This window comes from Bradyrhizobium sp. USDA 4501 (assembly GCF_054062115.1).
Genome location: NZ_JBSSEX010000001.1, coordinates 3,176,169 through 3,233,839 on the forward strand (window position 1 = coordinate 3,176,169; position 57,671 = coordinate 3,233,839).

47 protein-coding genes, 5 pseudogenes and 1 riboswitch (2 of these 53 cut by a window edge) are annotated in these 57,671 nt (G+C 58.6%); of the genes and pseudogenes, 25 read left to right on the forward strand and 27 right to left on the reverse strand.

Annotation, left to right across the window (positions count from 1 at the left end):
- A protein-coding gene (locus ACVWZM_RS14625) for a hypothetical protein (protein ID WP_456853697.1) crosses the window boundary here: on the forward strand, positions 1–113 show its final stretch. The gene continues 1,003 nt to the left of window position 1, outside the view; the window shows 113 of its 1,116 coding nt (coding positions 1,004–1,116); its start codon lies off the left edge, out of view; the stop codon is at positions 111–113.
- Positions 114–1,225: 1,112 nt separating this feature from the next.
- Here the strand turns inward: ACVWZM_RS14625 and ACVWZM_RS14630 are convergent.
- Positions 1,226–1,402: pseudogene (locus ACVWZM_RS14630) on the reverse strand (IS5/IS1182 family transposase); the annotation flags it as partial.
- Positions 1,403–1,815: 413 nt separating this feature from the next.
- A pseudogene (locus tag ACVWZM_RS14635) lies at positions 1,816–4,546 on the reverse strand (TrlF family AAA-like ATPase).
- A gap of 338 nt (positions 4,547–4,884) precedes the next feature.
- Between ACVWZM_RS14635 and ACVWZM_RS14640 the strand changes: the two are divergent.
- The gene (locus ACVWZM_RS14640) at positions 4,885–5,046 is read left to right on the forward strand and encodes a CopG family ribbon-helix-helix protein (RefSeq protein WP_456853699.1); all 162 of its coding nucleotides are present in this window, start codon (positions 4,885–4,887) and stop codon (positions 5,044–5,046) included.
- A gap of 877 nt (positions 5,047–5,923) precedes the next feature.
- On the opposite strand, the gene ACVWZM_RS14645 is transcribed toward ACVWZM_RS14640, so the two are convergent.
- Complete coding sequence (locus tag ACVWZM_RS14645) at positions 5,924–6,226, reverse strand: H-type lectin domain-containing protein (protein WP_167358264.1); 303 nt, start codon at positions 6,224–6,226, stop codon at positions 5,924–5,926.
- A 97-nt stretch (positions 6,227–6,323) separates the two neighbouring features.
- A pseudogene (locus ACVWZM_RS14650) lies at positions 6,324–6,716 on the reverse strand (hypothetical protein); the annotation flags it as partial.
- Positions 6,717–6,735: 19 nt separating this feature from the next.
- On the opposite strand from ACVWZM_RS14650, the pseudogene ACVWZM_RS14655 reads away from it, so the two are divergent.
- The 3 genes and pseudogenes from ACVWZM_RS14655 to ACVWZM_RS14665 all read left to right on the forward strand — a co-directional run.
- Positions 6,736–6,869, forward strand: a pseudogene (locus ACVWZM_RS14655) (DDE-type integrase/transposase/recombinase); the annotation flags it as partial.
- Between the two features lie 138 nt (positions 6,870–7,007).
- Complete coding sequence (locus ACVWZM_RS14660) at positions 7,008–7,280, forward strand: hypothetical protein (protein WP_456737474.1); 273 nt, start codon at positions 7,008–7,010, stop codon at positions 7,278–7,280.
- A 405-nt stretch (positions 7,281–7,685) separates the two neighbouring features.
- Positions 7,686–8,264, forward strand: coding sequence for a hypothetical protein (locus ACVWZM_RS14665; protein WP_456853701.1), 579 nt, complete (start codon positions 7,686–7,688; stop codon positions 8,262–8,264).
- Positions 8,265–8,267: 3 nt separating this feature from the next.
- Here the strand turns inward: ACVWZM_RS14665 and ACVWZM_RS14670 are convergent, their stop codons facing one another.
- Genes ACVWZM_RS14670 through tnpA (ACVWZM_RS14685) form a run of 4 tightly spaced genes read right to left on the reverse strand, consistent with a single transcriptional unit; the run spans position 8,268 to position 11,253 of the window.
- Positions 8,268–8,870, reverse strand: coding sequence for a plasmid pRiA4b ORF-3 family protein (locus ACVWZM_RS14670; protein ID WP_253589677.1), 603 nt, complete (start codon positions 8,868–8,870; stop codon positions 8,268–8,270).
- Complete coding sequence (gene tnpC, locus ACVWZM_RS14675) at positions 8,867–10,432, reverse strand: IS66 family transposase (protein ID WP_253625024.1); 1,566 nt, start codon at positions 10,430–10,432, stop codon at positions 8,867–8,869. The genes ACVWZM_RS14670 and tnpC (ACVWZM_RS14675) overlap by 4 nt, the downstream gene beginning before the upstream one ends.
- Before the next feature lie 51 nt (positions 10,433–10,483).
- Positions 10,484–10,837 carry an IS66 family insertion sequence element accessory protein TnpB gene (gene tnpB / locus ACVWZM_RS14680; RefSeq protein ID WP_091878593.1) on the reverse strand — a complete coding sequence of 118 codons (354 nt, stop codon included), beginning with the start codon at positions 10,835–10,837 and terminating at the stop codon, positions 10,484–10,486.
- Positions 10,831–11,253 carry an IS66-like element accessory protein TnpA gene (gene tnpA, locus ACVWZM_RS14685; RefSeq protein ID WP_247280258.1) on the reverse strand — a complete coding sequence of 141 codons (423 nt, stop codon included), beginning with the start codon at positions 11,251–11,253 and terminating at the stop codon, positions 10,831–10,833. The genes tnpB (ACVWZM_RS14680) and tnpA (ACVWZM_RS14685) overlap by 7 nt, the downstream gene beginning before the upstream one ends.
- Positions 11,254–11,264: 11 nt before the next feature.
- On the opposite strand from tnpA (ACVWZM_RS14685), the gene ACVWZM_RS14690 reads away from it, so the two are divergent.
- From ACVWZM_RS14690 to ACVWZM_RS14700, 3 genes are read left to right on the forward strand one after another with little or no spacing between them, the layout of a single operon-like run.
- The gene (locus ACVWZM_RS14690; protein WP_456853703.1) at positions 11,265–11,765 is read left to right on the forward strand and encodes a hypothetical protein; all 501 of its coding nucleotides are present in this window, start codon (positions 11,265–11,267) and stop codon (positions 11,763–11,765) included.
- 46 nt (positions 11,766–11,811) lie between these two features.
- Positions 11,812–12,234, forward strand: coding sequence for a hypothetical protein (locus tag ACVWZM_RS14695; RefSeq protein WP_456853705.1), 423 nt, complete (start codon positions 11,812–11,814; stop codon positions 12,232–12,234).
- Positions 12,235–12,263: 29 nt separating this feature from the next.
- Positions 12,264–12,725, forward strand: a complete 462-nt coding sequence (locus ACVWZM_RS14700; RefSeq protein ID WP_456853707.1) for a hypothetical protein — start codon at positions 12,264–12,266, stop codon at positions 12,723–12,725.
- A 149-nt stretch (positions 12,726–12,874) separates the two neighbouring features.
- Here the strand turns inward: ACVWZM_RS14700 and ACVWZM_RS14705 are convergent.
- Positions 12,875–14,311, reverse strand: a pseudogene (locus ACVWZM_RS14705) (IS701 family transposase).
- 267 nt (positions 14,312–14,578) lie between these two features.
- On the opposite strand from ACVWZM_RS14705, the gene ACVWZM_RS14710 reads away from it, so the two are divergent.
- A complete protein-coding gene (locus tag ACVWZM_RS14710) occupies positions 14,579–15,181 on the forward strand; it encodes an SLATT domain-containing protein (RefSeq protein ID WP_456853709.1) in 603 nt (200 codons plus the stop codon).
- A 340-nt stretch (positions 15,182–15,521) separates the two neighbouring features.
- On the opposite strand, the gene ACVWZM_RS14715 is transcribed toward ACVWZM_RS14710, so the two are convergent.
- Positions 15,522–16,847: an AAA family ATPase gene (locus ACVWZM_RS14715; RefSeq protein WP_456853711.1), complete on the reverse strand. Its 1,326-nt coding sequence runs from the start codon at positions 16,845–16,847 to the stop codon at positions 15,522–15,524.
- A gap of 292 nt (positions 16,848–17,139) precedes the next feature.
- Here ACVWZM_RS14715 and ACVWZM_RS14720 point away from each other — a divergent pair, with 292 nt between their 5' ends.
- The 3 genes from ACVWZM_RS14720 (at position 17,140) to ACVWZM_RS14730 (ending at position 19,500) form a co-directional block, all read left to right on the forward strand.
- The gene (locus ACVWZM_RS14720) at positions 17,140–17,442 is read left to right on the forward strand and encodes a hypothetical protein (protein ID WP_456853713.1); all 303 of its coding nucleotides are present in this window, start codon (positions 17,140–17,142) and stop codon (positions 17,440–17,442) included.
- A gap of 774 nt (positions 17,443–18,216) precedes the next feature.
- Positions 18,217–18,681: a hypothetical protein gene (locus ACVWZM_RS14725; protein ID WP_456853715.1), complete on the forward strand. Its 465-nt coding sequence runs from the start codon at positions 18,217–18,219 to the stop codon at positions 18,679–18,681.
- 66 nt (positions 18,682–18,747) lie between these two features.
- A complete protein-coding gene (locus ACVWZM_RS14730; RefSeq protein WP_456853717.1) occupies positions 18,748–19,500 on the forward strand; it encodes a hypothetical protein in 753 nt (250 codons plus the stop codon).
- A 98-nt stretch (positions 19,501–19,598) separates the two neighbouring features.
- Here the strand turns inward: ACVWZM_RS14730 and ACVWZM_RS14735 are convergent, their stop codons facing one another.
- Positions 19,599–19,730: a hypothetical protein gene (locus ACVWZM_RS14735; RefSeq protein ID WP_456853719.1), complete on the reverse strand. Its 132-nt coding sequence runs from the start codon at positions 19,728–19,730 to the stop codon at positions 19,599–19,601.
- A gap of 223 nt (positions 19,731–19,953) precedes the next feature.
- Between ACVWZM_RS14735 and ACVWZM_RS14740 the strand changes: the two genes are divergently transcribed.
- From ACVWZM_RS14740 to ACVWZM_RS14755, 4 genes are all read left to right on the forward strand, one after another.
- Positions 19,954–21,324: a hypothetical protein gene (locus ACVWZM_RS14740; protein ID WP_456853721.1), complete on the forward strand. Its 1,371-nt coding sequence runs from the start codon at positions 19,954–19,956 to the stop codon at positions 21,322–21,324.
- A 262-nt stretch (positions 21,325–21,586) separates the two neighbouring features.
- Positions 21,587–21,943, forward strand: coding sequence for a helix-turn-helix transcriptional regulator (locus ACVWZM_RS14745; protein WP_456853723.1), 357 nt, complete (start codon positions 21,587–21,589; stop codon positions 21,941–21,943).
- Complete coding sequence (locus ACVWZM_RS14750) at positions 21,940–22,443, forward strand: hypothetical protein (RefSeq protein WP_456853724.1); 504 nt, start codon at positions 21,940–21,942, stop codon at positions 22,441–22,443. The genes ACVWZM_RS14745 and ACVWZM_RS14750 overlap by 4 nt, the downstream gene beginning before the upstream one ends.
- Positions 22,444–23,610: 1,167 nt before the next feature.
- Complete coding sequence (locus tag ACVWZM_RS14755) at positions 23,611–28,023, forward strand: GLUG motif-containing protein (protein WP_456853726.1); 4,413 nt, start codon at positions 23,611–23,613, stop codon at positions 28,021–28,023.
- Positions 28,024–29,916: 1,893 nt separating this feature from the next.
- Here the strand turns inward: ACVWZM_RS14755 and tnpC (ACVWZM_RS14760) are convergent.
- From tnpC (ACVWZM_RS14760) to tnpA (ACVWZM_RS14770), 3 genes are read right to left on the reverse strand one after another with little or no spacing between them, the layout of a single operon-like run.
- A complete protein-coding gene (gene tnpC, locus ACVWZM_RS14760) occupies positions 29,917–31,581 on the reverse strand; it encodes an IS66 family transposase (protein ID WP_057016788.1) in 1,665 nt (554 codons plus the stop codon).
- Between the two features lie 47 nt (positions 31,582–31,628).
- On the reverse strand, positions 31,629–31,949 hold the full coding sequence (gene tnpB / locus ACVWZM_RS14765; protein WP_456816592.1) for an IS66 family insertion sequence element accessory protein TnpB: 321 nt from the start codon (positions 31,947–31,949) through the stop codon (positions 31,629–31,631).
- 23 nt (positions 31,950–31,972) lie between these two features.
- Positions 31,973–32,350, reverse strand: a complete 378-nt coding sequence (gene tnpA / locus ACVWZM_RS14770) for an IS66-like element accessory protein TnpA (RefSeq protein WP_176937120.1) — start codon at positions 32,348–32,350, stop codon at positions 31,973–31,975.
- A 108-nt stretch (positions 32,351–32,458) separates the two neighbouring features.
- Between tnpA (ACVWZM_RS14770) and ACVWZM_RS14775 the strand changes: the two genes are divergently transcribed.
- The 3 genes from ACVWZM_RS14775 to ACVWZM_RS14785 all read left to right on the forward strand — a co-directional run bounded on the left by ACVWZM_RS14775 (position 32,459) and on the right by ACVWZM_RS14785 (position 36,986).
- A complete protein-coding gene (locus ACVWZM_RS14775) occupies positions 32,459–33,514 on the forward strand; it encodes a hypothetical protein (protein WP_456853728.1) in 1,056 nt (351 codons plus the stop codon).
- Between the two features lie 217 nt (positions 33,515–33,731).
- Positions 33,732–34,634, forward strand: a complete 903-nt coding sequence (locus ACVWZM_RS14780) for a hypothetical protein (protein ID WP_456853729.1) — start codon at positions 33,732–33,734, stop codon at positions 34,632–34,634.
- Between the two features lie 204 nt (positions 34,635–34,838).
- The gene (locus tag ACVWZM_RS14785; protein ID WP_456853731.1) at positions 34,839–36,986 is read left to right on the forward strand and encodes a hypothetical protein; all 2,148 of its coding nucleotides are present in this window, start codon (positions 34,839–34,841) and stop codon (positions 36,984–36,986) included.
- A gap of 762 nt (positions 36,987–37,748) precedes the next feature.
- On the opposite strand, the gene ACVWZM_RS14790 is transcribed toward ACVWZM_RS14785, so the two are convergent.
- The 6 genes from ACVWZM_RS14790 to ACVWZM_RS14815 all read right to left on the reverse strand — a co-directional run bounded on the left by ACVWZM_RS14790 (position 37,749) and on the right by ACVWZM_RS14815 (position 44,064).
- Positions 37,749–38,003, reverse strand: a complete 255-nt coding sequence (locus ACVWZM_RS14790) for a hypothetical protein (protein WP_456853733.1) — start codon at positions 38,001–38,003, stop codon at positions 37,749–37,751.
- Positions 38,004–38,147: 144 nt separating this feature from the next.
- Positions 38,148–39,014 (reverse strand): hypothetical protein, encoded by an 867-nt coding sequence (locus ACVWZM_RS14795; RefSeq protein WP_456853735.1) that lies wholly within the window; start codon positions 39,012–39,014, stop codon positions 38,148–38,150.
- A 118-nt stretch (positions 39,015–39,132) separates the two neighbouring features.
- Entirely contained in the window at positions 39,133–41,085 is a 1,953-nt protein-coding gene (locus ACVWZM_RS14800; protein ID WP_456853736.1) for a hypothetical protein, read from the reverse strand.
- Positions 41,085–41,324: a hypothetical protein gene (locus ACVWZM_RS14805; protein WP_456816908.1), complete on the reverse strand. Its 240-nt coding sequence runs from the start codon at positions 41,322–41,324 to the stop codon at positions 41,085–41,087. Before ACVWZM_RS14805 ends, ACVWZM_RS14800 begins: the two co-directional genes overlap by 1 nt.
- 60 nt (positions 41,325–41,384) lie before the next feature.
- Positions 41,385–41,576, reverse strand: a complete 192-nt coding sequence (locus ACVWZM_RS14810; RefSeq protein WP_456853738.1) for a hypothetical protein — start codon at positions 41,574–41,576, stop codon at positions 41,385–41,387.
- A gap of 916 nt (positions 41,577–42,492) precedes the next feature.
- Positions 42,493–44,064 (reverse strand): winged helix-turn-helix domain-containing tetratricopeptide repeat protein, encoded by a 1,572-nt coding sequence (locus ACVWZM_RS14815; RefSeq protein WP_456853740.1) that lies wholly within the window; start codon positions 44,062–44,064, stop codon positions 42,493–42,495.
- Between the two features lie 373 nt (positions 44,065–44,437).
- Between ACVWZM_RS14815 and ACVWZM_RS14820 the strand changes: the two genes are divergently transcribed.
- Positions 44,438–45,325 (forward strand): alpha/beta fold hydrolase, encoded by an 888-nt coding sequence (locus ACVWZM_RS14820; protein ID WP_456853742.1) that lies wholly within the window; start codon positions 44,438–44,440, stop codon positions 45,323–45,325.
- 89 nt (positions 45,326–45,414) lie between these two features.
- Here ACVWZM_RS14820 and ACVWZM_RS14825 read toward each other — a convergent pair whose 3' ends face one another.
- Both ACVWZM_RS14825 and ACVWZM_RS14830 read right to left on the reverse strand, forming a co-directional pair.
- Positions 45,415–46,530, reverse strand: coding sequence for an integrase arm-type DNA-binding domain-containing protein (locus ACVWZM_RS14825; RefSeq protein WP_456853744.1), 1,116 nt, complete (start codon positions 46,528–46,530; stop codon positions 45,415–45,417).
- A 279-nt stretch (positions 46,531–46,809) separates the two neighbouring features.
- Positions 46,810–48,327, reverse strand: a complete 1,518-nt coding sequence (locus tag ACVWZM_RS14830) for a 4-amino-4-deoxy-L-arabinose transferase (RefSeq protein ID WP_456853746.1) — start codon at positions 48,325–48,327, stop codon at positions 46,810–46,812.
- 188 nt (positions 48,328–48,515) lie between these two features.
- On the opposite strand from ACVWZM_RS14830, the gene ACVWZM_RS14835 reads away from it, so the two are divergent.
- The 4 genes from ACVWZM_RS14835 (at position 48,516) to ACVWZM_RS14850 (ending at position 50,905) form a co-directional block, all read left to right on the forward strand.
- On the forward strand, positions 48,516–49,094 hold the full coding sequence (locus ACVWZM_RS14835; protein WP_456853748.1) for a methylated-DNA--[protein]-cysteine S-methyltransferase: 579 nt from the start codon (positions 48,516–48,518) through the stop codon (positions 49,092–49,094).
- 9 nt (positions 49,095–49,103) lie between these two features.
- The gene (locus ACVWZM_RS14840; RefSeq protein WP_229189399.1) at positions 49,104–49,943 is read left to right on the forward strand and encodes a helix-turn-helix transcriptional regulator; all 840 of its coding nucleotides are present in this window, start codon (positions 49,104–49,106) and stop codon (positions 49,941–49,943) included.
- A gap of 56 nt (positions 49,944–49,999) precedes the next feature.
- A complete protein-coding gene (locus tag ACVWZM_RS14845; protein ID WP_016843721.1) occupies positions 50,000–50,359 on the forward strand; it encodes a VOC family protein in 360 nt (119 codons plus the stop codon).
- Positions 50,360–50,488: 129 nt separating this feature from the next.
- Entirely contained in the window at positions 50,489–50,905 is a 417-nt protein-coding gene (locus ACVWZM_RS14850; protein ID WP_076832454.1) for an SRPBCC family protein, read from the forward strand.
- 181 nt (positions 50,906–51,086) lie between these two features.
- Here the strand turns inward: ACVWZM_RS14850 and ACVWZM_RS14855 are convergent, their stop codons facing one another.
- The 3 genes from ACVWZM_RS14855 to ACVWZM_RS14865 all read right to left on the reverse strand — a co-directional run bounded on the left by ACVWZM_RS14855 (position 51,087) and on the right by ACVWZM_RS14865 (position 54,978).
- Positions 51,087–52,529 carry an MATE family efflux transporter gene (locus tag ACVWZM_RS14855; protein ID WP_057016023.1) on the reverse strand — a complete coding sequence of 481 codons (1,443 nt, stop codon included), beginning with the start codon at positions 52,527–52,529 and terminating at the stop codon, positions 51,087–51,089.
- Positions 52,530–52,658: 129 nt separating this feature from the next.
- Positions 52,659–53,708: a hypothetical protein gene (locus ACVWZM_RS14860; protein ID WP_456853750.1), complete on the reverse strand. Its 1,050-nt coding sequence runs from the start codon at positions 53,706–53,708 to the stop codon at positions 52,659–52,661.
- A 163-nt stretch (positions 53,709–53,871) separates the two neighbouring features.
- Entirely contained in the window at positions 53,872–54,978 is a 1,107-nt protein-coding gene (locus ACVWZM_RS14865; protein ID WP_456856696.1) for a 2'-deoxycytidine 5'-triphosphate deaminase, read from the reverse strand.
- Between the two features lie 134 nt (positions 54,979–55,112).
- Positions 55,113–55,192, forward strand: a riboswitch (SAM riboswitch).
- Positions 55,193–55,268: 76 nt separating this feature from the next.
- Here ACVWZM_RS14865 and ACVWZM_RS14870 point away from each other — a divergent pair.
- On the forward strand, positions 55,269–56,462 hold the full coding sequence (locus tag ACVWZM_RS14870) for an O-succinylhomoserine sulfhydrylase (RefSeq protein ID WP_092085392.1): 1,194 nt from the start codon (positions 55,269–55,271) through the stop codon (positions 56,460–56,462).
- A gap of 51 nt (positions 56,463–56,513) precedes the next feature.
- Here the strand turns inward: ACVWZM_RS14870 and ACVWZM_RS14875 are convergent, their stop codons facing one another.
- Together ACVWZM_RS14875 and pimD are read right to left on the reverse strand one after the other, a co-directional pair.
- Complete coding sequence (locus ACVWZM_RS14875; RefSeq protein ID WP_456853752.1) at positions 56,514–57,287, reverse strand: SDR family NAD(P)-dependent oxidoreductase; 774 nt, start codon at positions 57,285–57,287, stop codon at positions 56,514–56,516.
- A 127-nt stretch (positions 57,288–57,414) separates the two neighbouring features.
- Positions 57,415–57,671 carry the final stretch of a pimeloyl-CoA dehydrogenase small subunit gene (gene pimD, locus ACVWZM_RS14880; protein WP_253625100.1) on the reverse strand. 889 nt of this gene lie beyond the right edge of the window, so 257 of the gene's 1,146 nt are visible here — the last part of the coding sequence; its start codon lies beyond the right edge, outside the window — the gene reads right to left on this strand; it ends in the stop codon at positions 57,415–57,417.

Genomic DNA, 57,671 nt, shown 5'->3' on the forward strand with positions numbered 1-57,671 from the left:
GGGAGATCTTGGTCGCTTTTGGAAGCTTCGCGTTTCTGCTACGGCATGGGTTCAACAGCGGTATCCTTCCAGGAAGCCTCGAGCGCTTTCTCTTTCGTTGGCGAAGTAGTTAGTGCTGATCGCAGCGTGATATCAGGAAGTCGGAGCAGTCCAGGATACAAATAACAAACCGGTCCCTCATGGTGCTCGCATGGGGTCCACTTCACTGAAACGACGACACAAGAACTACCGGCGGCGGCATCAGATTCATACGGCCTTCAAAAATATGCGACGGAAGAATTTGAAGATACAATCATCGGCGACATTCCTCCAAGAAAAAAAGTCGACCGGTTTGATCGACTTTTCGAAGATACTTGGAGGTAAATGTTTAGTTACCCTTCTAGTTCACTTCAACGGGGTTGAAGGGGAATCATATGATATAGCGCGATGGCGCAGAGTATTAGATAGGCTGCCAATAGGACCCGGCCGACCCCATCAGAGAAAACAATATCTCTGCTTGCTCTACCGAATCGTTTTGCCATCGTCACCACTTGTTGGCCCACTCGATCTACGTTCATCAAAGACCTCCTTCCTAAGTCCGGTGTCGGGGATCATCGACTTGCGCGACAAACACCGGCAGAGACTTGGGAAGGTGTATCTGCCACCCTTCGCAACTCCAGATAGATCATAGGTGGAGGGAGAATCGAGTCAAGCGGGCAAGTGCCCCATGAGGCAGTTGAAGCCGTAATCGGGGAGATGCCTTTGGCCATTTAGAGGCTCTGTTGAGCCACCTCTTTGGCTTATAGTCCTTCAATGAAATGGGATGTGAGCTTCTTCGAAACGGAATTGACCAAATGTCAATGCCAGTCAGGCCGAGGCAATCGAAGGTAACTCAAGATGCACAGGTAGATGATGGCTGCCGTTTACAGCGACCGCCTCGCACATGGCCGAACAGCGATGCTTCGAAGTCCTGGCACCCTCGCTCGGGCGTACTCCCGCATCAGCGCTTCGCGTCCGGCAAGCAGCGGATTCATGATCGCTTCCAGCATGGCGTCATCGCCGACCAACTTACAAACTCGCGTCGCGAACAGGGTCCGCGAGACGACCGCGAGGAAGCCGAGGGCGATTGTCGCGGCACTTGACCTCACGCCCGATGAACCAACTGAAATCGAGTATACGATACACGAGATCGCCAACGACAACGGGCTGGTTCACGGATACGGCGCAGAGATCAAAGAAGGAGCCCTGCGATGTACTGGATCGCATCCCATACCGATCGCATGCAGGTCTTGCGCGGTCGCCCGACCTTGCTCGGCCCTGGCATCAACAGCTCGATTAAGGCCCATTCCGCATCCCTGCAATCGCTTGCACAGCGGAGCTCCCATCTGTCATGCTGACAGTGGGTGATTTCGGTCCAGGTCATCTGCTTCTCCGATGGCTTCGAACGCCTCGAAGAATCACAACCTGCTGAAATCACCCAACCTTAATTTCCAGTCGGCCTTTAAGAGAAGTTTTGATGCTGCGGCCTTCGCATGACTGCTCTTTCGATCGGCCGACAACCGGGATGGGGCCGCCCCGAAAAGCAGGGGAAGGTCTGCTTACCTGAGTCAGAATGCCGCGCGCTCGTGCGGTTCTCAGCACGGGCTGGCCGTGATTCAATGCGCCATCCATATACGCACTGCTCGCGGCTCTCACGACGGTGCGGATAGGGGGTAGTGCGCGAAGGGATTCGGCGCTGCTCGCCACTACTATCTCTTTTTATCGTTCCTGTTTCACTACAGGGAGGTCCTGCACCGCGGCAAAGCGAACTAGCATCGGGCACCCACGCGCGATTGGCTAGAAGCCGTACTTCCGCTTTCGGAACTCGAACGCTTCCTGGCCGCCCTCCAGTAGATCTTTGATCATTTCCTTGATGGCGGGAGTGTCGATCGATCCGCATAGATGGTCAGGGATCGTCGCGTGCTCGATGCCGCCCTCCACCACGGGTGTCAGGCCAGCAATCTGCTCGGCGTCTCCGAGAACCGGAATATTAGCGTTGTGCGTCGAGAAGATGAATTGCCGCTTTTTCTTCTCGTCTCGCATGGTCAGAACGATACAATCCGCAATGAACCGGTTGTCGAGATCGTCTTCCGGTTGATCGACTATCAACGGCGCATCAGATTCAAGGAGAAGGAGAAGGAGCACGGCTGTCGCCCTCCTGACCAGTCGAGAGCTGGGCAAGTTCTTTCCAGGTTTGAACCTTCTCATTGCCGACGTTCAGTTCCAGCGCAGCTTCGGCCGGCACTTCACACTCCTCAATCTCCAGAGCGAGCGCCGAGCCTCCTTGCGCCATCCGCTCGGCAGCGTTCTGTGAGAACCCGTATTTGCTAACAAGCGCAGCGGGTCCTTCGGCGACTGCCGACCCGAGATCAGTTAAGCTCAAGTCGCTGTTTGCGCGGAGCCGCTCAAGCGGTTGAGTGAAATTCCCTGAGCAATGTTTGCGAATCACCGTCTCCACCTGGTCGAGCGCCGCGCTTGGACGTACGCTGACGCGCACGCGATCTTTCAGGTGTTTTGAGACCTTGCGGGCCGCCTTCTGAAGCTCACGATAATCTTCTGCCTTTGCGGCGTCCCACTTGGCCAGCAACTCGCGTCTAACCTTTTGCAGTCCCGTCAGGGCCTTATTGCGCGCCTTGAGTTCGACCTCCTTCGGCTTCAGGCGCTCGACTTGATTCTTGTATTGAACGAACTTGTCGGCGTCGTGCCCCTCCGCCTTCAATTGCTTGAGCGTCTTCTGATAGAGCTCGTTTGCCACCGTTTGTTTCGGCGTCCATTCAGTCTTGATCGCCTCAGCGGCCTTGGTTGCGTCCTTTACGGCGGCCTCGATGGTCTTGCCTGCGGCAGCGATCTTCTGAAGTAGTTCCTTCTGGACCTTATCCAGCTTCGCGACGATCGCGCCGTTGGGAAGCTCCTTGGCATCTTCCCCAACAATCGGTCCATCCGCCGTCCCGTCGGCGAGAACGTCGGCGGCGAGATTTCCAGCGTCCGCGACCATTTCCAGGGCGGTTTCGAACAGTCTACTTTCCTTGTCGATCTGGGTCTTGTCCTTAAGCTTCTCATCGAGACCGGCAGCCGCAAATCGCTTGAGATGCTCCTTGAGCGTCGGCAGCGCCGCAAGTGCCTCCTCGATGCGACCGACCTCTGTTTCCTCTGTCGTGATTGCCGCTCGTGAGCGCTCCAGCTCCTCGCGCAGACCGGCCTTGGCACCCGACTTGTCCGTGGACGGTTCCGTAAATCGACGCAGCAACTGGGCGAGCTTCTCGGGGAATCTAGTCAGTTCAGAAATTTCGTGCTGACCGTAGACCTCAAGATTTCCGAGGACGGACTGAGGCTTAACGTTCTGCAAGAGCTCACCGCTTTGGTCGCGGACGCGGGCCTTGCTGCCATAGATGCGCTCGACTAAGTAGTATTGAGGCGACGGGCGCGGTGAGCGTAGCAAAACCGAGATCGTCGTGCCCTGCCCTAGCGCGCTTTTGATGATGCTGTCATGCAAACGTTTTGCTTCGTCGCCCTTGGGCGCAAGCTCGAATGCATACCGCAAGCTTTCGATGAGGGTGGATTTTCCCGCCCCTCGGCCGCCGATCAGGGCATTGAGAGATTCGTTGAACCGGAGAGATTGACCGTCGAGCAATCCGCCCGCCCAGAACACAGCGATCAGCTCGGTATGCGGCGTCGGAGCCGGGTCGCTGTTGAGGCGGATGCGGGAATCGCAATCAAGAAACGCTTGGCGCAGTCCCTCGATCGAGGGAACAACCATCTTGATCCAGGTGGTCGTGCTCGGATCAGAGAGCGCAGCCGGGTCGCTCACATCATTGGCGTTGATGGCGGCCACAATGCGAGGCCGCGCGTGCGCCGAGTCCTTGTTAGCGATGATGTCGCGACAATTCTCTGGCGCGTCGCCACGCGGGCCAGGCAATGCGATTGCGAGAAGATCGGGGTTGGCCCACACGCGTACTCGGGGCTGACCTTTCAACGTCGTCAGCAGGCCAGAGGGACTGCACGCGTGGGCGGCGACCGTGATCCCGCCCCTCTTGGGGATTTCCTGCAGAAGGTATTCGCACGTCTTGTCCGACTGCGGCGACTCGGCTGTGAGATCCGTCACACCGCAAGCGCCGATCGTCCGTTCCAATTCGCTGTGGCTGGTAGAGCCAGGAAACAGACAAAGCAGATGCACGCCTTCGCTGGAGCTCGCCTCGAAGCCAAGAAAGACGTGGACCCCAGCGGCGGCGAGGGCGGCGGCGAGCGTTTGCGAGGTCGCGATCCGGAAGTGGTCGGTGATGCCGACGACCTCGATCCCTTCCTTGAGGCACGCTTTGACGATCGCGTCGTTGTATTCTTGCTCGGTCTTGAACGCGGATTTCTTTGCGTGGCGCGTGGTATAGGCGAACGGGTTGACCTGGAGTGCGCACTTGAAAAAGCGCGCGCCTGACGGCTTAGCTACGGCATTGCGAATACCCTCTGGTACCGCGCCGTGACCCATGAGGCCTGCGAGTTGGGGATCGGGCGAATCGCCCATAGAGCTGTGCATGCAATGCATATTACTCCCGCCGACAGACCTAAACCAATCTTCAATTAGAAGTGGTCCAAATTCCGGGGCCCGCCTGCTACGTCAACGACCGGTTCACGGATTTCGAACCGGCCGCAAGATAGACGGCCCCTCCAGATTTACTGTGAGCAGTGTTGACAAGGCATATCACTCTCCGGTTGACACCAACCTCTTCGAACGTCGTCGACAAATCCCAGCCGAGTGTTACTTGTTCGTACTTAGTACAACACGCAAGATAGCTCGCAGCTGTGTCGTGTTTTGCCGATTTGGCAAAATCGCCAATCGAGCATCAGAGAGGCGCGACCGCTAGATTCCGACTTATGTCCCGTACCACGTCAATATTCTCGGTTTCTTTGCCACCCGAGATGCTGGAAGAGCTCGAGCAAGTGCGGAAGGTGGAGCGCCGCACTCGATCCGAGCTTATGCGCGAAGCGCTACGCTGGTACTTCAGAACGGACACGTTCACACGTTCGGCTGGCTAAGATGCCTGCGAAACAGCATAATTAAGCTATGGCGATCGCATCACTGTGTGTCCAACTTGCATTGCTCATCATCTGGATTTTCTGCTTACATCGACCGCACCTACAACAGCAGTTGCTCCGTAGATATCCCTTCCACATAGCATACGCGTTGACCCTGCTTCTGCTCTTTTGGACGGCGGCAAGGGATCCGATATTCACACGCGATCAGATCAGTTGGCTCCTTTATCTTGGGATCACGGTCGTATTTTTGCTTGGAGAATTTTCAATTGAAAAGAAAAGTGGATGGTGGAACTAATCACCGTTAGCAGTATGGGCCGTAGCAGTTTCTAGGTCTTACGAAAATTCCGCCACTCGATCGCGAATAGTAACTCCAACTTGGAGGAGGAAGGTTACGTCGGAAGAACGTAGGTGAGTTTATATCATAGGGCCGATAATGTCGATAAATTGCGTTGGCCCCCTGATAGTACGGATAGACCAAGGTCCTTGGTGTTATTTGATAGTACTGCGCATTACATTGGCCCGTGATTGCAAGGCCGCAGAAACGCTAATTGAACCTGCCCAAAGAACGAGACGATTAAGGAGCTTCATAGCAGACCTCCTCAATACTTGAGTGGGCCATGTTACTCTGCCGTCAAACCGTTCTAAAGTGGTTCGCATAAAATAAGTGACTGGCTGCTCTCCGGCCCCTGGTAGCCAGGGAACGCTTCTCTTCAAGAGCTTGCCGCATGTGGCGAGCCGATTGCGCATGTATTGAATTGAAGTCTCGGACTTCCCATAAATTCGGTTGCGCGAATGGCAAATCCGAGACCGAGCGGTCCTTGATATTTAGCAAAAACGGCAGATCCGAACGGATCTACCGTCTCCACGCGCCTTGGTCTTATAGGGACGCGATGTACTGGAGGCGGAGGTTCTGGTCCCACCCGCCGTTGAGCGCATCGAGGCGGTTGACGTTCACGGTGAAGCCTTTCTCTGTGACGGCTGTGACGGCGATCCCGAACGTGTCGGCGATGTTCCCCGTGTAGTTGGTGCCTTGCAGCGGTGTCGCGACGACGACAGGGGCTTTCGGGAACGGCGTCCCGAAGGTCACTGTGTATTTGTAGGTGCCCTTCGTGCCGCCCTCCGGGACGAGGCTTCCGGCGGCCGAGCTCCCAAGCGTCGCGATGCCAGCGATGGTCTCCATGATGACTTCCTCCGTGGATCGGTGATGCGGACAGTCGCCCATCGCAAGGGCGGCTGTCCACTCGAGTCATCGTACCTGAGGAGAGCGAACAAATAACCTACCAAGTCTGGTAGCGTCGATGGGTCCAGCAGAGCTGGTCCCGGTTGTCTGAACAGAATCTCCGCGTCGATAAGTGGAGCCTCTGCCGGGGGTAGGCTGCCGTGCAGAGTGGCAGCGAGGTGAAGTAGGCTTGATCCGGTGCGCCGCCGTCAAGGCTCGAGTGTGGACGTCGGCCATTGTAAAAGTCGAGGGGTGAACGTCGCGCCCGGTGAACTGGGAGCCATGGTCGATGTTGAAGATCTCGGGCTTGCCGTGCCCCTCCAAGGCTTCCAGTGGGCGCGAACGCCACCTCCATGGTGACCGATAGCCGCCACGACAGAACCCGGCGGGTGTCCCAGTCCAGCACCACGGCCGAATAGACGAAGCCCCGCGCCATCTTGAATGGAGTAAGAAGCGCCTAAGCGCTTCTTACTCCATTCAAGATCACGGGATGGGGCTGGTACTATTTGTCGACCGTGCTTGATGCCCCTCACGCTACATCGTGGCCTGGCGGCTTGGTCCAACGATGGCTTTCGCCTACGTCACGGCCACACTCGACCAGGCCCCGTGACCTCTGGTATCACGAATCCCTTCGTCGGAGCCAATGTCTCCGCGACACTGCCTACTAGATCACGTAGTGTAAAATGCTAGTCGATTGTGGCAAACGATAAGCCAGTTTAGCGAAGCTGGCCGGAGCATAGAAATGTCTGGCGCCGAAAATGGCAATCCGCTGATAGGATTTGCCACCGACATCAGACCACTGTTTACGCAGACGGACATCAATCACATGATGTGGCTCTGTGATCTTTCCAAGTACGGCGACGTCAAGACAAATGCTGATCGGATTCTTCGCAGACTGAAGGCGCAGGGCGGGCCGGTGATGCCGCCACCTCCTGCGAGGGGTGGGGACGGCCCCTGGTCGGCGGAGAAGATTGCACTGTTCCAGAGTTGGATCGACGGCCGCTATCAGCCCTGAGCTGGGCCCGGTGCGCCGATTTTCTCGAGGAGCTTTCATGCAGAAGCTGCGATCGATTGTTTGTTTCGTCACCTGTTCAATTTTATGCGGATCATTGGCGGCGGTAGCTCAACAGCCGCCGGTCGGTTACTTCGATATACCGCCAGGTTTCGATTATCCCGCAAAGAAGCAGACACTCGAGCAATATCGGACATCGGCAAACGTTCCTGCGCAGCGCCTCCACGTCTGGAACGTATTTGCGGGCATGACCCAGACGACGCCGGATGGGAAGTACCCGATCTTCGAAACATGGTTCTCGGAAGATGAGGTCTTTAAGGTCGGTCCCGAGCCGCAGGCGGTGGGACCACGACGCATCGTGCGGCGTTTCAAGCAGCCCGCCCAGTTGTCGGTCATCCCCGGTGAACCTTGCCGCAAGCTGCGGGGACTGCTCTACTGTCGGAGGTGCTCTACAACTACGCGGGCTACAAGCACGTACGCACAAATCGGCTCTATCTCACCGTCGAGCTTGACGCGCTACGAGCAAACGGTGCGCCGGATTCGGTCGTTCCCGGCAATCGCATAATTCCAGCTTTTCCGTCTGAGGCTATCTCGCTGAAGACGGTGTGGTGGCCGATTGCTCGGGACCAGGTCACTGCATTGCCCATCTGGGATCCTGAGAGCAATCCGCCCCGTCCCGCTGGTAACCCGTTCACGACTTGGGCGCGCGTCGTTGCGGTCGACCCGAACCAGACCAACGTTCCTCCCAACGCGACCCGGTCGGTATTCTTTCTAGGCAAGCAGTTTCCCAATTCGCATTTAGTCGGCATTGACGCGTTCCATGCGGTCAAGCTCGACGCACAGACGGCCCAGAACGCGATGGCGAACGATCGGTTGGCCCGAGCCGCGGAGCTTGCGCTCGGCCGACCGTTGCAGGAAGGCGACTACGTGGTTCTGGTGGCTTCCCATCGTAAGCGTAGCTCTGAGGCCCATTTGATTGGCGCTTGACGTCTATTTTGAGCGCGTGGTGCGCCGGCGCGGCTTCCATATGTCGGACAACGCATTGACAGCGGCCTCAAGCGCCTTCCGGTCGACGACGTTGGGATCGAACTGCTCCGGGCCCCAGAGGCGCATATGTTCGTGCTCCGGATGGGTGGGGTCGCTGATGGCGTCGAGGTATTCAGCATAGCCTGGCGCACCGCCGACATCTTCCGGAGGACAACGGCCGGCGGCCTCGAGCAAGAACGGAAGTCCCTCCGTTGTCGTGTTGTCGAACCACTTTTCAAGCTTGATCACGTGATCCCAGCTGTCGCCGAAGTCGTAGAGATAATGGATCGTCTTCGCGCCGGTCTCCTGAACGATATTAGAGAGCCGCGTCTTGCGGGCATCGATGGGCTGAGGGCCAAAATCTCCATCGGGATCAGGTATACCCCAACGTCCTTCGCCGGCCAGGAACTCGAAGAGATGGCTGTTCGTCCAGCCAAACGCCGCCTGAAGCGTCAGATGCAGCCGATCAAGGCGCAGGGTGACGGGTACGACAAGGCGACGCATCACCTCCGGCTTCACATCCTTGAGGGTCACCTTGATCCGGACCGCGGTCGTGTTCAGGCTCATGCCGCCAGCCTCGGATCGTGTGTATGCATCGTATAGGTCGACGCCCAGGGAAGCAGTTCGTCCAGTCGCGCCGCAGGCCAACCATTGACGAGCTTGGCGAGAACGTCAGCGAGCCAGTGCTCGGCACTGACGCCATTGAGCTTACAGGTCTCAATGAGCGAAGCCAGCAATGCCCAATTCTCGGCACCTTCGTCGCAACCGGCAAAAAGGGAGTTCTTGGCATTGAGCTTGATTGGCCGCATCGCTCGCTCGACCGCATTGGTGTCCATCTCGATGCGCCCGTCATCAAGGTAGAACGTTAGGCCGTCCCAATGACGCAGCGCGTAACGCAGGGCCTTCGCCGTGTCGCTCTTCTGCGCAAGGTGAGCAAGCTTGGCCTCAAACCACTGCTTCAAGGCTGTAGCCAGAGGCCGGGCATGCGCTTGTCGCCCCGCGCGGCGCTCGTCCGCAGATCGGCCGCGGAGTGCCTTCTCGACCGCGTAAAGCAGGGCGATGCGCTCAAGGGCCTCGCGGGCAACCGGAGCTGGCGCCGGCGCAGCCTCCCGCTCGATCTTCACAAACTGGCGCCGCAGATGCGACCAGCAGAAGGCGAGCGTCCCGGACAGGGCGTCCGCACGCGTCTCTCGGGTCATGGTCTTGTAAGCCTGATAGCCGTCGCAGTGGATGATGCCGCGATAGCCCTCGAGCAGCCTCAAGCCATGAACGGCCCCACGGCCCGGTGCATAGGCGTAAACCACGCCAGGTGGATCAGGTCCGGCCCAGGGCCTGTCATCGCGTGACAGCGCCCAGAAGTAGCCGGTTTTGGTCCTGCCGCGCCCTGGATCCAGCACCGGCGCCGGGGTCTCATCGACACAGAGCTTCGAAGAGGCGAGCAGAAGCTGGCGCAGACGATGCCACAAGGGCTTCAATTCCTGGGCGGCGTAGCCGACCCAAAAGGCGAGCGTGGAACGGTCGATGGCGATACCGTGGGTCGCCAGCATCTGCGCCTGACGATAGAGCGGCAAATGCCAATGATACTTGGCGTCAATTACATGCGCGACGAGACGCTCGGTGGGCAGTCCCCCCTTGATCAATCGCTCGGGCGCAGCGTGCTGGAGGACGACGCCATGACAGGCGCGGCAGGCAAGCTTGGGCCGGCGGGTGACGATCACCCTGTATTGCACCGGAACGACGTCGAGCCTCTGGCTCTCATCGTGACCAATCTCAACGAGATCGCCTTTGCAGCACGGGCAGCAGGTTGCAGCCGGCATCAGCGTTTCGACAATGCGTGGCAAATGCTCCGGAAGCTGACCACGGTTGGCTCTGCGCTTGGCAGTTCTCTTCTCGCGGGCTCTGGGATTGGCGCGATCCTCAGCTGCTTCGAGAGCCGCGACGGCCTCTTCGATGTCCTCCAGAACAAGCTGTAGCTGATCAGCGTCCAGCTTTTCCGAGGACCGACCGAACTGCGCATCCTTCGCAAGCTTGAGCAACCGCTCGAGCCTGGCGCAGCGATCCAGCAGAGCCGCGGCAAAGGCACGCAACTCGGCGGGATCGCTCGGCAGCTCATCAGGCAAATCACTCACGGGCCCGAGTCTGCCATGCTTCGCGCCTCGATGCAGCGAAGATTTTATGTCCTACGCAAGCGCTTTCGGCTGCAGGATCCGAGGCGCGTGCATCCGCGTCCAATCCATGCCGGCCAGAAGCGCGGACAGCTGGGCGGCATTCATCCGCATCACGCCGGCCACGATAGGAGGCCATTTGAAGCCGCTGCCATCGAGCCGCTTCCAATACATCACAAGGCCGCTGCCATCCCAGACGACAATCTTCACCCGATCGGCGCGCTTCGCACGGAACACCACCGCCACGCCCTTCATCGGGTCATGGCCCAGCGTCTCCTTCGCCAACAGCGCCAAGCCCTCCGCACCTTTTCTGAAGTCCACAGGTTGCGTCGCCACGTAAATCATGAGGCTCGCGGGCGGCGTCAGCATGAACGTGTCCGTCGAAGCGCCAAGAACACATCACTCAACACAGCAAGGCCAGGCGTCCCTCGCACCTCCACGCGTGCCCCCTGGAGTTCAACCGTCACAACGGCTGCTTCCGGCGACCCGGTGGGCTCTGCGGCCGCCGGTAGCGCCGATTCCGATACCACCGGCACGAACGACAGCGTGTCCGCCGAAGCCGGCAGCACCAACTGGCCCAAACGCGCCCGGCGCCGCCAGTCGTGCACCTGTTGGGGCCGGCACCCATGGCGACGCGCGACATCTGTGACAATCGCCCCCGGCTCAAGGCTTTCCGCGGCAATCTGTGCCTTCAAATCGTCCGGCCAGCGCTTTCGACCTGCGCCTGCGTACACTTCGATACGCGGTGACAACGGTCGTCTTATGTCGTCCGAATGGTCGTCCATTGTGAGCACCCTTGCAGAAGATGACTCTTCTAGCGGTCCTCTCAGGACTGAGTACAAAAATTCTCAAGGGCCTCAACGCCACGCTTACTTCCCATCTGACTACCAAAGAGATCGACGACTGGGTTTGGGCGACTCTCTGGTGGCACGACCGACCCGACGATGGCCCTTTCGCCGCCGACCGGCCTGCCAAGGTTGTCGGGGTCTGGCGCAATTTCCTCATGAGCGCGACCTACGACTTGGACCTGCCGCGCGAGCCGGACGGAAAGCCGCATATCGCCTTCAATCCGTGGCTTGAGGCGGGTTTTCCGGATGGGGGATCGGGCAACGGCACCGTGAGCAACTGTATGAACTGTCACAACCGATCCGCTTGGCGGCCTGACTGGCAGGGCCAAGGGGGACGAGTGTTCCTTCCAATCTTTCGCGGCAAGCCCGATCTTCAGAACGATCCCGCGTACGCCGCCGGACGATTGCGAACGGACTTTCTTTGGTCGGTGCCATTCAACTCGCAGTGATCGTCGGCCAATGGTGCGCTCGCCATCTTCTCGTGCTGCGACGGCATTGAGCAAGGCCAAGCGGATGGCTCGGTCGCTGGATGGCGTCTGCGGGGTCGACTACGGGTTCGCCTTCAAGGACGGGAAGCGTACCGACCGGATGTCGGTTCGATTTCATATGAACCGGAAACAGCGTCTCTCACGTCTGCCCATCGACCAGAGACTGCCGAATAAGATCGATGGCATCGACCTCGATGTCCTGGAGATCGGCTACAGCCCTCACGCCGGAACTCCGCGCGCGCCCCAGCGTCTCGTCCAGCCGGGTCTCAGTGTGGACAATCTCAAGCAGCGGAGCACAGGTACACTAGGAGCCATAGTTCGCGACCTCACGACTCAAGAACGCTATCTCTTGAGCAATTGGCACGTGCTTTGCGGCGGGCCCGAAGCATCGGCGGGGATCCGATTAACCAGCCAGGGCCGATGGACCTAGGCAGCAGCCCCCCTAATGAGGTGGCGAACTTGGAACGGTGGCTCCGCCTGTCGGAGCAGTTCGATGCTGCCCTCGGACGGCTCGCCGACCACATGGATCTGAGCGAGCAATTGTTCGGAACCGCGGTCGTGCCAACGGCCACGGTCGCGCCCGCTCTAGGAATGTCGCTGATCAAGAGCGGTGCAGTATCGGGCATCTCGCAGGCGCTGGTTGATGGCGTAGCCGGCACCTATAGGATCGACTACACAGGTTTCGGAGACGGGCCGGAATGGATGCAGGGATTCCGATTGGTACCGGATAAGGCCACGCCGGCGACTGCCCTCAGCTTGGAAGGCGACTCCGGCTCGTTGTGGGTGGAACAGTCTACAAGCAGAGCCGTGGGTTTGCACTTTGCGGGCGAGGACGATGCCAGCCCTTTAAACGACTATGCGCTTGCGCATGCGATTGATGACGTGTTCGTCCGGTTAAACGTCGGGCTAATTGGGCCGTGACCTCGTGGTAGGGTTTCAAGGCGCCGAGGGAAGTCAACGTTTCGCGCTGGCTATAAAGAAATATTCCGAGCAGCCGAACGCTCGAGGCAGCGAGACACTTGGCAGGCTACTCATAAGGTGAAGGCTTTGAAGCATACGCTGGTCTAGTCTTACTGCGTCACAAACGATGATCTGTGTAGTAGTCGAACTTGATCGCACAACAAGGACATCTCGACAGCGTTCGGACGAGCCCATGTTCGAGCCGCCGTCGCATCGTCGCGATCGAGTTTGGAATGTGACGTTGGGTCCGCAGCGGCAGATCCGCGGGGTCTGTAATCTGCGGGAACGCGAGCGAGCGGGATCGGCCGGGCGCGCCGCGCGCCTGAGGGGGGAATCGTCTCCCGCTCGGAGATCAGGAATCCGTAGGCCGCAATGCACATCGTTGCGTGATGATGAAAGCCGCGCCAGCCGCGTCCCTCGAAGTGGCCGAGCCCGACCTCCTGCTTGAGGTCCTGATAGTCGCGTTCGATGCGCCAGCGCAATTTAGCCGTCTCAACGAGCGTCCGGAATGCCACATCCTCCGGCAATGTCGAGAGCCAGTATTTGGTAGGCTGGTCCTCGCCTTTCGGCCATTCGATCAGCAACCATTCCTCCAATCGCCGGGTGGTTTGCCAATAATCACGATGCGCGGCACGAACCCGCACGCGGGCAAAGCGCGAGGTCAGCTTTTCGTTCGTTCCTTGCCGCCACGTGATGGTGCGCCAAGCTTGGGCCGGCAGGCCGATCGCGAGCGCCTTGACGGCGGCTGGCTGATGCTGACGGTTGCGGCGCATCAGTTTCGGTGGACGGCCGCGGCCCGACCATGGCTTCGGCGGCAAGGGACCGGTGCCGGGCGCCCATACCGTCGTGCTCGACAGAAGACCCGCCACATAAGTCAACCCCAGCGCCGTGATCTCGGTGCGCAGGTCGCTGTTGTTGCCATAGCCCGCGTCCATCAGCACGACACCGCGCGGAAGGCCGCCCGCACAGGCCCACCGCAACTGCTCCAGCGCGATCTCCGGCTTGGTCTGGAAGCCGACTTCGGCAGGAATGCCCACCTTGCGCCGTCGATCGCGGTCCTCAGTCCATTCCTTCGGAAGATAAAGGCGGTAAGCGACAGGCAGGCTGGCGTGGTGGTTGGCAATCGACAGCGACACCGCCACCTAGCAATTATCCTGCTTGCCGAGCTGCCCGCAATATTGCCGTGCAACTCCAACCGAATGTCGCCCCTGCTTGGGAAATCCGGTGTCGTCGATGATCCAGGCTTCGATAGGGCCCTGGCGTTCAATCGCCGGCAGGACCATCTCGCGCACCTTGCCCAGCACCTTCTCATCCGACCAGGCGCCGCTGCCGACGAAATGCAGCAGCGATTGATGCTGGGCCGCCGTCCGCTCCGGAGCCGTCACCGCCGCCATCGGCTCCACGCTCTTGCGACCGCCACAGGCCATCAGGCCGACGCAATAGTCGCGCAGCGGCGCCTTCCGATCAGCATGACCGATGACACTGGCAAGCCCTTCCAAATATGCCGCAAATCGCTTCTCGCTCGTCTTGGTGCCTCGCCCGCTCATGTCGGCCTCATCGGCTAATGGTCCATGCTGCAACCATCGCTGATTCTGGCCGGCTAGAGCCTGCGGTTTTGTGACTCAGTCAGACTAGGGGACGATGCAGACAAAGGCGGGGCTTCAGGAACACGCATTCGCGGGGCAAGATGAGTGGTGCCCAATGAGCCAAACAGCTTCAAGATGAGTACGACTGCGAGGAAACTTGGCGGCGCGGCCGCTAGCGTCGGGTCCGCCTCGCCCGGTTTGCTGTCAAAGGAATGAGTGGACTAACCGATGTTTGGTTTTAGGAAAGCGGAGCGCGCGGAGAGCCAGAAATTGAAGGAGCGGCAAAGAGAACTTCGAACTCTGCTCCTGACGAAGCATGAAAAGAACAGAATGTCAGACAAGGCCAAAACAGCGATTGAATATTGCGAGTATTGCATAAGCGAGTACGAAGAGTGGTTTGAAATCAACGAAAGAAAATGGTTCCGGTGGCAGAAGGTGGCGATCATTAGTGGGGTGATTGCTACTCTTGTTGCGACAATCACAGTGCCCGCAGAATGGACCAAATCATACCCTGAGTTGGACTACTTCGGATGGATTCGCGGTATCCCGGCTGCAATTGCGACCGTTGCAACTGCGTTCCTCAGTAGTTTTATGTACCGCGAGGATGCAGTAAGGCACGAGCTAACCGTAAATGCACTTTGGAATGAGCTGGCAAAGTTTGTCTGTCACGCCAAACCATACGACACGACTAAAGACGATGAAGATACGAGCGCCTTCACGAACGAGATCTGTCGATTGGTCGAGACAGAGGTCACCAGTTGGGGCGCTCTAGTCCGAGGATCGCGGGACTCGGATAACCACCCGGAAAACGCGAATAATGCTGATGGTTAAATAAACGCGGCTTTTGCATTGCATCCCACCCACTCGTTTGCTTTAACCGGTTCGTCGCCTATGGGGGCTGCGGGTTTTCCAATGTGAAAGCCTTTGGCCCATCTTGGACCATCTCAACCGCGTGCTCGAACGCTGGCGAGAAGTGGAAAGCTACGATTCAATTGACGATCAGTGGAGGCGACCTAGTCTAGTGGCTCTGCACAGTGATTTTGACGGGTTGCGTCTGGCAGTCAGACAAGTTCCGGCAGGTGTTTCGGATCAACGAGGGAGCTCAATGCTGCGGGGAGTCGTTGGCTGCCTGTTGATGAGGCCGGCCCGTTCCAGCGTCATCACCATCTGATCAATCGAAGGCGGACTGACGCGGAAATATTACCCGCATGTCGGTTTCCGCCGGGGGGCTGCGGAGCGCTTCCTTCTCCGTCTGGTACTTCTTCACTGTCGCCCTGTTCTCCTCGAGTAGGCACTTCCAGACTTGGCCAATGAGGATGTGGCGCTCGGTCGCAATGTTGTCTACCAAGGCATTATGGGCGGCAATTGAGACATTTGCGGCCACGATCCTCGTGATAACCGGCTCCACCAGCTCTGCAAGGGGTTCTAGCGTCGCGGGCGAGCTTGGCTCGCGCTTCTTGGCTTCGAGACTGCGCTTGTTCAGTTCGATGCGGGCGGCCAACCGATCAATGTCTGCGCGCAGAAGCTCACTGTCCAGGTGACGGCTATCCACCGCGACAATTTCTTTGAGTTTCTTCAAGGTCGTCTCTGTGATGACCTCGTAAGTCTCAAGCGCGGCGACGATGGCCGCCATGTCGTTGAGATAAGTTTCGTCGAAATAGGCTTTCAGCCGCGCAGCAAGCTCGATCTCGACCTCCTGCTGACAGAAGGGGCACTGAGAACCGTGGCCGAGATAAGGCAAGCCCTGCTTGACCCAGTCGCTGTTGCCAAGTCGTCGAATCAAAGCGGCGACATCGACATCCTCCTTACCGACTACTTGCTTCGCGAGCACGGGCACCGCTTCGACCGCCAGGAGATCGGTCGCGTCGATGAGGGGAATGACCGTGTGGCGCTCGAGCCCCTCTTCGAAAAGCGTCGTAGCCTTGCGCTTCAGCTCGCCGATGGTCACGAGCTCCGCTGTATTGGCAGCCAGCTCCGCCAGCACCTTGTCGCAGAACTTCGCCTGAGAGTTCCGAACACCGGTGAAGGCGTCCTTGAAATGGGGATCGTGCTTGCCCTTGATCTTCCAGCAATCAGCTTCGAACTGGGTACGCAGCGTTCGTAGCCCTCCTCGCTTACCGGACGAAGCGTCCGCCGGTCCTAGTGTGCCGTTCAACTGCGCAATATCGTCTTCAAGCGCCTTAACTCCGCCTTTGGCGTTATCGATCTTGTCGAGCGTGTCGCTTGCCGCCTCGCCCAGCGTGAAAATCCCGGGAAGCTGCTGCGCGAAGTTGCGCGCGACAAAGTCGCTGTTGTAGACACGAGACACGAGCATCCGGCCCTTTTCCCACGTCAAGGCGCAGGAGGCATACGCGCTAGGATCGTTAATGACGCGAGAGATCGTTGTCTTGCCCGCTCCGTTGCTGCCAAAAATGAAATTGATCGGCTTCAGCGCAGCGAGTTTCTCGCCTTCGCTCGAATACGTTGCGCAACCCGCAATTTTGATTTCCTGAAGCACTGATCCTCCGGAGCTTGTTGCTCATACCCTCGCCGCGTCTTTCCCATCCCGATAGCGCTGTCCTTTTTTCCGGATTTGGCGCGCCGGCTCGATCTTTGGTGCTGGGAGCTGGAGAAGCGCAACCGCTCTGTCGTTTTCGACCTAAGCACAGACCGACCGCCCCATGGCCTTCGAATCCCGGAATACAATCCCGCAATACGTGTTGTGCCGGACAGTACTTTTACGGTTGTTAGGGCGCTGATTGGCACCGTGCGACTCAGGTTGGCAAACGTTGTTAGCCGATTTTCATACGGTGAGCGACCAACCCGATGCGATCTCCGCCCGCCTCCCGCTGAGTCATGGCGCGTGTTATCCAGGCTTCGATGTGGTCAATGATAAAGCGAGCTTGCCGCCTGCTCTGGCGGAGCGCAGAAGTTGTCTCGCGCATGGAAAAGAAGAAACGTCCACCCTCAAGCTGGCGATCGCCACTTCATTCTATTCGGCAGTCTTCCGGTCCGGCATTTCTGCGCGCATTAAGATCGACGTGATGGCACGCGCTGCGAGATGCACGACCAAATTAGGGGACACCTGCAAGGACGATCAGGATGAGAATTGAGCTATTCGAACGGGCGATTGCACGAGCCGAACAAAGACAGTGGGCGCCTCGTATGATGTCACGAAACCGGTATGATCTGGTGTTATCGCACCCTTTCGCATCCGTGGTCTTTCAAGGCAAGTCTGCTCCGGTTGGTTTGAGCGCCCACGCTAGCAAGCGTGGCGCCTTATTCGCCGGCAGCGTGACAAACACGACATCATCGGAATCATCGTCAAAGTGGCGCCCAGTGTTTACCTGCCGCCCGCACGGAAGCTGGATGAGCGAGCATGCGCGTACGAAATTCTTGATGCCGCTGCTTTGGCATGCCCGCTCTTTCAACGACCGCCAAGCCGATGGTGCAACCACGCCGGGAGTTGTTCCTAAACCAGGGAAGGTCTGCTTACCTGAGTCGGAATGACGCGCTCGCGTGCGATTCCCAGCGCGAGTCGACCGTGCTTCAATGCATCGTCCATATACGCACTGCTCGCTGCTATCACGCCGGTGCGGATAGGGGTAGTGCGCGAAGGAATTCGGCGCTGCTCGCCACTACTGTCTCCAATAGCGCCTAACGCGGGAGTGGTAGCAATGCTTAGATCGTTGAACATAGTCGTCGCTATAGCAGTGGCCCTCGTGGGATCGTTGCCGTTTGCTGCATCTGGTCAAACACCGACAGTACGTGGTGCTCCCATTGTCTCTAGTCCAGCCGTTCCTAATGGAGCGAAAGTTGAAAGTTTCCGTTCACGCCTCCAGGACCAGCAAAAGACGCTCGAATCATATGGGGCAACGATATCCGGGTTGGTCGATCGTCTTAAAGCAGCGTCCGGCACAACTGTAGAAAGCCGAATTTCTGAGGTCCGCAGTTTGAGGGATGCCCTGGTTCAATTGGGCGTCCAATTACAGCCAGACGCGCCGCTATCCCAAAGCATCGACCAATATCAGAGCTGGATTTCGGCCCAGATGGGACGTGTTAACAATCAGCGTTCCACGCTTGGACCGGAATTCGTCCAAGAGCTTATGCGCCGGTACCAGCAATATCAACAGGAGGTTACGCGTGCGCGCGAGTCGGTTAGCAGCCACTCGAATGCGATTGATCACGCACTGAAGGAACTCACAACAGCGGAGCTGCGCGCAGCGGAAATGTTGATGGCTGAAGATGCCGCTGCGGCGATCAAAGAGCTTCTCGGAGTGTTGGACAGCGTCGGTCAGACGATCGAGGACATTCGCAGCAATCTGCGAAAGCTCGGCAATGCCGGCGCGTGAGTGATGGCGAGAACTTTCTCCGTCGCTTGGCGAGCGACGGAGGTCACCACTGGTAGGGAGGTTACTGTGCGCGTAGGACTCATATGCCTGATAGCAGTGATCGTTTGTGTTACAGCAGTCGGCGCGGTCCCAAAGCTCGCCGACGAAGGGATACCCCCACGGACGCGCGACCAGAAGGCCCAGACCGAAACCGTGATCACTCGTCCAATCGTACCGCCGGATGAATTAATTGATCAGACACCTGACGGCAGTCTCGTGATCGAACTCTATCAATTGGTCCGCAACATCGGAGATGTGGAAGCAGTAAACGAGCACGTCAAGGCACAGGTCAACAAGGCGCAGTCTGTTGCCGCCGACGTTGCGCGTTTGCACGACAGCATCCTGAAATCGTGCGACGGCTCAGATTCGCCGAAAATTGAAGTTATCGCGCTCAAGGCTCGTGCCTTCTCAGCCATTCTTGCTCGAGTCGATGGCGAACTCACAAAGGCGTTGGCCGCGACGAGGCAGATAGTTGAAGCCGAGAGACCTAGCTCGATCAAGGCGAAGGAGGATATAAACCGATTTGTACTCGCAGCGCATGAACTCGGTCGTCTGCGCGTGCAGGCGACCGAGATTGCTAAGGCCCTTGAGGGTCTCAGCGTCAGCATTCGTACAACACTAACCTCGTGCACCGCGACCCCGGTGGCTCCGCTGTTCGCTATGCGCGATGTGCTTCCCCTTGGAGGTCAGGCGCGGCAATCTCCTTTCGTGAAGCAGAAGCGCGCGACTAAACCTGCGACCATGCTGAACCGCCATTCGCTTAGGCAACAACCGCTATAACCCCGCCACAGGTCACGGCTCCCGTTGAAGGCGGGGCGAACGGTCTTCCCGATCCGTGGCGCTCGCCATTGGATGCTGCAGGGTCGGTTGGTTCGCCCTTACCACAGTGTTTGTTGCTTGAGCGGCTTGCTGGCTTCGGCCTCATCTCTTGCCGCCTCGCCACTCGCTTTGGTGCTTGCGTTATCGATCGCTTTCTTCAGCTCAAGCAGTATATTTTTAATGCAGTCCATGGACCTTTCGAGCGCAGTAAATCTGCGGTTCGCGTACCACGCCCCAGCTATTAGCGCGCAAAGGATGCCGAGGACGTACTCCCACCCAATATGAAATGTTATTCCATCCATATACGCCCGTAGGGTAGGTCCGAAAACCGATCCGCTAAAGACTGGTGAATGTGCGGACGAGGCACAACTCCGGGCCTCGCCGCGCTGGACATAGCAGGCGATCGTTAGTGCTATGAACGATGCTGGCGGCAGCCGCAAAGGCATAACTGAGCATAGACACGTCAGTCCGACGGTCTCCGACGTGCTTGAAGATGGCACTATCGTTGAACTGGTCTATAGGCCAGAGCATCGCGCCACGCTGCTCGCGACGTCAGTTGCGGGACGCTGGACCTTGGCCACGCACGTGGACGTCCCTGGTGGGCACCAGTTGGTCCCGTTTTCGCCCAACAACAATCTGATCAAGAACGAAGTTGTTCTGCTGCCCGCCGAGCCGCGCATCTACGGAACCGAGCAACAGCTTCTCTCAGAGGTCATGGATTTCATCCACCGCTACGCCGACCTTAGCCCGACGTTTGAGCAGGTCGCCAGTTATTATGTTCTGCTGAGCTGGGTGTACGATGCATTCAATGATTTGCCGTACCTACGTCTTCGCGGCGATTTCGGCACGGGGAAGACGCGGTCGCTCCTGACGATCGGTTCGCTCTGCTATAAGCCGTTCTTCGCAAGCGGCGCCTCGACGGTCTCGCCGATTTTCCACACGCTGAACGCGTTTCGGGGAACACTCATCTTCGACGAGGCCGACTTTCGCTTCAGCGACGAGCGTTCGGAGATCGTCAAAATCCTCAACAACGGCAATATGCGCGGCATGCCGGTCCTGCGCACCGTCATGAATCGCCAGCGTGAGTTCAACCCGCAAGCTTTCCATGTCTTTGGACCAAAAATCGTTGCAACGAGAGGACGCTACGAGGACAGAGCACTGGAAAGCCGCTTCATCACGGAGGAGACCGGCGCGCGGCCGCTACGCAACGACATTCCCATCAACCTCCCGCCGACCTTCAAAGACGAGGCGCGTGAGTTGCGCAACAAGCTGTTACTGTATCGCTTTCGAAGACGGCACGAGATTAAGCTCAACCCGGCTCTCGCCGATCCCAAATTGGAGCCGCGTCTCAACCAAATCATGCTGCCGCTGCTGAGCGTCGTCAGTGATCCACGACTGCGGACCGAACTCAGGAATGCCGCAGAGCATGCCCAGAACTCGATCATCGCCGAGCGCGGCCTTCTGATGGAGGCCCAAGTCTTGGAAATTCTTGTTGACCTGATGTTGTCTACCAGTAGGCAGGTCGTTCCCGTCGCTGACGTCACAATGGGTATCATCGATCGCTACGGGCCCGAGTATGACCGACCGATCAGCAACCGGTGGATCGGAAGCGTCCTGCGTACCAAGCTGAACCTCCGGACCTACAAGTCCCACGGAGTGTACGTCGTTCCTATGACCGAGAGAGGAAAAGTGGAGATGTTGTGCCGGAGATATGGAGTGAATGTTGTCACCGATGCGCCGCCGACAGAGCGGAAAGGGGACGAGGGGACTTCCGAGAAGTTCTAGAGGCACCTCGAAGCTGAACGTATAAGCGAGCGAAAACCAACATCCGGCGCGCCGTGTCGTTCTTCGACATCCCCAAGTCCCCATCTCCACAAGATTTTCATCCGGGACCAGGCATCATCTGAAGGCACGATAGATATAATGGAGGGGCGCAGTTTGTTACATTTGAGTGCCACGTGGGCACTTTTTCACGTCTCGAACGAAACTGTGTTCCGGACGACCATAGCGTGCGTGCCTGTCATCTTGCTGGCCGGCTGCACGACCTATGCGTCACCGTCATCAATCATACCTTCGTCCGTATCGCCGACGCTGGGGGCTTACCCAGCAGGAGCTGGCATTCTTAATCGGCGCAAAGAGCAGAACCGCTGTCTCACGAATTGAAGGCTCAAAGCGCAAGCCAAGCCTCGATGCGGTGTTCATTTGCGTGATGATCTTCAATACGCCCCCATTGGAGCTGTTTCCGGGCCTCATGTCAGAGCTACAGGAGGCCTTCCTTCGGCGTGCCAGCGAACTCTATGAAGCGCTTCAGGGCGATCCGTCCAAGGCAACGCGCCTGAAGCTTGATTTCCTTGAACGGCTGCTGGAGCGAGTAGAAGGGAAGCGCATCGATGCAACCATATGACGAACGACAGCCGGTCCGCACTCGTCCTCTCCATCTATCTAAACACGCGCGGCTTTGCGTTCGTCGTGTTCGAAGGCCACGCATCACCGTTCGATTGGGGTATACGCGAGACGCGCGGCCCTCGAAAGGGCAACGGATGCCTTCTGCGTATCTCCCAAATCATCGATCGATACGCTCCCGATGTGCTCGTCATCCAAGATACCTCCGAGCAGGGTACGCGACGAGCGCGATGGATCAGCAAGCTCAACGGCTTGATCGCCGAACTCGCGAAAGATCGAGACATTCCACTCTTTGCATATTCGCGCGATCAAGTCCGAAACACGTTTGAGTTTTGCCCGAACAAGCAAGGCCTCGCCGAGGTAATCGCGAAGCACATTCCGGCTTTCGAGCAATACGTCCCGCCGCCCCGCAAACCGTGGATGAGCGAGGATCGCCGAATGGGTCTGTTCGATGCAGCAGCGCTGGCGCTCGTATTCTTTCAGTCGGCCGACAACGGGTAATGGAGTGTGGAAAGTGAAGACCTCGCGCAATCCGTGCATTTTCTCCTTGCATTTCGACTAAAAGAGCATCAACTTAAAACAGGCGCAATTGAGCGCCTAACAGCTGCCCACAAAACGGCGACGCACCGAACTCTCCGTTTCTTTTAACTGGCAGCGTCGATGCCATCGGCAGGCACAGAGAGCAAACGCCAAGAACTAGTTTAGATCGGCAAGCCCACTGGAGTGAGCTTAGAGCCGCACGCGAACGGTCATGCTTTCAACGCAGTCGGCGAGCGGCACAATTCATTTAGGGAAGCTGCGATGCGCGCGATTTTTTTTTGCGCTTGTTATCCTCTTTCCATACGGGCGAGTGTCAGTTTCACCTCTGCTCAGCAGGGTGCTTGGTGCGAGGGCAACTGCAACGCGCTCTGCAACAAAATCTGGGGCAGCGCCGAAGCTGCAAACTGCTTTTGCGCAGATCCCTTGCTCAAATTACGCCGGCAAAGCTTGTGCACTCGCTGCAGTCGTAGATGCGCGATACATCACCTATTGCCACAACAACAAGGGGAAAGGGACATGTCGCTGAAAGAAAGCGACGCCAGCCGCCAGTGGACTTCATTCAGCGAACTCTCTCCCCGCTTCGAGCAATTGAAATACACAGCACGCCGTTGCGGTACATGCGCGTTATGATTCAATAGCCTTATGTCCGTCGCACGCTTGGCAATTGTTCTTCAGGGGGCGTTTCTCCTCGTCATGTTCGTCCAAACCTATATACAGTGGTCTCGCGCGACTACTGATCAGGGCACTCTGAGACCAATCTCTGCGACTGTGCGCCTTATTGCCACGCCCGCGTCTGGCACCGCACCGCTCGTGGTGACGTTTACGGGAGCAGCTGACAAGATGCATTTGCTGAACTTCGGTGACGGCACCATGCCTAGCGGGTCCATGCCGCTCCACGAATGCGCCCCTCCTGATCGTCCCGACTTGAATTGGCAGCCAGTCGCGCTCAGTCAAAGCCATAGGTACGCCCGGCCGGGTACATACAGGGCAACACTCCAGGATGACTGTAACGGAGAGGCGACCGTGACCATCGTCGTTCGCTAGCTGGTTTTCTGCCCGCGCGGCAGTCAGCTAGATCTGAACCGATAGGGTAGTCCGATATCGGACTCAGCTTTGTAGGGGCAGCAAATGAGCCAGGAAATTTGGACGTGGACGACGAACGGAAATATTACCTTTGCAAATACATACGATAGAACGGGCGACACAACTGTCGACTCACCTTACATAACCAGTATTGACTTGGCAGAGTCGGCCATCGGAGCCCTTTGGACTGCGCCCAACCCAATCACCCTCACCCTGCACTTTGTTAGTGATACCAGTGGCAACACAAAAATTGCTTCCAATGAGGCCTATTCTTTTATACCGGTCCGCTATTCGGATTTAGGAAGTAAACTTCCTTCGTGGGATACACTCCCCCCCGATCCCACCTCCGGCGGCTTCTTCTACTTGCCCGAATCCTACGCGCGAATGCTTGGACTGAGTACCACGCCCCCAGCGGGCGCGTTCGACGCCACGATCAAGTTGAACACAGCCTTTCGAGGGCTGGACGAAGTCGTCGCGATTGAGCACGAAATCACTGAGGGTGCCATGGGGCGCATCGGCGGCCTAGGGAAACTGGTGTTCGAGCGTGTCAACGTTGTTGAACAGATTCCTCTTTGGGGTGTCCCGGATTTGTTCCGTTACGGCTCCAACGGCGTGTACGATAAGCAAGCCGAGCACACGGCGTACTTTTCGGATAACGGCGGCAGCACAACTTCCTACAGCACAACTCCACGTCTTGCATTTTTCGCCGGAAATAGCATCGACGATACTGCCGATTTTGATGCGTTTGATGTGTTCGGATTCAATGGCACATATACCTTCTCTCAGACCGACAAGGAGATAATGGACGCCCTCGGCTGGGAACCAATACTGCCTGAGTTAGAAATCACAACCAACAGTCTGAGACCTCTGAGCGCGACTGTGCACATAGGTGACACCATATCTCTGTCAGCGACCGTCACAAATTACGGAGCCACCCCGGCAGGTGCGTTTAAGACCCAGTTCTACCTCTCCACAAAAGCTACCTTCGATTCGAGCGCAATCGCGATAGGCGACCCGATCTCGACGACATCGCTTGCAGCAGGAGCGACGATCACTCTGAATGAAATGGCCAAGGTGCCGAGTATAGCGGCGGGAACTGATTACCTGTTCGCCGTGCCAGACTACCTCAATCAAATAACACAGCTAAACAGCAACAACGTTTCCCATTCGATCCCCATCAAAGTGGTCCCAAATGTCATCAACACATTGGCCGATCTTGAAGCCGTCAGGAATGACCTTTCCGGCCATTACATTCTCGGCGCAAACATTGACGCGACAGGATTGAACATTGCGCCTATTGGTTCCACTACCAACCCATTCACCGGCACTTTCGACGGGAATGGTCATACGATCAACGGACTCCATATAGTTGGGAATGGCATTTACGTCGGCCTGTTTGCGGAAGTTGGAGCCGGCGGAAAGATATCGAACCTTGGGCTGACAAACCTCTCCGTCTCCGCTCCGCGCGGATATGACGTCGGTGGCTTGGCCGGACGCAACCTCGGAACAATAGAGAATAGCTATACGACTGGTACGATCAGCGGCACCGCTGGAAATTTCGTTGCTGGACTAAACGGCATCGCTATCGGCGGCGTCGCAGGCTGGAATTTTGGGACGATCAAGGACTCGTATTCGTCTGCAAGTATCACGAGTGCAAGCACGATTTTTGTCGATCTGGGCGGTCTCGCCGGAGGCAACTCCGGCCTGATCGACCATTCGCATGCCAATGGAGCGATCATTGGGCACAGCGGGGCTTACGGCTCGGGTCTCGTTGAGATCGGTGGCTTAGTCGGCTCGCTCGGCTTTGCTACTGCCGGCGGCACAATTCTGCACTCCTACGCGACTGGTTCCGTAATCAGTGACGGCTCAAACACCGCGGCGGGCGGCCTCGTGGGCACGTCCGTAAGCAGCAGCACCATCTTCCAATCCTACGCGACCGGATCGGTGATCACGGGCGGTCCCAGCTGGGACGGTGGACTCGTGGGGATCTTGTTTAACGGCACCATTTCTCAATCCTTCGCAAAAGGATCAGTGACGGTCGGCAATGGCGGGGATGCGGGCGGCTTCGTCGGACAGATGAATGCGGGCACGATATTCGAATCGTACGCAAAGGGCGCTGCGACTGGTGCGAGCAGCACCGACGTAGGTGGCCTCGTCGCGCATTCCTATGGCGGCTTTATCAGTCAGTCTTATGCGACCGGGAAGATTACTGGCGGCTCCTTTTCTATTAAGGGCGGTCTCGCCGCAGAGAACCATGCTGTCACCGCCAGCTCTTACTGGGACTCCCAAAGCACTGGACAAATGACGAGCTCAGGCGGCACCCCTCTGTCGAGTCTCTTTCTGAGACTGGGGATCCTACCAGTTGGTTTCGATCCAGCAGTATGGAGCGAAAATATCCTTAGTGCCGGTGGTTATCCTTATCTACGCTCGATTCCATTCTCGAGTGTGATCGGCGGAAAACTTGCTGGAGCTATCGTATTCGCGGATGACAACGGCAACGGCACTCTTGATCCAGATGAATCCTTAGCCATCAGCGATGACCAAGGAAGTTTTGAGCCAATCGGAGGCACCGGGCCGCTGATCGCATATGGCGGTACGGACACTTTCACTGGGCTCTCCTTTAAGGGAATACTTGAGGCTACATCGGGTTCGACGAAGATTAGCCCTCTCTCGACTCTGGTGACCTCACTCCAGAACGAAGGCGTTTCAAACGCGGAGGCGCAAGTTCTCACCGCGCTCTCAATCAATCCCGCTGTAGACATAACGACCTTCGATCCAATTACAGAGCTCCTCGTCAATAACGCCGACGCCGCACAGATCTATTCAAAGAATGCGGAGATTATGAACAGCGTCGCGGCGATCACATCAGCGCTCACGAATACGGGTCCGATCGCTCAGAACTCGGTCCAAGTATTTGATGCGCTGGCAGCCATCATCAATAATCACGGTTCTGCACCGGTTGATTTGTCTGATCCGACACTTGTTGCTCAGATCCTAACGGCCGCTGCGCTCGCATTGAATGCGACAATCGATCCAGAAATTGTGTCAACTGCAGCGGCCGTGCTAGCAGCAAGCAACTCGATCATCGAGCGGGACGCCTCACGCTTAATCGGCCAAGACTTGTTGGATGCGGTGAGCGACGTCGAGCGCCTCGGCCAAGGCGCACTATCAGACGCACTCCAGAAGGCTGCGGCAGATCCGAGCCTCGTTGACGCTATCGTGAACGCGTTCACCGGCTCTAACCTCGACAATGCGCTTGCTCCACAATCTTCGGGCGCAAACCATGCGCCGTGGCTTGCCACAGACAAGGCGGCCTTCCATGCGATTGCCGAAATTGCAGGGACCACCGGCAGTAACGTTCTCGACACGGCCAATGGAAAGCTTCTATTTACCGATCAGGACGTTGCAGACACACACTACGTTAGTGCGGCTCTGGATCCATCGTCACCAACGTGGATGGCGCCCGACGGCACCGTGTTCGCGACCGCGCTCCTCCCGAAGGATACGTACGATACCCTCGTCCACGCACTTCAAGCCACGTTAGTTAGCGACAGCACGAACGGAGCTATCGGCGAGATATCGTGGAATTTCGCCGGCGCAGATCATTTTTTCGACTTCCTGGGAACGGGCGAGTCGTTGCGGGCGACATACAATATCGCGGTCACCGACAATCAGGGCAGCACGGGCCTAGAGCCTGTTACGGTCCTCATAAACAGCAGCAACGACAGCCCGCTTGCTGTTCCTGATAGCAACGGTATAGCTAAAGGCTCAGTGCTCTCTGTATCTGCGTTGGCTGGTCTGCTCGCGAATGACAGCGATCCAGATGTGCACGATCACCTGACCGTTAGCGGGGTGGGGGGAAACGCCGCAAGTGTTGGTCACGCGATCTCTGGCACGTACGGTTCGCTCACGCTGAACGCGGACGGGAGTTACCTGTACAGTGCAAATAAGGGCGCGCTGCCGGCGCAGTTTGTTGCCCAAGATACTTTCGCATATTCGATCAGCGATGGTCATGGAGGTACTGCGAGTTCGACGCTGAGCATTGTCGTCTCAAATCCGGGCGTGGCCTATCAGTCCGGCACGAACACGAGCCTCAAAGGCTTCGCCGACACCAAAAACGTCCTCGACGGCTCAGGAGGGAATGACGTCCTAACCGGCAACAACGATAAGGACGTCCTAATTGGAGGAAACGGTGACGTCCTCACGGGAGGCACGGGACCGGATACGTTTGTGTTCCGCCCCGCGTTTGGGACAAACACGATCACCGATTTTAATGTGATCAACGACGTACTTCAGTTCGACAAATCTATATTCTCCAGCGCCGTTGATCTCCTGGCTCATACAACGAATACAATCTCAGGCGCGGCGATAAACGATGGACATGGGGACACAGTCACACTCAGTGGGGTAACACTCGTCCAGCTACAGGCGCACCAGAATGACTTTCACTTCGTTTAGCGCGGTCATTCTTCAGCCCGCATGCATAGAGTCAGGCCGCCATGCCAGCTGTCGTCGCGTGACAGTGTGACAACCTATAGCGAGCGCACTTTCGAATCGCACGCCAGATTAGGGGACTCGGTGCCGCGCTCGACCAGGGGAATGCATCGAAGTGCCTGAGCGCGGACCCCATCGGGGCCGATCCAGATGCCGGATAGAATGAACACGCGGTCAACCGACGTATCCGGAGAGAGTTTCGATGAGCAAACGGCGAGATATCGGACAAATGTTGGCGAGCACGACGTTGAACTTTGGGAATGTGATCGGCTTGTGGCTGTATTTCATCGACGGCAACTATAGGCAGCCGATCGTCCCAAACAAATCGGTGATCTTGCCTCAGCGGGACTAAGTTAGAATACTGGGCGATCGTCCGCCCGCGTTACGCTCTTGAGGAGTATCGATCTCTTGCAACGCAAAAGCCTACGCTGGGCACTTATGTTCTTTCATTTTTCGACGACCGATCCATGACGAAAAACCTTCTAAATCATTGTTCGATAAATCATCTCTTGATGAGGCGTTTTTGCGTATTCGGCGATTAGTCTGACCACGCTCGATGACGGACAACTCCGCCGGACAATGGAGTGTGGAAAGTGAAAGACTCGCGTAAAACGCGCATTTTTTCCTTGCGTACCAACGAAAAAAAGTGTCAGATGGGCCATGTGCAATTGAGCACCTGACAGCTGCCCACAAAACGGCGACGCACACCGAGATCTCCGTTTCTTTAACTGGCAGCGTCGATGCCATCGGCAGGCACCTCAGAGAAGCCTAAATAGCAATTTGATGCGCTTGCTCACGAGAGCATGATGCCACGCGGCCGGCAGCTCGTTCGCCGGTTATTGGATATAAGTTTATTATGAGAGGAAGTCTATTATGCGCAACATTGCACGCTGGCACTTGTGACTCCGACTTCAACGCAGCATGGGGATTGGTGTGAAGCCGATTGCAGAGCCCTCAGCACGACCTGGGAAAAGGACGTGCCGTTGATACGGCGCCGTGGGATAGGTTGAACCCCACACCAGCTGTGCGGACCCTTGGTAGCCCTATTTCGCGCTCCTTGACCGCAGACTTTCCGGATAAGCGGCGTGAGACCCCGCTGCAGCGGTCCATTGAGTTTACGCGGTGGACGAGGCTGTGGTCGCGTTCCAGCTTCCACTTGCCGTTGGGCCGCCCGCCCTTGGCCGTCTCAGCGACCTCGGCAAACGTCGGGGCACGCGTGAGAGACGCGACGTCCTCAATGGTCGCACAGATTATTGCGAACTAATTTTTCATACTCGTTTTGAGTCAAGCATCATGACGATATCTAGTAAGCCGAGAATGAGCCGCGCAGCGAAGAAACATTCTCGCCGTCCGGCAACAAAACCCGCGGCGTCCATGGGCGAGAAATTGCCTCAACAGATAGGAGACGCTGTTCTTCGAACGCTTAACGCTGACTCCGACCTTTCAGAGGATGCACTGCATCATCACTCACTTACGAAGGAGACGATGCAGTGGTCTCCTTTCGTTCCCAGCTGGAAACCCTGGCGACGAAGCTGTCATTTAACGAACGTCATGCCGCCGACGTAACGAAACTGTTCCGTCATGCCGACGTGAGCGAAGACGCTGCGGCGCCAGGCGCACTTGCGACATTAACAAGCATGTCAAGACCTACTTGCATCAGAGGGGGGCGCGAGGATCATTTTGCGCAGGCAAGTCAATGAAAAACAACCGCTCTTCCCAGGCGGCCCCTAGGTTTGTTGCAGGAGCAACGTCTCACTTAACTCTCGAAGGAGGCCTTAACGTACGCACACGACGAGGGCCGCCCGATTGACGCATGCGCGCGGGTCTCGAGAGCGCTATGATGGCGTTGGGTGAAGATCAGGCGGCCCGCTGATCGGAGGGCTCTGCAGCCTGGCGCAGAAGCTTCCATTCCCAGGGCAGCAGTTCGTGCAGACGCGAAGTGGGAAGATCGGCGATACGGGTGAGGACGTCGGCAAGCCAGGCCTTTGGATCGACGTCATTGAGACGACACGTCGTGATCATCGTCAGCATGATGGCGGCACGGTTGGCCCCACGCTGGCTGCCGGCGAAGGTCCAGTTGCGCCGTCCCAAGGCGATGCCTCTCAATGCGCGTTCAGCGCAATTGTTGGTCAAGCAGATCCTGCCGTCGTCGAGGAAGCGGGCGAAGCCCTCCCAGCGCCTGAGCATGTAGTTGATCGGCTTCAGGACCTCGGACGAGCGCGAGAGGGTTTCGCGCTCGCGCAGCAGCCAGGCGTGCATGTCGTCGAGAAGCGGCTTGCTCTGTTCCTGGCGGACGGCGCGCCGGTCGTCAGCGTCACAGCCGTTGATGGCGCGCTCGATCTCGAACAACGCGTCCAGCCGCTTGACCGCCTCCAGTGCGATCGGGGAGACCGGTTTACCCTTCTTGCCCTCCCGAGCATTTTTCTCGATGTCAGCCAGCTCGAAGAAGCCTCGCCGGGCATGGGCAAAGCAATACGCCGGCGTAATTGGTAGTGTCTTCTTCTGCGGATCGAACAGCGGCTCGAAGCCGTTGTAGCAATCGGCTTGCAGGATGCCGGCGAAGGCGGCCAGATGCTTCTGGGGATGCTCGCCTCGTCGGTCACCCGAGGCGTAATAGACCGCCGCAGGCGGCGCAGGCCCGGCAAAGGGCCGATCATCCCGTACATACGTCCAGATCCGTCCGGTCGTGCACTTGCCCTTCGCCAGGATCCGGATGGTAGTGTCATCGCCATGAAGGCGCTCGGCAGCGAGCACATGGCGTTCGATCAGGTGGAAGAGCGGCATGACCGCGAAGGTCCCGTGGCCGACCTGGTCCGCCAGCGTCGACAACGACAGGTCGATCCTCTCGCTCTTGAAGCGCGCGCTTTGGCGGTTGAGCGGGATATGCATGCCGAACTTGTCGAACAGGATGGTCGCCAGCAATTGTGGACCGATGAAGCCGCGCGGCGTGGCATGGAACGGCGCAGGCGCCTGACTGATCGTCTCGCAATCGCGGCAGGTGAACTTCTCGCGTACCGTCTCTATGACCTTGAAGCGGCGCGGGATCTCCTCCAGCGTCTTGGTCACATCCTCGCCGACCTTCGCCAGCCGTGATCCACCGCAGCAGGCGCAGGTCGTTGGAGCTTCAACGACGACGCGCTCGTGTTCGATATCGTCTGGCCAAGGCTTGCGCACCGGCCGCTTACGCGTGAAGGGACGGACGTTCTGCGTCTTCGCCGCCGCCGCCTGAGCGGCAAGCTCATCCTCGCTCGCCGTGGTTACGAGTTCCTCGAGCTCCAACTCCAACTGCTCGAGCAGCCGTGCCGAGCGCTCGGATCGCTGCCCGTGCAGTTCGCGCTTGAGCTTCTCGATCCGCAGCTCAAGATGTGCGATCAGCGCTTCGTTGTCCGACAGCTCCGCCCGCGCACTGGCGGCATCCGCGACGGCGACATCGCGCTCAGCCTGCAACATCTCTCGCTCGGCCAGCAGCGCAAGGTAGGCGCTCGCGAGGTCAGAAGGAAGATCGTCCGGCTTCGATGTCATGAAGCCATTGAATCAGATCGAGCAGCAGATTCAAATCGTAAAAGCGGCTATCCGACCCGCGTCGGCCGATGGGTTTCTTGAGGGTTACGCCAATCGATTCCGGACAACAGGTAGCTCATCTGAGCCGGCGAGATCGTCACAGCTTCACCCGCAACCGATGGCCAGACGAACTTTCCTCTCTCGAGTCTCTTGGTGAACAGGCATGCTCCCTGGCCATCGTGCCAGATCACCTTCACAAGATCGCTTCGGCGACCGCGGAAGACGAACAGATGACCGCTGAGCGGGTCCTTGCGCAGCACCTCCTGCACCTGGAGTGCCAACGACGGAAAGCCTCGGCGCATGTCCGTGTAGCCTGTCGCGAGCCACACTCGCGCGCCCGTGGGAACTGGGATCATCGGCGGACCAAAGCATCGAGAACACGACGTAGCGCGTCTCCATCAACGTCGCCATCGACCCGGATGCGGTGCCCGGTACCAAGATCAATCTCGATGATGCCGTGGCTCTTGCGTCGACGCGTCGTCGTCGTCAACGGCGCTTCGGCCACCTCCCGCGGTGGCGCGGACGACCCAATCTCGACCGGAACAAACGGCGCTATGCTCGCTTCGCCGTGCCTGCAAAGCTCCTTGCGCCACCTGAACAGCTGGCTCACATGAAGCCCGGCCACGCGAGCCACCTCGGAAACATTGGCGCCGGGCTCCAGCGACGCTGCAACAAGCCGTTCCTTCTCATCTTGCGACCAGCGGCGCCGCCGCTCGACCGACGTGATCACCTCCGCCCTCGAAATCGTCATAGCGCTTCTCCTAGGATTACCCCTAGGACCTGCAGCGATCGCGTTCGTCAAACAAGGCGGCCCTCAACGGAGGGATACGCCTTAACCATGCCGATTGGTGATGATCTGCTGACCAACTCTGAGCGATCCGTTCTCCATCTCTTTGAGCCGCCGCCCCACTTAATCGAACCCGCCGTCCGCGCCTGTCGCCTATTCAACACGGCGCTGGACATCATCTTTTACGATGTATCTACATTGATGGCGCAGCTCGCAGAGAAGGCCGCGCCAATGCGAACTCATGAGAAAACACTACCCTCCCGGATCGTCCAGTTCGATGCGCTCAGTGATCCTGAAGGCTCGCTCCTGCTCATCGACGCTAATACCGCGCCTTACGTGCACAGATACACCGATGTGGAGCGGTTCTTGGCTTCGGCTCACCCGGAAACGCGCGCGGTGGAGATAGCTACGATCACGGGAGTCGGAAGCTCGGCGCTTGGCAGCGCCGCGTTGGCGTGGGACGTCTCGATCGCACTCGGAAAACCCGTTCTTGCTATCGTTCCGGGCTATGGCATGACAGACGTCATTCTGCAGGGACTTGGGGGCTGGTTTGGCTTCGGCCTTTACGACTATCTGCACGCAAAGAGCCTAATCCAGAACGTCCTCGCCACTGCCGCGCCCCGGACGGCGCGCATCGGCCGCCAACTGGCCGCGTCCACGCCAAATGCGAAGTCCCTTAACGGAGCGCCCGTATTTCGCCACGGCTCCGGTTCCTCGGACGTTCTGCACGCACTCCTCCTGCATCGCGACGCACCGTTCAAGCTTCTGGTTGGGCACAGCAAGGGGGCCCTGCAGATCGGGAATGCAATCAGATCTCTTCCGCCGGAGCGAACACATGAACTCCACGTCGTGACGCTGGGCTGCCCGATCTCGACGGATGTCGAAGGCGTCAACTATTACCAATACCTTGGATTGTTTGACGCTCTGGGACAGCTCAATATGTGGGGACACAGGCCGACCCAATGGCCGCCGACCTGGCACAGCACCAACTTCATGTTGCCACCGGCAATGGCGGCGGGGAAATACGCGGCAGATGTGTTCTCGGCCCGACGGCCCGCTCCGCCCGCGCCTTACTCGGCCGTTTGTCGTGATGCACTGTCTACATAGCAAACTTTTATCTGCCTTTGCCTTGGAAACCCTGGTTGAGTGGTCCTGCGAATGGGTCTCTTCGAGGCTGCGGCACTCGTATTCGAGTTCTTTCGATTAAACGACGATCGATAGCGTCGAAAGCAGAAAAGAATGTGCGTTCACAAGCCAGTTGTCCGCACGTTCTCGCCCGTTTCTCTGGCAATGAACTTTCAATTGAAAACCAAAGGAGACAGTCATGGTGAAGGCGGCGGCTTTCAATCAAGGGAAATTTCCAACTATCGCGTTCATGAATATGGCAACTGAACCACTTGGAGTGGACCTCCGTAAGCTAGTCTCAGCTCTGAATAAACAGATGAAGCGCGATTTCGTGCCAATATGGGGGTATCCAGCAACGCTTTATATCACAGACAAACCGAAGCCAGACGAGTGGCAATTTGTCTTCTTGGATGATGCTGATGCTGCCAACGCACTTGGCTATCATGACCTAACCAAAGATGGTCAGCCTGTATCGAAGGTCTTCGTTAAGACCACTTTGGCCGCCGGACAGAAAGTAAGCGTCACTGCATCTCATGAGCTGCTTGAAATGATGATTGACCCGGGAGCACAGCTCTGGGCGCAGAACAGTGATGGCCTGTTCTACGCGTACGAGATGTGTGACGCAGTGGAAGACGAAGAGTACGTAATCGACGGTATCGCGGTCAGTGATTTCCTCCATCCTTCCTTTTTTGAATCCTGGCACAAGGCTCGGTCGGTCCAGTTTGATTACCTCAAAAAGGTCGATCGTCCGTTTCAGACGTTGCACAATGGCTATCAAATTGTCAGCAACGGCAGATCAACGCGAGAAATATTCGGCTCTATCCCGAAAGAACGACACTTTCGAGACGTTGAGAATCGCAAATTGCATCGTAGCGAGCGTCGGAAGCAGATTGCGCAGCATGCAGAGATGTCACGGAGTGTCCGGTCTAACTCCAATCTGCAGGCCTCTCGTGCGGCTCTACTGCAACACGCCGGACGTTTTTTGGCAGCACTGGGTGCCGTGGCAGAAGATTCTCCTCTAGGTGAGCCCCTTGAATTGGGCCGACGAAACCGCCGCAGCGGCGTGGCAGATCCAATCCCTGGCGACTCATTTGAGTTATAGCTCTCGCGTCTCAATGCTGCCGCCGAGGCGCGGATGCTTAAGAACAAACAGCCCGCGTCGCGGTACTTGCTGCGCGCAGATGGCAGCTTGAGAACCCGCTAGCCAACCCGGATATCTCAAGAAGTTTTCTTGGTGCAAAGCCGAGATACGGCATCGCGTTCATTTTGACGCCGCTTCTGCGCAAGCAAGATTTGGATCAAAGCTATGGTTTACTTTCTTATTTCGACTGCGCTTAGCTTCGTGATCTATCAATTGGCCGCCAAGGCTTACATCTCCCGAGACGGCTACTTTATCACTTTCGGCGCTTCTAGCGCGCTCGTGACGCCCGAGTTGGCCACGTGGTTGCGTCGTCTCTTCTTCGTTCTGCTCATCGGTGCGGCTCTCGCGTTCGCGATCTGGCTCCATCGGGGCCTCGGCGTTCGGAACGAAAATCTCGGGTTGTCTACCATACTGGGATTCTTCTACGGACCTCTGCTTGCGATTTGGATCGATAGCCTCATCGCCAAACCATCTGAGGATAGGCCCAGTGCCGGTCAGTACGTTGCCGGCGCAGGATTGGTCCTGCTCTTTCTTGTCGGTTCGGTTGGAGACCAAGCCGGCGAGCTAATCCAGGAATATGCACGAAGGGTCAACAAAATATCGGTTGCGGGCGCAGAACTCAGTTTCGCGGAGAAGACGGCGGACCGCCGGACGCTCGGCGGCTCGTTATCGCTTTCGGGCGCTACGCCGACGTATGCATCATCCACGGGCGCGATCGGTCTCGATTATCTTGATCGATTGGGCATCATGATCGGACGGGACGCGGATTACCTCGAACTCTTCAGAGCCTCCGAGCTGCAGCGCGACGAGGCCATAGTGAAATTGGCTCCTTCGAGCGAACACGACCGGCTGCAAGCCGCGCTTCAACAAAAGACGGACGACACCAGGAAAATCCTGGACGCCATGAAATCGGCGAAATCTTTTGCCGAGAAGTCGATCAAACCCGCCACGACGTGCTTGGTTGGCTGGTATTCCGTGACGAACGATGGCGATTCCATCAACCGGCATATGGCCAGTCTTGCCGATGTTTTCAGGCGATTGCCAACGCTTGAGCTAGGGCAGCCGGTTGCCCCACTTGCGACGGAGTTCGTCAGGCAGTTATTCTCCATTGCCCAGGATGCGGTCGATTCTGTTCCGAGCTACCTGCTTGCCGACAAATGCGATGATCTCTTGGTGCAATTCTGTCCCGAAGCTTTCATCGAAGTCTCGGAGCAATCCCTCGACGATCTCGGGCGCAACCGATCGGAAACGAAAAGGAGGCCCCAAGAAGATGGGTCCGTGCTAATCGCTTGTCTCGGGAGGCATGAAATCGCGGTACGGCACAACGAGTCGGTTCCAGCGTTCGAGAAAATCGAGCAAGGTCTTCAGCCTTACCTAACACAATTCGTCGAGAATCGCGGATGGCAGGCACGGCCCTACTTTGCGCTGGCGTATGCCAGTATTCTCTCACAAGTCGGTCAGAATCTGGCAGCCAGTGCGGTGCTTGACGACTGGATCCACATGCGCAGCCAGCGCCCCGGACGGCCATTTCCGGTCTGGGAAACAGCGGCAGACTGGTTCGACCTGCGCGCGAGGTCCATTCTCGTCAACTTTCTGGAGGTGTGGCTAAGGAAGGAGGGAACGTTGGCGCCCATCGCCGTGCGCGACGAACACATCGCTAATCTGGACCTTATAAGGGCGGATTTGAAAGCTCGTCTCGCCCAGGTCGATTTTTTTCGAGAAAGCTCGGCCGCGACAGGTGCCCGTCCGACGAATAGTTGGCAGGATCAGATTAAGCTGGATGCCAGAACCAGAAATCCGGAATCCTGCTATTCGAAGGATTTACACATCGATCGCTGGAGTCTGATGTTTGAGACCTACGTCACAGCGGAGTTGACTTACCTCGGCGCAATTCTGGAACACCCGGACTACCGCGAGCGCTTTTCTGAACAAGCGGCAACGATCGCCGCGAGCTTGGCCGGCATGGATCTGTCTTGCATTCGCCGCGACCCGGAATCTGAGCGGATACTGGTCCATCCTCGAGCCCGTACGTACTACGCGCAGATACTCGATGCGTTCGGAAACAATGCCTACCAATATTCGGATACGCATAGACAATCAGAGAGCGCGAGTGTCAGGCGTGAGCGCCTCACCGGGGCCATCAATGCCGTCGAATTCGGGCTAAATCTGATCCGCGGGGTTTCGCGCAAGGAGCGCGACCGCAACGGAGCTTCGTTCCTAGAACGGATCAAAGCGAGCGACGCTGTTGAGGTAGAAGAAAAGCTAAAGGCGACGGACAGAAAGCTGAAGAGGATGGTAACGGAGAACGAGTAACTCACTCAGGTTATGGAGGAGTCACACCAGCCTGAGCCAGCGACGATACCAATATCGCAACGACTACAAACAGACCAATAAGCACTGCGAACTTGGTCCCATATCGTTTCATCGAAATTCTCCGAACTCTAGGATCACGCCAATATAGTACGAGTTTGACCTGAACACCACCTGAATGCAGCCCTGCGACAGGTTATCCCAGTTTCGCCGCCCGCGCTGATCAAAAGTCGAGGTATAATAACATGTTACCGCCCCACCAAACGACCTAGTGATCGATGCCTCCTCGCCTCGGCGTCTCCTCACTACGCTTTGATCTCATCGACAATGCCGATTTTCCGAAGAATACAGGGCCGAAGAAGCCGGCGGCTAGGAGCTGGAATTTTTGGTCGTGGAAGCTCTTCGACAAGCTGGAGGTAGTCCTCTGGGCCCAGCCCCGACAGAAATGCCGAGGATTCGGCGTTGCGCCTCTCAGAAAGAGCAGCCCTCGACTCAGGGATCGAGGCCGCTCGGCGAGTGAAAGGCAATCTTTTCGGAGAGGCCGATAACCACATTGGTTAATCCATTTTTTAGCAATCCCCCAAACAAGTCTATACACAGCAGTTCGCGGATCTCGTCTTTGACCTCGAGCTTACGCGAGGAGAGGTCGCGAATACCAGAGCGACGTTCCTTGCAATACCACAACGGTCACATGTTGTCTGATGCGTCGCAAATCAGATACTATGCAAAAGAAGTAGAATAGCCGCATTCGCGCGGCTCGTCACATTACTCAGCTTCACCTTCAGTCTCCGTGTCGTCTGCGTCTTCTTGGTCTTCGACTTCCTCGTCGGCTTCGACGTCTTCGTGCTGTTCTTCTTCCTCCCTATAGCCAATATCAAGCTCTTTGTAGTCGACCTCGCATCGGCCTGTTTCTTCTGTTTCTAACAGACCGCCGCAGTCCGTGCACCGTTGAGCGAAGAACATGCGCTCCTCATCGACGAACGCTTGCCGGCACTCTGGACACCAGAGAAACTCAGACATTCTGCGGCTCCCTCTTCTGACGCGGCCTCCTCGCTTTCTTGAGAGCCGCGCACTCTTGAGCGATTTGCTCCTTGAGCGTCTTGAGTTCGGCGTCGATTGCCGTCTTCTGTGCAACCAACTCCGTTATGCGTTTCAGTCTGTCCACTATGCTTCTCCTATGTTCAGCATTTTGCCGCCGGGTTGAAGCCACGGCTGGTTGACGGCATATCCAGCCATGGGTGGCTTGGCGCCAGAGGTGATTGTCGGCACCACCTGAGCGCCAAATCGGTTCGCAAACTTGTCCGCCATCGCTCCGCAAAGATCGAGGATGTTGTTGACTCGGACTTGGTTGGTGGAAGTGAACAGGACCGTGAGATTCGGCAGGCCGAACCGGGCGTGAAAGGTCCGCTGTTCCAGGACATTGATGTAGCCGGCGATCTTGGTTTCGATCGCTTGCCGGTCGCGGTTCGCCGATATCAGAGGCTCGGAAGCAAGATCGACTTCGACGACAAGAAAGCGATATGTACCGTTCTTATACTTGATCGCAACCGGGCCGATGTCAGGCTTGAGTTTGTAGTTATAGTCCTTTCCCTTGAACTGAAACACGACAGGGAAGAAGTCTCTTGCCGTTTCGGGCGTCTTCGGGTTGGCCAGGATCTGTGAGCGGGTAATGAGACGTTCGCGCGCTCCAATCTCAAAAGAAGCAGCCACGTGCGCTTCAGTCACTTGATGGAGGAATTGCTTGGAAGATTCGGGTACCCGGTACTCGCAGCCCATTTCCATGAGCTTGCCGACGCCCCTGCTCGTAAGCTGGAATGCTTTCGGGAAGCTGAGCCACGCTGCGCGGTTCTTGTTTTGTGTATCGCTCCACCGGATGAAGCCGTGGTCCTTGAGCTTCTTCGTGCGGAAGATGACCGAAGAGTACGAACGCTGTGTGATCGCGCAGAGGTCGTCCGGCAAAAGCAGGCCGTACCGCCCAATCGCTTTTAAGATCTCGAGATCACCGGGTAGGTCTGGCTTGATGGCTTTCATAGCGCGGAATATAGATCCGCCGTACTTGGAGAATAAGTCGGCACATATGGTCATCGGGGGAGGACAGCACCCCACAGTGGAGCGCTATGTGCGCGTCCGATCCCCTCATTAAATTTAGTTAATTACTCTCCCAAGGAGATGGCTTGTTGTCGTCGTTAGTGGAGGACTGTTCAGCCCTGAGCCTTTCTAGATCTTCGCCGCTCATCAGCCGGAGCTGTTTTAGTTCTTGCTTCTCGTTAGCGCGTGGTGCTTCTAGTTTTACGGAGGCTTCCTGTGTTTGGGATTTTGGTTGCTCATCCTGAAACTGCGTGCGGTTGATGCACCGGCGAGCTTTACGCTCGCCTTCGGTTAGCCTCGGCCATTTATCGATCCAGCCTAGTTCCTCTGTAGCGATAAATGGGTGTTGGAGGTTCATGCCTCGGACGTAGCAAGCGAAGCGCGCGTGGGTGTCCGTCTTCTGTATTCCCTTTAAGAATTCAGGCGAGCATCGTAAATCCCTTGCCATGTAGTTGAGGTCGGCAGCTTCAGGAGAGGCCGCGTATTTTATACTGGTGTTCGTCGAGATGGCGGCGCGTATGGCTTCATCCAACTCAGCACAAAACATATTCTGGAAGGCGAGAATGACGCCACCGCCGTACTCGCGCATGAGCCGTAGCAACCTTGGTGTTTTCTCGGCGTCCATAAACTCCTGTGCTTCGTCGATTACCAGGTATACCGGGTGACGCTCCTTTCGGTTCTGAATAGCGTCCTGTACCAGAGATATGATGTAGCGACCGATAACCTGATGATCCTCAGAGAGCTCGGTCATGCGCGTATTCACGAGCAATAACCTCTTCTCACGGATGCATTGAGCTATATCCAGCTTTCGGCTCCTTGCATTGAACATCGCAGCGAGCCAGTCGTTCTGTGCTATCCCGTAGATCCGGGATTTTAGTTCCTCTCTCGTGGAAGCAAAGTTCTTCTCATAGTAGTCGTTGTCAAAGAAGCGCTTGGGTATGGGCGGAAGTGCAGCAACGGCTTTCTGGAAAATTGGATTGCTGCGCCTGTCATCCATGAGGTCGAGCAGCGTCTCCAGATTAGCGTTCGGGACGTTGAAAAGAAGGCGAGCGCAGAATGCAAAGCACGCTGCTTGCTTGCCCGTAAGCTTTTGCTTGGTTGTAGAAAAAATGTAGCTGAAATCGGAAATCAGTTGCGAGGGGTCGCGACCCTGGGTTGTAAAGAGATTGAGAGCGGGCTTTGTTTTGGGATCAATGACTGCAATGGAACGGGGGTCTTCGAATATTCGCAGATACCGCAGACGCTTTATCATCGAGCCTTTAGGATCAATGACGATGTAGGCTGGCTGCACGGTCGGCTTGGTTTCAATATGATAGTCGCTGAGCACAAGATTCTGGAGGAGAGTTGTTTTTCCGGCACCTGAAGGTGCAAGGACCATTGTATGTTCGAGGCGAATCTTAACGGGAATATCGCGCTCTCGTAGTTTTTCCTCCTCGGCTTGCGCGGCCAATCGCTCCTGCTCTAATCGTGCTTCCTCTTTTTCCCGCGCGATACGCTCCTTGTCCTCTTCCTTTTCGCGAGCAATACGCTCTTTTTCGTCGTCCTTTGCTCGTTTGAGTTGGTCTTGCTCAAGTTGATATTCGTATTCTGCGAGCAGACGCGAGTAGAGTCGATCCTCAGCTTCGTTAAGTTGTGTCGCGGCTTGATCGCGGAATTGATAATAGAATGCATCAGTGAATTGCTTAACGTATTCATCCGATGTCATTTTCGTAATGGGATTGAAGTGTCTTGCGATGATGCCGAGACCTACCCATCCCTGGGTCTTATTTTCATATTCGGCCGAACGGTGTTGGACTATCGCTTCCCACTCGGGATCGTCGTAGGGAAGTTTATCGAAGCCGTAGCGCTGCTCTTTGATGAGTGGGGATATGATTTTTTTGTAGCATTCTTCAGAGCAAAACCAATACGGAAGATCGTGGAAAGAACCATCGGGAGCATCGAGCCAGCGGATTGGACACTTGGGACGAACGCGCGTGCCACACGAAAGGCATTTGTCCGGAGATGGAGCGGCCATCACTGCTCACGCTTAAGCTTTTTAAACTCTCGGATTACCCCCTCAGCAAAATCTTTCTTGTCCTCCTCGTGTGTCATGATCTTCCCTTGGAACCATGCGATTGCGCCAACAACAAGCATCATCCACGACATGAAATCTGCACGTACCCCGCGCATCCAGGCGAAAGTGACACACGCAAATCCGATTAACCCAACGACGGCTCCGACAAGTGCAATCAATAAGCGGAACAAATACAACATTGCGACCTCCCCAATGCACCTAAGCGGGGACTACTTCTTTGATTTGAAACACTCGTTTTTTCAGATCCCTTCTTTTCGTCGGCACGCATCATTAGCACGGCCTGAAAACCACGTGATCGCGCCGATGATGACGGTTGCCCAAGACGTAAGATCAGCACGAGTACCGTTCATCCACGCAAAGGTTACGTTCATAAATCCAATGAAACCAACGATGAGGCCAGCACCGGAAAACAATAAGCGAAACAACCTCATGGCAGTCTCCCGAAGAAGGACGGCCGGTAATGACGTTTTGGACGCGTCACTACGCGCCGTCCTCGCTCCTTACTTCGGAGCGTCGGACCTGGCCTTCGCACGCCTCTCCAGAAAATCGATTACCTCAATCGCCCACCAGACGCGGGGGGAATTGCGATGGTTCGAGAGTTTGAAACTCTGCGGAAACGCTTTCGCCTTTTCCAAACGGTCAAGGTGAGTACGGCTATAAGGTATTCCAAAATCTGAACGCAGACGTTTGAATGTGACCACTGATTTACCAGTCATCGCTTAGCTCCATGGGGTTGGAGCCGTCGCGACGGCTGTTAGGTCAGCCGACCAACTCATGCTACCTTAAATTGATCATCATTTCATCGACCTTTTGGGGGTACGCCTCGAGATTTTGCAATATGCGCTCCCCAGGTAGGTAACGATACCTGTCGTATATCTCGTCAGTGGACAGCGCTTAATGAACGGTGCCGATTGGCGTGGTTATCGTTCAAGCTGCAGCGATTAATCCCATCTCGCCGAAGCCGGCGGAGCTCTACAAATCAGCTTTCGGCCGATCAGCATGCTCTGAGACTTCTAAGCCAGGCGATCTGCATCCATAAGCTGAAGTGAGTTTGAACTGAGGCTTAGCCGCTTGCCCCAATTTAAGCGGCGGCTAGACCGCGGAAACATGCGATTGCGTCCACTTTTTCCTTTTGCCGCGCAGTGCGCTCTCGTAGCTGCACTTGTCGCATTTTGTCAGATCCGCTGAGCTAGCTCCCGCATTGGGTTTCAGATACTTCTCGTCAAGCATTGACCAGCCAGAGCGTCGCTCGCCAACGCGAACGCTGAGGGGCCGAGAGCGAGTTCAGCGCGCAGAATCCCTGGAGTTTGGCGGATTCCACTGGCTCACATCAAAATTCAACTAATCCTATTCAGGGAGGCCCGCTTTGATCATTGCCTCCAGCAGTTCGGCTCTAAGCTTCGGCGAAAAATGCGGAGCGGCGACGGTCGACCAACGCAATTCGGGAAACTGATGGAGGACCTGCGCCATTAGCTTGCGGGCGGCTTCCAATTGTCCTGCGCCCACGTAGCACAGGATGGCTTGAACCCTTCCCACAAAATGCGCCGGAGGAAGCGCTCGGACAGCCTTGTCTATCCACTCACCAGCTTCCCGATGTCTGCCGGCATTATGATGCGCTAAAGCAAGCCCGAGCATGGCGTTAAATTTGAAGGGATCGTGCGGACTAAGACGCAGCGCTTGTTCGAGTTGAGCGATGGCCGGATCAGATTCGCCCTGCCAGCTTCGAATAAGACCTCGAGCGTGAAGCGCTCGTGCGTAGTTTGGGTTTGATCGGATGGCGCGCTCTATCAATTCGATGCCTGCGTCGAAATCGAGCGCGAACCAGAATAAGAGAAATCCCACCACGCTTAGTGCGAAAGCATCATCGGTTCCGAGATCCTTTAGACGGTCTGCAAGCTGTAGTACCCGGGCATTATCTTCGGCGATGTCCCCTGGCCACTTGTTAGCGCGTCGCCATGCGATACAGGTTGCAGCGCCGCCGTATGCGGGCGCAAAGCCGGGATCAAGCGCGATCGCTTGGTCAAAATACCTCGCAGCAGCGTCGTTATTTCCTGATGTGGTGGGGAAATGGATATGCTGTGCGCCTCGATAATATGCCGTTACGGCGTCTATTTTTCCGATCCGTGTTCCTATCGCTCGTTCAATCTCGGCACGGTCGACTTCTGGCGCAATGGCGCCCACCACCTCCTCCGTGATCCTATCCTGCAGATTGAAAATGTCTCCGATATCGCCATCGAATCGCTCAGCCCAAAGGTGCGCGCCCGTCGCGACATCAATCAGCTGGGCGTTTATCCGTACTCGCTTACTTGATTTTCGGACGCTGCCTTCTAGCACATAGCGAACTCCAAGCTCCGATCCGATGCGCTTGATATCTCCTGTCTTCCCCTTGTAGGTGAACGAGGAGCAACGGTCGATGACAGAGAATGCCTTGAATCGCGACAGCGCGGTGATGATGTCGTCAACTAAGCCGTCGGTGAAGTACTCTTGCTCTGAGTCTGTCGACATATTTTGAAACGGCAGCACAGCAATAGAGGGTCTGTCGGACACTTCAACAACGGGCGCTGATGGATGAAGGCCCCTACTAGCAGCGGCAGCAGCATCAGGTGTACTGACTTCCTGTACCGATGCCACAAAACGGAAGCCTTTTCTCTGCAGCGTTTTGATCAGGCGCTGTTCGTCGCCCGTATCGCCGATCGCCGCGCGCGCTGAGTTGACGCGGGTCGCCAGCGCAGCATCCGTAATGATGCGGCCGCCCCATATCGCAGAAATTAGGTCGTCTTTGCTGACTACGCGATCCCGGTTGCGTATCAGGTGAACAAGCAGATCAAATGCTTGCGGCGTCAAGGGGACGGCATCGGTGCCCCGGTGCAGCTCCCGCTTGTCGGTGTCGAGTGAGCAGTTGTCGAATAGGTAGCGCAACCTAGCGGTCCTTTCGCGGATTCACCCGGATAGATCAGCCTAGCACACGCTGAAGGCGCAAAGTTATACGCCAGTAAGGAAAATGTAAGCGCTCTGCAAAGCAGTAAAAACGTGCTTCGCGCAGGTTCACACCGTGAGACCCGCGTCCAGTAGCTCCTAGCGACTGACGCGATCTTCCCGATACAGATCGAATCCTCGTCGCTGTGACTACGAACGGGATCTTAAGGCTCTTTGGAAAACCGCGCCGGTTTTGCCGTTAAGGGCGCATCGCCGCAGCGGCGTCTCCGTTCCGCCCACAGCGAAAGGCTGCAGGTTTCCGCGCGATCCGAAACCAGGGACCACGCATACTTCTTAAAGATGGCTGGAGAAGCAGATGCTCGAAGACAGGCACGGTAGGATAGACTACTGCGAAGAAGGTACGGGCCCGACAATCGTCTTGGTGCCCGGCTCATGGGCCAGCGTGGCGGCTTGGCGCGGTGTCGTGGCGGCGCTGGGCGGTCGCTTTCGGACCGTGACGACGAGCCTTCCTGGCTATGGCGGCACGCGCGAGTCCCGCACGTTGGGGGACACATCGATAGACCGGCAGGCCGAAGTTGTCGAAGCAGTGATCCGTCGTGCCGGCTGCCCCGTACATCTTGTAGGACATTCCCTTGGAGCTCTGGCCTGCCTAGATGTGGCACTGTGCGGGCTCGCCCCGCTCATGAGCCTCACTTTGATCGAGCCCGTCGCGTTCAGCACTTTGCGCCAAGCTGGTGGTGAGCTCGCACTCTACGAGCAGTTCACGGTATTGCGCGAGCATTATGTCAGGTCATTCGAGAATGGCGACAAGGAAGCGGCGCGACAAGTGGTCGACTATCTCGCTGGCCACGGACAGTTTGACGCTCTTCACTCTCGGATGCGGGAGTATATCGTTGAAGCCACGCCGACCCATATCTTGGATATCCACTGTGATTTCGATCCGCCCCTATCGACTTTCGCGAACATCTTGCTTCCATCACTCATTATCAATAGCTGGCGTACAGTTCCATCGCTACAAAGAAGCTCCGAGATATTGAGTAAGGCGATGGCAAACGCTTCACTACGCTCCATTTCTGCGGGAGGTCATCTTCTGACAAACGCCCACAGTGGGGAACTGGCCCAACTCATCGGGGAGCATGTCTCGAGAGTGGAAGCGCTTGCCTGGACTAGCTTATGCATGGACGCTCCTTTCGCATTTGTGCCTCGCTTGACTAAGCCTCCGATCAAGTCGGCCGCCGAATAACGGCGCCTGACAGCTTGAAGGGATATCGGCAATAGGTTGCGAGCCTTGTTGAGGGTCACCACCTACCTGGATCAGCTGGAAACTGGTAACTACCTGACTAGTTTTTTGAGGTGAGCCTCGAGTTTCTGGAGCGCAGCTCGCTTCTCAGGCAGGTAATCGTACCGGTCGTAAATTTCATCAAGATCGGTTTTGCCTCCACCGGTCACATGGTTGAGCATGATCTCGGCGATCTCACGCGAGATCCCTAGGCGCGCGAGGGTCGAGCGGAACGTGCGGCGCAAATCTCGTACTTGCCATCCGGTCACGCCCGATTGCTTATCGAGCTCCTTTTTCAGCTTCCCCCAAGAGCCGTCGTTGAAGTGCGTACCCTTGATGTGACCGGGGAAGTAGTAGTCAGTATTCTTGTCTCGCCAATTGTCACCGATCTTTTCTTGCCGATCGAGGATAGCACGCGCCATCGGAAGGATCGGAATTGCGTGGGCGCGCCCATTCTTAGTGAACTCACCCGGGATGGTGAGCACACTCTTTTCTTTCCAAGCGCGATGTAATCTGCCGATCTCGCCGTTACGGCAGCCCCACAGGATAATGAGGCGGATCATGTCGCCGAAGAACCCCTCGCACGCGTGCCAGATTTTCTTCAGCTCAGCATCGCAGAGAATTCGACTACGCTTCTTGTCCTTCCCAGGCGAAGGGTAACCTTCCAGCGGGCTGCGCTTGATGTAGCGGTGCGGAGGTTTCGTGCACCACCGGAGCATCGTTCGGAGCGCGCGGAAGGCATGAAGCTGCTCGCTTGGTACGTCGGCGAGCTTACCGAGTTCACGCTCAATCGTCGCATCGTCAAGGTCAGCGAGCGTACATCGAAGATCTAAGCGGTTAAGGAGGCGAAGGGTCTCGGATTTGGTGCGCTCGCCTTTGCCTTTGTAGTTCTCCTCGATGAAGATGAGCTTCGCTTGTTCGAACTCGATGCTGATTTCCTTCTCCCCGACGGGAGTGCCGAGCGCGACAAAGGCGCGACGGCGCGCTTCCGAGAGCTTCAGATCAGGGTAGTGACCGAGCCGGATTTTGGTGCGATTGGGTTCTTTGAGGACGATCCAAGTCTTTCGACGCTTGCCTACGCGCAAGCCGAAAGCCGGCGTCTTCCGGTCCATGTACAGACCGGGCTTGAGTGACTGAACGGAGAGATCTGTGAGTCCAAGAATTGGCACGATTTGGCACGCCTTTCACGTGGATTGAGGCGGATAACCATGCCGAAGTATATGGGGAGCGAGTCGCAGAAACCACTATAAAATAAGGGGTTTCCGGACACTATGTGTTACGGCGGAGAGGCGTCACAAAAGATTGGGAAGCTGCCGTTCTACCATTGAACTACGCCCGCGATCTCAATGCTTGAGGTCGCACCTCACGGGTGCGACCCGGCCGGACCATAGCCCGGGCGGAGGCAGCGGATCAAGCGCGCATTGGAGCCGATCGCCGCACCGCCCCCGCTAGTGGCCCATCCTCACGAGCACGTCATTGATGACAAAAGCCGCGGCGGCGGATGCGTCGCAGGTGCCGCTTCGTGCATAGATGCAGGCATCGGCGATGCCGACGCGGGCACAGCTTTGCCTTGAATAATCCGCCGGCAGATCACCGGCGGCCGCGGGCCGCGCGAGGATGCGATTGAAGGCCGGCCTGGTCGCCTGCAACAGCGGCGGCAGGATCAACTCGGCGAGCGGATCGGCGGGCTCCAGCGCATAGAGCGGTACTGGGCCGACCAAACGTTCCCGCCCTGGCAACAGCTGGAAACGGACATTGTAAAGTGCGAGGCCGCACAGCTGCGGATCGCTGCGCAGTTCGGCGGCGAGCCGCGCCGCGCCGACACCGCGCGTCCAGTAGTCGCGCATCCCTTCGCTGGCGCCGGCGAGCGTCACCGAGAGCAAGGCCCAGCCGCCGGTGACGATCGGCAATGCCCAGCGGCGCCACCCGGGTTTTGCGCGCAACCATTGCACCCAATCGGCCGATCCCAGCGCCGCGACGATGATGAACAGTGCCACCGACAGGAAGATGAAGCGGTATTCCTTGTGCGCGATCAAGCTGTGGAAGACGAGGTTGACCAACGCCACGGCCAGCAGCAGCGGCGCATGCCGCGCGCCGCGCCAGATCGCGGCGAGCGGCAACACGATCGCCGCCGACCACACGATCAGGAAGTTGGCGAGATAGGCCGAAGGGGGCGTCACGCCGAACTCGGTCGCGCGATCGTGCAGCAGGTTTTCCTTGATGTTGCCGATCAGCCAGGCGAACGGCATGGCGCCATGCGCAAGGTCTATCGCGGCGGTAAGCATCAGCGCGGCGAGACCGCCTGCGATCAGCGGAATCAGGTTTCGCCAACGCATCCAGCAGGCGCCGAGCGCAAGCACGGCGATGGCCGGCGCGTACTGAAAGCGGCAGACAAAGGCGAAAGCGAGCAACGCGCCGCCGATCGCCAAATGCCGCTGCGACGGACGGCCGGTCACCAGCAGCGCCGCCGGCACGACCAGCGCCGTCGCCAACGGCTCGCCCAATGTGTGCGGCGCGAGCAGGATCAACTCGAACCAGACTGCCGCAGCGAACGCCGCGACGATGGCATGGGTTCGCGAAATCCGTGTACCAAAGAACCAGGCGCTGACCACGATCGACAGTGACGCAGATGCGGCGACCAGGCGCGGCACCAGGAAAGCGCCCTCGCCCCCCGGCGCAATCAAGCCGCCCACCGCGACCGGCCCGGCCAGCAATGTCGGCAGGAACCAGCCGCGAATGCCTTCGCGCCACTCCCACGTCAAAATGCCGTCATGGCCGAGCATCCGCCACGCCGGCTCGAGATACTGAAAGATCTCGTCCGGATACATCACGTTGGGCCAGAGCGCGGCCGCAAGGCGCAGGACCAATGCCAGCAACAACAATGCGAACAGCGGATGAAGACGCCCGGCCGATGTCCCGGCCACAGCTTTGCCGCCGCGCGCGATATCCGCGCCGGTGCTGGTCATCGTTCCGCCGATCGTACCGTGGAGCAGCATGCTGACGACCAGATAGCGGGCAAAGCCTTTAAGATGCGTGACTGGTAATTGGCGGGGTCACACAGAACGGGCCGCGACATGGTTAGCTAAACGTCAAGATTCCGGATGCGCGCGCCGGCGACAATGTTAGGATCGCGCGCATGGGGGCTGGTGGCGTCATGACGGGGCGTGGGTATACCATTTTCGACACGGCGATCGGCCGATGCGGCATCGCGTGGGGCGAGCTCGGCGTGGCTGGCGTGCAGCTTCCCGAGCTGCGCGAGATCGAGACCCGCAAGCGGCTATTCAAGCTTTATCCTGACGCGCGCGAGATGCGGCCTCCCGAGGAGGTCGCTGTCGCGATCGAGGGCATCGCCGCGACCTTGCGCGGCGGCATTGGGGACCTTGCCGGCGTTGCGCTCGACATGAGCGGCATCCCGGCCTTCAACGCGCGCGTCTACCAGTTTGTCCGCACCATTCCCCGCGGCGAAACCCGGACCTATGACGAGGTGGCGAGCGCCTTGCGCGCGTCCGGCGCGGTCTATTCGGTGGCACAGGCACTCGGCCGCAATCCCTTCATGGTCATGGTGCCCTGCCACCGCGTGCTCGAGGCGGGCAATTATGCCGACCGGATCTCGCCGAACGGCGGCAGCATCTCGAAACGGCGGCTGCTCTCGATCGAGGGCGCCCAGCCGACCACCAGCAAGACCCTTTTTGATGTGCTGCTGCCCGTTGCACGACTCCGGCCGCAAGCTTAAATCCGGGGTATGGTCCGAACCACGCTGCTGCAGCGCGATCGCATCACGGTGAACGAGTTCCGCTGCACGGCGGAACCCGGCGACAAGCCGTTCGCCGAGCAGTTCGCCTCCCACTCGGTGTCCTATGTGCGCAGCGGCAGCTTCGGCTGCCATTGCCGCGGCCGCTTCCATGAGCTGGTGGCAGGCTCGATCCTGGTCGGCCATCCCGGCGACGAATACACCTGCACGCACGACCACGTGGTCGGCGACGAATGCCTGTCGTTCTTCCTCGACCCGGTGCTGGTCGAGACCATCGGCGACCGCGCGGCGGTCTGGCAGGTCGGGTCGGTGCCGCCGCTGCCGGAACTGATGGTGATCGGCGAGCTCGCGCAAACGGCGGCAGCTGGCAACAGCGACGTCGGTCTCGACGAGATCGGCCACCTCCTCACCAGCCGCCTTGTCGAGCTGGTGTCCGACCGCAAGGCAAAGCCTCTCACCGCAGGCTTGCGCGATCGCCGCCGCGCCGTCGAGGCCGCGCTGTGGATCGACGCCAATTCACACCATCAGATCGACCTCGACGATACCGCGGAGCAGGCCGGCTTGAGCACCTTCCATTTCCTGCGGCTGTTTTCCGCCGTGCTCGGCGTGACCCCGCATCAATATCTCGTGCGCTCGCGGCTGCGCCATGCGGCGCGGCGGCTCGCGGATGACGACAGCCCGGTCACCGACATTGCCTATGACGTCGGCTTCGGCGACCTCTCCAATTTCGTGCGCAGCTTCCACCGCGCTGCGGGTGCCTCGCCGCTGAAGTTCCGCCGGGCCTCGCGCGGCGATCGCAAGATTTTCCAAGAACGTCTCGCGCTGCAATAGCTAGGCTACTCCAGTCCGCGCGTCTTTCGATGCGCTTAGCGACTGGAGATTTCCTCATGTACGACCATATCGGATTGCGCGTTGCCGACCTCGACGCCAGCGTGCGCTTCTACACCGCGGTGCTGGCGCCACTCGGCTTCGTGCTCTGCTCGCGCGACGACAGCGGCGCCGGCTTCGGCCCGAAGGGCGAGCCCGCGCTCTGGCTGCATCTGCACAAGGGCAAGGCCCAAGGCGGCGCGCACGTTGCGTTCCGTGCCCCGAGCCACGACGCGATCAAGACATTCCATACCGAAGGCCTGAAAGCCGGCGGCAAGGACAACGGCGCGGCGGGCCACCGCAAGGATTACAGCCCGACCTATTACGCGGCATTCCTGCTCGACCCCGACGGCAACAATGTCGAGGCGGTGTCGACCTAGCACACCACAGCTCCGCTGTCATTGCGAGCGGAGCGAAGCAATCCATCTTTCCGCCTGCTGCGGTGTGGATTGCTTCGTCGCTTCGCTCCTCGCAATGACGACACATCTGAAACCAACGAGGATTGAACAATGGCTTCCATTCACAAGGATATCCCGATCGACGCGCCGGCAGATCATGTCTGGGACGCGTTGCGCGATTTCGGCGCACTGCATACGCGGCTAGTGCCGGGCTTCGTGACTGACACGCAACTGGACGGCGACGTCCGCACCGTCAGCTTCTCCAACGGCACCGTGGCGCGCGAGACGCTGGTCGATTGCGACGACCAGCGAAAGCGGCTGGTCTATGCGATCAGCAGCGAGCGGTTGAAGCAGCATTCCGCCTCGGTGCAGGTGTTCGCCGAGGGCGACACGCGCTGCCGCGTGGTGTGGATCGCCGACGTGCTGCCGCACGAGGTCGCGCCATACATGGACGCGCAGATGGATCTCGGCGCGGCGGCGATGCAAGCCGCGATGGCCAAATCGGCGAGGGAGAAGAGCGCGGCGTGATCCGCTAGGTCATGCGACTGGCCGCGCATTTCGAACTATGACCATCACCCTGAGGAGGTCGCGAAGCGACCGTCTCGAAGGGCGACAGTCCCGCTGTTTCTACGAGCGCACGCCGAAACACCTGGGCCGTCGATCCTTCGAGACGCCGCTTCGCGGCTCCTCAGGATGACGGATTTAATATCTACGACAGCGCCGGCTGCACTTCTGCGACCGGTGCCGACTTGCCCCAGCGCGTCAGGATCACGCTGAGGCAGGACAGCACGCCGAGCACGCCCATCGAGGCGGCGGCGAGTGCGAAGAAGTTCTGCGCGCTCGCCTCATGCGTCGACAGCCACCAGCCGCCGGTGCCGATGAAGATCAGCCGCGCTGTCTGCGCCAGCACCGGACCCAGCACCTTCGCGGCCCCCTGCGAGGAGAAATACATCGACATCGCAAGGCCGATGAACGCGTACATCGGCGCGGCGGTCGAGAGATATTGATGGCTGGTCGCCCGCACGTGCGGATCATTGGTGAACAGATTGACCCAGAGGTCGGGGAAGACGGCGATGAAGCTGCCGACCACGCCGACCGCAAGGAACGACACCGTGCCCGCGGTCCAGGCGATGCGCCGGGCCCGCGCGACGCGCTCGGCGCCGACCGCCATGCCGATCATCGGCACCGAGGCGATGCCGACCGCGAAGGCGACCGAGGTCAGCATGAATTCGAGCCGCGCGCCGATGCCGTAGCCGGCGAGCACCGCGGTGCCGAACTGCGCCAGCATGTGGGTGAAGATCGAGATCGTCAGAACCGACTGCAACGGCGAGAAGCAGGACACCGCGCCGACCTTGAGGATGTCGATGAACATCGCCCATTGCACGCGCAGCCCCTTGAGTTTCGGCTTCACGCGGGCACGGCCCGAGAACAGATACCAGCCCATCACGCTGATGCTGATCGAATAGGCGATCAGCGACCCCGCGGCGACGCCGCGCATGCCGAATTGCGGCACCGGACCGAGACCGAGCCCGAGGGTGCCGCCGAGAATGATCTGCCACACCGCCGAGGACAGGATCATCGTCGACGGCAGCTTCATGTTGCCGGTGCCGCGCAGGATGCCGGCCATGGTGTTCATCAGCCAGGGCAGGATCGCGCCGCCGAAGAACACCTGCGAATAGGCAATCGCCTGCGCCAGCACATTGCCGCGGCCGCCGAGCAATTCGAGCAGGCGCGGGCCGAAGATCAGCATGCCCAGCATGAACGTCAATCCAAAGGTCAGGCCGATCAGCAGCGCATGCATCGCGAGCGTCGAGGCGCGCTCGATCTCGCCGGCACCGAGCGCACGCGCGATCGCGGATGCGACGCCGCCGCCCATCGCGCCGCCGGACATCGTCATGGTCAGGATCACGCAGGGAAACACCAGCGCCATCGCCGCGAGCGACTCGACGCCGAGCCGGCCGATATACGAAGTCTCCGCGATCACGACGCAGGTGCCGGCGGAGAGCGCGATCACGTTCGGCCACGCCAGCCATAGCAGCGTGCGCAGGATCGGCCCGTCGAGCAGCGCATTGCGCGCCGGCTTGGTCACCGGCGGCGGCAGCGGCCGCTCTTGTTCGTCGACAGGAATTTCGGCGAGGCCGAGATCGGACATTTCTACTCCCACGCGCGATCTGGGGAGCCGCGCCATGGTGTTTCCCTACCATGGCGGCGGCGGAATCCACGTGCGCGGGGCGCAAGGGGGGCCTGCGCGATTGCAGGTGAACCCGGATGAACCTTGGGGCTAGCCGATCGACCAGACGAACGGCGCGCCGGCGGCGCGGTTCGGCTTCAGATGCACCGGAATATGCCGCCCGCAGCCGGCGGCCAGCCCTTCGAACAGGCCGGTCAATACGCTGGCGCAGGCCGGATGATAGTCGGCCACGTCGGCCATCAGCTTCCAGCCCTGCTGGCGGATTTCGAACTGGCCCTCGGATTCGGTGATGTCAGCAATATCGTCCTGCGACTCGAAGAGAGTGCGCAGGAATGCGGCAAATTCCGTTGCACGGCCACGGCGGCCGCCGAGCGCCTGCGCGACCTCGTCGTAATACTGCATGCCGATCAGTCTGCCGGTGAGATGCAGCAGATAGCTCGCATCCTCCGGGCCGAACACCTGCACGATGACCGGCGCGGCCGTCTTCACATATTCCATCGCGTAGTTGCGATAGGCCTTTTCCAGCCGCAGCTTCGGCCAGCTGTCGACCGGCAGCGCCGGCGCGGAGTTCGGATCGAACAGCGGCGCCTCGATATGGCGCGCGAACACCAGGCGCTGGTCGAGCTCGAGCGGATGATCGTACTCGCAGTAATAGCCTTCGAGGCCGTCCTGGCCGTCGACACTCTGCTTGGTGCAGACGAAGCCGAGCCGCAAGTCCCCGAGCGCGACACCGTTGTTGGCGTGCCAGCCGCGCAGCATCGCGCGCGAGACCTCACCGGGCACGCCGCAGATCGCCGTGCCCTTCCAGATCCAGCGCGGCGGCGGATAGCGGATCCAGGCCTTGCGGTCGGTCTCGTACATGTATTCGACATGCACGCCGCCGATCCAGTTGGAAAGATAATGATACTGCGCGGCCGCGACCGCCGGCGGCAGGCTGTCGAGGCCGAGCTTCTTCAAGCCGGGCAGGAAGCGCTCCTGCTGCTGGCGACGAAACACGCGGAAGACGAACTCGGCGGCATCAGCCGTGCCGCGCCGCGTGACGACGGTGAGGATCAGCCCGGTGAAGAAGGCGTGATAGAGATCGGCGACGCTGCGCCACTTCCGCCATTGCGTTTCGCGCGCGTCCTGCTCTCCGGTCATGTCTGCTCCCGCTGTTCTTGTTGGCGAGATAAAGCCTCGCGCGCGCAATCGTAGCCCGGATGCAGCGAAGCGCAATCCGGGGCGGCTCAATGCGCGTATGCAGCGCCCCGGATTTCGCTAGCGCTTCATCCGGGCTACGGAATTACACGCGCGCGAAACGGAATTACACGCGAAAATGCTTGGAGAGCTTCAGGCCCTGCGCCTGATAGTTCGAGCCGATGCGCTGGCCGTACAGCGCGTCGGGGCGCTCGAGCATCCGCTCATAGACGAGGCGGCCGACGATCTGGCCATGCTCGAGGATGAACGGCACCTCGCGCGAGCGCACCTCCAGCACGGCGCGCGCCCCCTTTCCGCCGGCGCCGGCATAGCCGAAGCCGGGATCGAAGAAGCCGGCATAATGGACGCGGAATTCGCCGACCAGCGGATCGAACGGCACCATCTCCGCGGCGTAGTCCGGCGGCACCTGCACCGCCTCTTTCGACGCCAGGATGTAGAACTCGCCGGGATCGAGGATGAGACTGCCGTCGGGCCGGGCCTTGATCGGCTCCCAGAAGTCGTCGACAGCATAGCCGCCGCGGCGATCGACATCGACCACGCCGGTATGGCGCTTGGCGCGATAGCCGACGAAGCCGCCCGAGCTCTCGCCGGAGAGATCGACCGAGAGCGCGACGCCATGGGTGAGATCGGCATTGGCGGCGTCGACCAGCCGCTCGGCGGCATGCAGCGCATCGAGCTCGTCGGCGGTCAGCGTCGCCTCGCCGATCCGGAAGCGGACCTGGCTGAGCCGCGAACCCTCGCGCAGCAGCACGGGAAACGTCTTCGGGCTGATCTCGGCGTAGAGCGGGCCGTGATAGCCGGCGCCGATCATGTCGAAGCGGCGGGTGCCGTCGGCGATCACGCGGGTGAAGACGTCGAGCCGTCCGGTCGAGCTCTTCGGGTTGGCCGCGGCCACGATCTCCGGCGGCAGCGCCAGGCTCTCCAGCAGCGGCACGATGTAGACGCAGTTGGTCTCCAGCACCGCGCCGTCGGACAGATCGATCTCGTGCAGCTTCAGCTGGTCGATCCGCTCGGCGACGGTGGCATCGGGCCCCGGCAGGAAGCTGGCGCGGACGCGGTAGGCAATGTCGCCGAGGCGGAGATCGAGGCTGGCCGGCTGGATCTGGCTCTCGACGAAGTCATAGGCGGGCAGAATGAGGCCGGCCTCCGCCATCTCCGCGATCATGCGGTCGGGCAGGATTCCGTTGGATTCATCTTCCAGCGTGAACGACACGATGCGGTCCCTCGGCGATCCCTTGAGATGACTCAAAAATCATACTCCAGGCGGCCATCAAGCCCCAAAATATGGGCTTTTACGGGTTATCCGATGACCGTCTTGACGGAAAGGGCGCGAGGGAATATCAGCTGCACTTATCCCGTGGTGATTTGAGCCGGCCGGCTTGCAGCCACGTTAAATAAGTCGCTAAACAGGCCGGGGACAGTGTGATCCCGGCTTGTGGAGGTTGCTCCAGGCCGGTTTTTTTGTGGCCAGTTTCCAGGGGAAATGGCCACCTCGGAGGTCACATGTCTGAATCTGAAACCACGGCCCGCTTTCGTCCCGAAACCCGTCTCGTCCATGGCGGTACGCTGCGCTCGCAATTCGGGGAGACGTCGGAAGGGCTGTTTCTCACCCAGGGCTACGTCTACGACACCGCCGAGCAATGCGAGGCGCGCTTCAAGGGCCAGGACCCCGGCTTCATCTATTCGCGCTATTCCAACCCGACCATTGCGATGTTCGAGCGCCGCATGATCGAGCTCGAGGGCGCGGAAGCCGCGCGCTCGACCGCGACCGGCATGGCCGCGGTGACCACCGCGATCCTCGCCCCGCTGAAGGCCGGCGATCATGTGGTGGCCTCGAAGGCCCTGTTCGGCTCCTGCCTCTACGTGGTGCAGGACCTGTTGCCGCGCTACGGCATCGAGACGACGCTGGTCGACGGCCTCGATCTCGACCAGTGGCAGCGCGCATTGCGGCCGAACACCAAGACCTTCTTCCTGGAGAGCCCGACCAATCCGACGCTCGACGTGCTCGACATCGGCGCGATCGCAGAGATCGCGCATAGCGGCGGCGCCCGGCTGATCGTCGACAACGTGTTCGCGACGCCGATCTGGCAGAGCCCGCTGTCGCTCGGCGCCGACGTCGTGGTCTATTCCGCGACCAAGCATATCGACGGCCAGGGCCGCTGCCTCGGCGGCGTCATCCTGTCGTCGGAGGCCTTCATCGCCGAGCACATCCACAATTTCATGCGCCAGACCGGGCCGTCGCTGTCGCCGTTCAACGCCTGGGTGCTGCTGAAGGGGCTGGAGACGCTCGGCGTCCGCGTCCGCGCCCAGACCGAGAACGCGGCGAAGATCGCCGAGGCGCTGGCCAAGCATCCGAAGATCACGCGGCTGGTTTATCCGGGCCGCCCCGATCATCCGCAGGCCGAGACGGTGAAGAAGCAGATGGGCGCCGGCTCGACGCTGGTCGGCTTCGAGGTGAAGGACGGCAAGGCCGGCGCCTTCCGCTGCCTCAACGCGCTGAAGATCTCGCGCATCTCCAACAATCTCGGCGATGCCAAGAGCCTAGTCACGCATCCCGCGACCACGACGCATCAGCGCCTGGCGCCGGAGGCCCGCGCCGAACTTGGTATCAGCGAAGGTTTCATTCGCTTCTCGGCCGGGCTCGAGCATCCCGACGACCTGATCGAGGATTTTGAGCGCGCGCTGGAGCAGGTTTGAAGCAACGCGTCATGGCCGGGCTTGCCCGGCCATGACGGCTTCTCTTGAAGATTAAGTCGCAGCCGTCGTGACGCCGCCGTCGACCACGATGGTTTGGCCGGTCATGAAGGTCGACGCGTCGGAAGCGAGATAGGCCACAGCGCCTGCGATCTCGTCGGGCTCGCCGATGCGGCGGAGCGGCGTCGATGCGGTGCGGCGCTTCAGATTGTCCGGGTCCTCCCACAGCGCGCGGGCGAAATCGGTCTTCACCAGGCCCGGCGCCACGCAATTGACGCGCACGCCCTTCGGGCCCCACTCGCCGGCGAGGCTGCGGCACAGTGCGAAGTCGGCCGCCTTGGAGATGCCGTAGGCGCCGATCACCGTAGAACCCCGAAGTCCGCCGATCGAGGAGATGATCACGACCGAGCCCTTGCCGCGCTCGGCCATCTGCGGGATCGCCAGTGCGGACAGCCAGATGTTGCTCTTGACGTTGGAGCCCATGATCTTGTCGAAGGCCTCGTCGGTGATGTCGAGCAGCGGGCCGTAATAGGGATTGACCGCGGCGTTGCAGACCAGGATGTCGATCTTGCCGTAATGCTTGATCGTCCCCGAGACCAGCGCCTCGACCTCGTTGCGGCGCGCGATGTTGCAGGGGATGACGAGCGCATCGCCGCCCGCGTTCTTGATGCCGTCGGCGACTTCCTGGCAAGCATCCGCCTTGCGCGAGGAGATCACGACCTTGGCGCCGAGTTTTGCCAAAAGCTCCGCCGATGCGCGGCCGATGCCGCGGCTCGAGCCGGTGATGACCGCGACCTGGCCGGTGAGATCGAACGGGGTGTTTTTCATTGTTGTTGTTTCCCTGTTAGTTGCACGTCATTCCGGGGCGCGACGCAGTCGCGAACCCGGAATCCAGAAGTTGTGGCGCGAGATTCCGGGTTCTCGCTTCGCGAGCCCCGGAATGACGCCTGTGTGGTTACGCCAGCAGCCCACCGCCCTCGCTGACGCGGCGGAGGTGGTAGTCGGTGTCGCCGAGGGTGTTCTCGATCATGGTCAGCCGCTTGAAGTAGTGGCCGATCTTGGCTTCCATGGTCATGCCGATGCCGCCATGAAGCTGGATCGACTGCTGGCCGACGAACTTCAGGGACTTGCCGACCTGCACCTTGGCGGCGGCGACCGCCGACGCACGCTCCTTGGCATCGTCGAAGTCCGACGCCATGGTGGCGAACATCG

What these genes read in the sequence shown, in the direction of transcription:
- ACVWZM_RS14735 (WP_456853719.1), bottom strand. Translation starts at nt 19,730, where the DNA reads ATGGACTGCATTAAAAATATACTGCTTGAGCTGAAGAAAGCGATCGAT.
- ACVWZM_RS14750 (WP_456853724.1), top strand. Translation starts at nt 21,940, where the DNA reads ATGACGAACGACAGCCGGTCCGCACTCGTCCTCTCCATCTATCTAAAC.
- ACVWZM_RS14785 (WP_456853731.1), top strand. Translation starts at nt 34,839, where the DNA reads ATGGTTTACTTTCTTATTTCGACTGCGCTTAGCTTCGTGATCTATCAA.
- ACVWZM_RS14640 (WP_456853699.1), top strand. Translation starts at nt 4,885, where the DNA reads ATGTCCCGTACCACGTCAATATTCTCGGTTTCTTTGCCACCCGAGATG.
- ACVWZM_RS14845 (WP_016843721.1), top strand. Translation starts at nt 50,000, where the DNA reads ATGTACGACCATATCGGATTGCGCGTTGCCGACCTCGACGCCAGCGTG.
- ACVWZM_RS14710 (WP_456853709.1), top strand. Translation starts at nt 14,579, where the DNA reads ATGTTTGGTTTTAGGAAAGCGGAGCGCGCGGAGAGCCAGAAATTGAAG.
- ACVWZM_RS14855 (WP_057016023.1), bottom strand. Translation starts at nt 52,529, where the DNA reads ATGTCCGATCTCGGCCTCGCCGAAATTCCTGTCGACGAACAAGAGCGG.
- ACVWZM_RS14805 (WP_456816908.1), bottom strand. Translation starts at nt 41,324, where the DNA reads ATGTTGTATTTGTTCCGCTTATTGATTGCACTTGTCGGAGCCGTCGTT.
- ACVWZM_RS14870 (WP_092085392.1), top strand. Translation starts at nt 55,269, where the DNA reads ATGTCTGAATCTGAAACCACGGCCCGCTTTCGTCCCGAAACCCGTCTC.
- ACVWZM_RS14740 (WP_456853721.1), top strand. Translation starts at nt 19,954, where the DNA reads ATGAACGATGCTGGCGGCAGCCGCAAAGGCATAACTGAGCATAGACAC.
- ACVWZM_RS14875 (WP_456853752.1), bottom strand. Translation starts at nt 57,287, where the DNA reads ATGAAAAACACCCCGTTCGATCTCACCGGCCAGGTCGCGGTCATCACC.
- ACVWZM_RS14775 (WP_456853728.1), top strand. Translation starts at nt 32,459, where the DNA reads ATGCCGATTGGTGATGATCTGCTGACCAACTCTGAGCGATCCGTTCTC.
- ACVWZM_RS14835 (WP_456853748.1), top strand. Translation starts at nt 48,516, where the DNA reads ATGACGGGGCGTGGGTATACCATTTTCGACACGGCGATCGGCCGATGC.
- ACVWZM_RS14660 (WP_456737474.1), top strand. Translation starts at nt 7,008, where the DNA reads ATGTCTGGCGCCGAAAATGGCAATCCGCTGATAGGATTTGCCACCGAC.
- ACVWZM_RS14755 (WP_456853726.1), top strand. Translation starts at nt 23,611, where the DNA reads ATGAGCCAGGAAATTTGGACGTGGACGACGAACGGAAATATTACCTTT.
- ACVWZM_RS14645 (WP_167358264.1), bottom strand. Translation starts at nt 6,226, where the DNA reads ATGGAGACCATCGCTGGCATCGCGACGCTTGGGAGCTCGGCCGCCGGA.
- ACVWZM_RS14670 (WP_253589677.1), bottom strand. Translation starts at nt 8,870, where the DNA reads ATGAGCCTGAACACGACCGCGGTCCGGATCAAGGTGACCCTCAAGGAT.
- ACVWZM_RS14840 (WP_229189399.1), top strand. Translation starts at nt 49,104, where the DNA reads ATGGTCCGAACCACGCTGCTGCAGCGCGATCGCATCACGGTGAACGAG.
- ACVWZM_RS14850 (WP_076832454.1), top strand. Translation starts at nt 50,489, where the DNA reads ATGGCTTCCATTCACAAGGATATCCCGATCGACGCGCCGGCAGATCAT.
- ACVWZM_RS14790 (WP_456853733.1), bottom strand. Translation starts at nt 38,003, where the DNA reads ATGTCTGAGTTTCTCTGGTGTCCAGAGTGCCGGCAAGCGTTCGTCGAT.
- tnpC (WP_057016788.1), bottom strand. Translation starts at nt 31,581, where the DNA reads ATGACATCGAAGCCGGACGATCTTCCTTCTGACCTCGCGAGCGCCTAC.
- ACVWZM_RS14820 (WP_456853742.1), top strand. Translation starts at nt 44,438, where the DNA reads ATGCTCGAAGACAGGCACGGTAGGATAGACTACTGCGAAGAAGGTACG.
- ACVWZM_RS14780 (WP_456853729.1), top strand. Translation starts at nt 33,732, where the DNA reads ATGGTGAAGGCGGCGGCTTTCAATCAAGGGAAATTTCCAACTATCGCG.
- ACVWZM_RS14745 (WP_456853723.1), top strand. Translation starts at nt 21,587, where the DNA reads ATGCGTCACCGTCATCAATCATACCTTCGTCCGTATCGCCGACGCTGG.
- tnpB (WP_091878593.1), bottom strand. Translation starts at nt 10,837, where the DNA reads ATGCTGACGCCGCCCGCGAGCCTCATGATTTACGTGGCGACGCAACCT.
- ACVWZM_RS14830 (WP_456853746.1), bottom strand. Translation starts at nt 48,327, where the DNA reads ATGACCAGCACCGGCGCGGATATCGCGCGCGGCGGCAAAGCTGTGGCC.
- ACVWZM_RS14800 (WP_456853736.1), bottom strand. Translation starts at nt 41,085, where the DNA reads ATGGCCGCTCCATCTCCGGACAAATGCCTTTCGTGTGGCACGCGCGTT.
- tnpA (WP_247280258.1), bottom strand. Translation starts at nt 11,253, where the DNA reads ATGGACGACCATTCGGACGACATAAGACGACCGTTGTCACCGCGTATC.
- ACVWZM_RS14860 (WP_456853750.1), bottom strand. Translation starts at nt 53,708, where the DNA reads ATGACCGGAGAGCAGGACGCGCGCGAAACGCAATGGCGGAAGTGGCGC.
- ACVWZM_RS14810 (WP_456853738.1), bottom strand. Translation starts at nt 41,576, where the DNA reads ATGAGGTTGTTTCGCTTATTGTTTTCCGGTGCTGGCCTCATCGTTGGT.
- ACVWZM_RS14795 (WP_456853735.1), bottom strand. Translation starts at nt 39,014, where the DNA reads ATGAAAGCCATCAAGCCAGACCTACCCGGTGATCTCGAGATCTTAAAA.